The sequence below is a fragment of the Comamonas testosteroni genome, assembly GCF_014076415.1.
In the GTDB taxonomy this organism is placed as follows: Bacteria; Pseudomonadota; Gammaproteobacteria; order Burkholderiales; family Burkholderiaceae_C; genus Comamonas; species Comamonas testosteroni_F.
On sequence record NZ_CP043568.1, the window covers coordinates 1,129,910 to 1,187,580 of the forward strand.

The window sequence follows — 57,671 nt, forward strand, 5'->3', positions numbered from 1 at the left end:
CTCAGGATATGCAGGGGCTGCTCGGTGGTCGCGCCGATGCCCAGCCCAGCCGCCGCACGGCCTTGCGTGCGGCCCTGGGGGCCGGTCTGGGCGTGGGTTATGCCTGCGCTGCCGGCCCGGTCATGGCACAGTCGGCCATCAAGACCCCGGTCGACGGCCTGACGGCAGGTGAGGTCAGCATCGATGTCAAAGGCTTCAAGCTGCCGGTCTACCGGGCCATGCCTGCGGGAAAGCAGAATCTGCCCGTGGTGCTGGTGATCTCCGAAATCTTTGGCGTGCACGAGTACATTGCCGACACCTGCCGCCGTCTGGCACGTGCCGGCTATCTGGCGATAGCACCCGACCTGTTCGTGCGCCAGGGCGATCCCATGGCCTATGCCGAAATGGCCAAGCTCATGAGCGAGGTGATCGCCAAGGTGCCCGATGCCCAGGTCATGGGGGATCTGGACGCCGCCGTGCGATGGGCGGGTACCCAGGGCGGCGATGTCAAAAAGCTGGCCATCACCGGCTTTTGCTGGGGCGGGCGCATCACCTGGCTCTATGCCGCGCATGCGCCGATCAAGGCCGGCGTTGCCTGGTACGGGCGTCTGCAGGGCAACAAGAGCGATTTGCAGCCCAGCTATCCGCTGGAACTGGTGGGGCAGCTCAAGGCGCCGGTGCTGGGCCTGTACGGCGGCAAGGACACGGGCATTCCGCTGGAGTCGGTCGAAGCCATGAAGGCTGCGCTCAAGACCGGGTCTGCGCCAGCCAGGGCCTCGGAGTTCGTGATCTTCCCCGAGGCGCCTCATGCCTTCCATGCCGACTACCGACCCAGCTACCGCGAGCAGGCCGCGCAGGATGGCTGGATGCGCATGCTGACCTGGTTCAACCAGCATGGCGTGGCCTGATGCCTCATGCGCTGAAGTTTTCGGCCCGGGGGGCTTGACAGCTTTGCTAAGGTGAAAGAAATCCCGGCATGCCATGCACGGCATGCGCATCCGGGGCTGACGTTATGGGGATAGTCGCAAGCGGGCCGCGTTGGGCGGCGCATTCTGCGAAAATCCTCAAGATTCGCCTGTAAAAGGTTGCGGTTAAGCCATATAAAGCTATGACATTGGTAGCAATTATTCTGGCCACCCTGGCTGCTGGTATCGGCAGTGTCTGGGTGGCCGCGTTGTTGATGAGTCTGGGAGGGGGGCGCACGCCAGGGCTGATGCCCCAGCGTTTGCTGAGCCTGGCTGCGGGAGCCTTGCTCGCCACGGCCTTCATGCATTTGCTGCCCGAGGCGTTCGAGAGTCACGGCAAGTCCCATGATCTGTTCGTGGTGCTGCTGATCGGGCTGGTGTTTTTCTTTCTGCTGTCCAAGGCCGAGCTCTGGCACCACGGCCATGAGCATTCGCATGGAGATGCTCACCAGCATGTTCCCGTGCACCACGGTCATGCTCACGATCATCAGCATGGTCACGTCCACCATGATCATGGCGATCACGCGCATGGCCACAGCCATGGCAAGGGCGGCTGGGCCATTCTGACGGGCGACAGCGTGCATTGCTTTGGCGATGGCGTGCTGATTGCATCGGCTTTCGTGGCCGACATCCGTCTGGGCCTGATTGCTGCCCTGTCGGTGCTGGCGCATGAGGTGCCTCACCACATGGGCGATATCGTGGTGCTGCGTCAGTCCAGCAGCAATCGCCGCGTGGCGCTGATCAAGGTGTCCATGGCTGGAGCGGTGACCACGCTGGGCGGGGTGGCCGGCTATTTCCTCATTGGACAGCTGCACGAGCTGCTGCCATATTTCCTGGTCATTGCGTCGAGCAGCTTTATCTATGTGGCCCTGGCCGACCTGATTCCCCAGCTGCAAAAGCGCCTGAGCGCCAAGGAAACCGCAGCCCAGGTCTTCTGGCTGCTGCTGGGCATTGTCATCGTGACGGTGATGAGCGGCGCGGCGCACAACCATGGACATGAGCATGACCACGATCATGGCGCCGAGGTCGGGCACCAGCATGAGCCCGCATCCCCGGCTGCCGGTGAAGCGGCGCACAAGCATGAGCATTGATTGCGACTGCAGTCGATAAAAAACCGGCTTTCAGCCGGTTTTTTCATTCAGGAAATATCTCACGACTTACGCAAAGCGGGTTCAGGCCAGACGACTGAATCAGGAGGCAGGCCGCTGCAGCACTCTTGTTTGCGTAAGTCCTATATCTTTGAGCTCGGTCTTGACCGCCGCCAGTTGGCGGCGTGAGACCGGCAGCAGCTCGGGCACGCCCTGCAGGCGCAGGCCCCAGCCTTCGCCTTCCTGCGGGTCGTCATATTTCTCGAGGCCGCGCAAGGCCGCACGCAGCACCAGGGCGTTGCGGTGTATGCGCAGCAGATGTTCGCCGTGGCGGGTTTCGAGATCGGCCAGCGCTCCGTCGAGGACGTAGTTGCGCTGCACGGTGCGCACGGTGATGTATTTCTGCTCGGCCTTGAGAAAACGCACCTCGGATAGCGGCAGCCGCAGTGTGCCGCCGCGCTCCTGGATCACCAGCACAGGGCCGCTGTCTGCGACGCTGCGCGTGCTCAGTGCACGCTCGGCCTTTTGCAGCGATTGCTGCAGCCGCTCCAGGCGTACGGGCTTGGTCAGGTAGTCCACGGCATCCAGCTCGAAAGCCTGTACCGCATGGCTGGCATGCGCTGTCACGAATACGATGGCGGGCGGGCTGGGCAGGTCCACCAGTGCCGCTGCCAGTTGCAGCCCGTTGTGGCCGGGCATGTGAATGTCCAGCAGCACCAGCTGTATGGGTGTGGGCTGGGCGGCTTGCAGCATCTGCAGGGCTTGTTCGCCATCTGCGGCTTCCTGGATATGGTGGGGGCCGTGTGCGCAGTCGCCGAGCAGAGTGCGCAGTCTGGCGCGTGCCAGAGCTTCGTCATCAACGATCAGAATGTGCATGACGGGATTGTCCCGGTTTTGACTCGGTCTGCAGCAAAGGCACGCTCAGGCGCACCACATACAGCCCGTCGCGCACCTTGGCGCTGAAGCTGCCTTGCAGATCGTGCAGCAGCGACAGCCTGGCCCTGACGTTGTCCAGGGCCATGCCATGGCCGGTGCTTTGATGCTCGGCGCTGGCAGGCGGCAAGGTGTTGATGATCTGGATCAGCGCCTCGTTGCCGCGTCTTTCGGTGCGGACCTGCAGCTTGCCGCCGCGCGCATTGGGCTCCACTCCATGGCGGATGGCGTTCTCCACCAGCGGCTGCAGCAGCAGCGGTGGCAGCAGCGCTTCATGCACGCTTTCATCAAGCTGCCACTGCATCTGCAGGCGCTCGCCAAAGCGTACCTGCTCTATGGACAGATAGCGCTGGGCCAGCTCTATCTCCTGCGCCAGCGTGGTGGTCAGATGGGGTTCGGCCAGCGCATAGCGAAACAGATCGCTGAGGTCTTCGAGCAAGGCTTCGGCCTTGGCGGGCTCGGCGCGCACCAGCGCAATCGCGCTGTTGAGGGTGTTGAACAGAAAGTGCGGTCTTATGCGTGACTGCAGCTCGGTGAGACGGGCCTGGGTTTGCGCTGGCGTGTTGCCGCGCGCGCGCAGCACCAGTGCCGTCACCAGCAGCGCGGCCAGCAGGCCTCCCGTGACGGCACTGGCCAGCCAGGGGACTTTGGCTATGCCGATGAAGAACAGCATGCCGCAGGCATAAAGCCCTGCGAGCGCGCCCAGCAGCACGCCGGCCAGATACTGGCCGCGCGTGTCCAGACGCTGCAACTGGTGCTTGAGGCTGCAGGCTGCGATCAGCCAGACCAGGGTGCCGGGCAGGCAGGCTCCGGTGAGCAGGGCCGCGCTGCTAAACCACTCCCAGAGCGAGTCCGCACCATAGATGGCGGCCGTGCCCACCACCACCTGTACAAACAGCACGGCACGCAGTACCACGCCGGCATTGCAGGCGTCGAACACCAGGACCGGGCGGGTCGAGGCGGGAGTTGCGGCGATGAGCGGTGAAATGGGCACAGGTGGTCTGGAGCAGGGCGGTGACTTGGATGCAAGAGCTGGGCGGGCAAGCATGCGCAAAGAGCATGTCCATCGACATGCCCGATCCGAATTTGCGCAAGTCCTGTGATTATTGGCACGGAGCCGCGGTGCAGCTGCAATTCCTGCGGCATCTGTCGGTTTGATGCATCAGCGTTTGTGCTGACTCAAACCGAGGCCGCAGCCCGGCTTGCGGCCTGAAAGCGTCTGAGCGACCAGACCAGGCCCGCGAGAATCAGCAGCATGGGCGTCAGCTCGCCGATCCGGGGCAGGCGCTGTTCATAGAGGAAGTGGTAGGCCAGGGCGAACAGGGTCTCGAACACCAGCAACTGGCCCACGAAGGTGATGGGCAGGCGCTGGCTGGCGGCATTCCACATCCAGTTGCCCAGCCAGGACGAGAGGATGGCCACGGCCAGATTCAACAGCCAGAACAGTTGCCAGCGCTGGGCCGCAATGTCGGGGCTGCCGGCGCCGCTGGCCTCAGGCGATATCAGCCAGAGCAGGGCCCAGAGCAAGGCGCTGATCAGCCCGACGACCAGACCCCAGAGCGTGGACCATTCCGTGCCGTTGAAGCGGCTTTGTGCCAGGTAGCGGGTGTTGTCCAGCGCGTAGCGGCTCCAGCAGAGCATGGCCAGCACGGCCATCAGCACGCCCAGCAGATAGCGCCCCTGGCTGCCTTCGGACCCTGTGCTCAGCGCATGGACATTGACGAGCACGATGCCGGCCAGAATCAGCGCCATGGGCGCCAGCATGCGGCGCAGCGGAAGCGCACCGCTGGTGTTGCGGCCCAGCAGCGGCACGGTGACGGGAACCAGGCCCACGATCAGCGAGGTCACGGCCATGCCTATCCATTGCACGGCGGTGGCGACCAGGGCAAAGTACACCACATTGCCCGTCAGGGCCAGCCAGACCAGATGCCGGATATCGGCCGCTTGCAGCCTGGGCAGCAGCCTGGTGGCCCGGGGCAGGAAAACGCATAAGGCCACCACGCCATAGAGCACGAAGCGGCCAAAGGTGATCTGCAGCGGAGAGAACTCCGGCAGCATGGCGGGCACGAGAAAAATCGCGCCCCAGAGCGCGCAGGCGGCCAGCGCAAAACCGAGGCCGGAAATCAGGGAAGAGCGGGAATTCATGCCGGGCGGCGCGTCAGCCGGGTGGGCCGCGACCTGTGGGGTGGGTGAGCAAAGACGCCGTGATTGTCCGCGCAAGCCAGAAACAGAGTGGCTGCAGCCAGATTTACCTGATTTGCATGGAATGGCCTTGCAGGCCTTTACCATAAAGCGTAGAAAGCTATTGATTAATGAGCAGATGGCGCGTGAATGCTGCTTTGTCGCAGTGGCTGGCAATGGCTCTGGGGCGCTCTGGCGCCGGCGCCGGGTCAGGCCGATAAAATCCCTGTTTCTGCTTTGCACAGCCGTCACGCCAAACTTCTGCATTGGGCGGCCTGTGGTTTTACGGGATTGTTGCCCTCACATGTCTACATCTGCTCCTTCGCACAACCAGCTCGATTCCAAGGCCGAAGCCTGGTCTGCCCTGTTCTCCGAACCCATGAGCGACCTGGTCAAGCGCTACACCTCCAGCGTGTTCTTTGACAAGCGCATGTGGCAGGCCGACATTCAGGGCTCTCTGGCGCATGCCGAAATGCTGTCGGCCCAGAAGATCATTGCGGCCGAAGATTTTGCCTCCATCCAGAAGGGCATGGCGCAGATCACGGCCGAGATCGAGGCCGGCACTTTCGAGTGGAAGCTGGACCTGGAAGACGTGCACCTGAACATCGAGGCACGCCTGACCCAGCTGGTCGGCGATGCCGGCAAGCGCCTGCACACCGGCCGCAGCCGCAACGACCAGGTGGCCACCGACGTGCGCCTGTGGCTGCGCAGCGAGATCGACCTGATCGAAGGCCTGCTCAAGGAGCTGCAGCGCTCGCTGGTCGAAGTGGCCGCCAAGAATGTGGATGTGATCCTGCCCGGCTTCACCCATCTGCAAGTGGCCCAGCCCGTGAGCTTCGGCCACCATATGCTGGCCTATGTGGAAATGTTCAAGCGCGATGCCGAGCGCATGCTGGACGTGCGCAAGCGCGTCAACGTGCTGCCCCTGGGCTCTGCGGCCCTGGCCGGCACCACCTACCCGCTGGACCGCGAGCGCGTGGCCAAGACCCTGGGCATGGAAGGCGTGAGCCAGAACTCGCTGGACGGCGTGTCCGACCGTGACTTCGCCATCGAGTTCACCGCGGCGGCCTCGCTGTGCATGGTGCACGTGAGCCGTCTGTCGGAGGAGCTGATCATCTGGATGAGCCAGAACTTCGGCTTCATCAAGATTGCCGACCGCTTCACCACCGGCTCGTCCATCATGCCCCAGAAGAAGAACCCCGACGTGCCCGAACTGGCACGTGGCAAGACCGGCCGTGTGGTCGGTCACCTGATGGGCCTGATCACGCTGATGAAGGGCCAGCCCCTGGCCTACAACAAGGACAATCAGGAAGACAAGGAGCCGCTGTTCGACACGGTGGACACCTTGAAGGACACGCTGCGCATCTTTGCCGAGATGATCGGCGGCCAGCTCAACCCCGCCAGCGGCGTCAAGGAAGGCGGCATCACCGTGAATGCCGAGAACATGCGCGCTGCCGCCCTGAAGGGCTATGCCACGGCCACCGACCTGGCCGACTATCTGGTCAAGAAGGGCCTGCCCTTCCGTGACGCCCACGAAACCGTGGCTCACGCCGTGAAGCTGGCCACCATGAAGGGTGTGGACCTGACCGAGCTGCCGCTGGCCGAGCTGCAGGCCTTCAACCCCAATATCGAGGCCGATGTGTTCGAGGCCCTGAGCCTGGAAGGCTCGCTCAATGCCCGCAACACGCTGGGCGGAACGGCTCCGGCGCAGGTGCGTGCGCAACTGGCCAAGCATCAGGCACGTCTGGCCTGACAGGCTCCGGCACTGTGGCGTAACGTTCACGCCTTGAAAGCGCCCTTTGCCGGGCGCTTTTGTTTTGGTTAGTCTGGAAAAGCATAAGGAGAAAACACATGACGCAAACACGTCGTCAATGGCTGAAGGCCGGAGTGGGAGCGGCTGCAGCATCTGCCCTGGGCTCGGTGGCCTGGGCCTCGTCGGGCCAGCCCATCCGCATTCTGGTGGGCTTTCCACCCGGCGGTGGCTCGGATGCGATTGCGCGCCTGCTGGCCGACAAGCTCAAGGACGAACTGGGCGGCGTGACGGTGCTGGTGGAGAATCGCCCCGGCGCTGGCGGCCAGATTGCAGCGCAACTGCTCAAGGCCTCGCCTGCCGATGGCCATACGCTGTTTCTCACGCATGACCACACCATCTCCATCCTGCCCAAGGTCGTGAAAAAGCCGGGCTTCGATCCGCAGCAGGACTTCATTCCCGTGGCCGGGGTTGCCACTTTTGTGAATGCGCTGGCCGTGTCCAGCAACACGCCGGTGAGGAATCTGGCCGAGTACGCGGCCTGGGCCAGGGGCAGTGCCAAGAACGGCACCATCGGCATTCCGGCGCCGGCTTCGACGCCCGAATTTCTGGTCAAGATCCTGGCCGACCACTACAAGCTCGATCTGGTGGCCGCACCGTATCGCGGCAGCGCCCCCTTGCTGGCCGATATGCTGGGCAATCAGATTCCTGCCGGCATTGCCTCGGTGCCGGACTTCATGGAGAACCAGAAGGCTGGCAAGCTGCGCGTGATCGGCGTGCTGGGCGCCAAGCGTCAGGCTTCCATGCCCGAAGTGCCGACCTTGCTGGAGCAGGGCATCAAGGGCTTCGAGGACATGCCTTACTACGGCATTTTTGCGCCCAAGGGCGTGCCCCAGGCCTTTGTCGAGCGCTTTTCTGCAGCCGTGGGCAATGTGCTCAAGCAGCGTGATGTCTACGCGCAGCTGACGGCATTGGGGCTTACAGTTGGATACATGAATCCCCGCCAGTTGGGGGAGCGTGAGGCTGCTTATTCCAGGGTCTGGGCCGGTATCATTCAGCGCAGCGGTTTCCAGCCGCAGTAGTTTCGCGCGTGCGGCACCTGCTCAAGGCCCTGCTTCACTTGTGAGGCAGGGCTTTTTGCATTCTGCCGTCCTGCACTGCTGCGTCGCTGATTCCAGACTTCAGATTCAAACAGCCAGGGCCGGCGACATGCCTGCCCGAAAAGAAAGTGACTGTATGACTGTGCCTTATGCAGAGGGAAGGAAGAGGGAGCAGATCGCGCCGCACTGGCGCAAGCTGCTGAATGCAGGTCTGTTATGGGGCCTGGCGGCCACGGCGGCCCACGCCGTGGGGGTACGCCAGTTCAGCCCGCAGGGAGATGTGAGCAAGGTGGGCCAGGTGGTGGTGCAGTTCGATGCAGCTGCCGTGCGCTTTGGCGATCCCAAGGCCGCTGCGCCGGTCAACCTGCAGTGCAGCGATGCCCGGGCCGCCAAGGGCACGGGGCGCTGGAACAGCGAAAAGGAATGGGTATTCGATTTTGCCCAGAACCTGCCCGCTGGCGTGCGTTGCACGGCCCAGCTCAACCCTCAGTTCAAGAGCGTCGCGGGTACAGCGCTGACGGGCGCAGCCAGCTATCAATTTCAGACAGGCGGTCCGCAGATGGCCAGCATTGCGCCCGACACCTATGAAGAGGTGGACGAGCAGCAGTACTTTGCCCTGCGCCTGACGGGCGCGGCATCCGTCGACAGCCTCAAGCAGCGCGTCTGGTGTACCTCCGAAGGCGTGGGCGAGCGCATCCCCGTGCAACTGATCGAGGGCAAGGACCGCGAGGCCGTGCTCAAGCAGCGCCACTGGGACAAGGATGCGGCCCAGCACCCGCAGAACTATGCGGTGCTGGCCTGCAACCGCCGACTGACCTCGGGCAGCAAGATGACCCTGGTCTATGGCAAGGGCGTGGCCATGGCCAATGGCCTGGTCAGCAAGGACGAGCAGCGCTATGAGTACCAGGTACGGCAGCCCTTCAGCGCCGACTTCAGCTGCGAGCGCGAGAACGCCAACGCCGCCTGCCTGCCGATCCGCCCCATGCGCCTGTCCTTCAGCGCGCCGGTGCCGCGCAAGCTGATCGAAGGCATACGCCTCAAGAGCGGCGCCTCGGCCGTGGCACCCATCATCGAGCAAAATGGCGACAAGCTGGCCGAGGACTCGCTGGTGGACAGCGTGACTTTCCCGGCCACCATGCACCCCAACACCAAGTATGTGGTGGAGCTTCCGCCGCAGTTCAAGGATGCCGCGGGCCGCACGCTGAGCAATGCCAATATGTTCCCGCTGGCCACGGCCACGGGCAATATGCCGCCGCTGGTGAAGTTTGCGGCGGCGCCATTCGGCATCGTCGAGCGTTTTGCCGAAGGCCCCAAGGGACCGGCGCTGCTGCCCGTGACGCTGCGCAATGTGGAGCCGCAGCTCCTGGGCAAATCGCTGGACGCCAGCGTGGTGCGCACCAAGAAAGGCGGCTCGGATGCCGACATCATCGCCTGGCTCAAGAAGGTGGAGCGCTATGACAGCTATAGCGTGGAACGCAAGCGCGCGGCACGCGATGTGAAGGTGCTGCCTCCGGTCATCAACGACGACAAGCACTGGGTGCAGACCCGCATGCTGTCGCTGCTGGACGGCCAGAGCCAGACCCAGACGCTGGAGCTGCCCAAGGCGGCCAAGGGCGACCCACGCCCCTTCGAGGTCGTCGGTATTCCGCTGAATCCGGGCTTCCAGGTGGTGGAGATCGCCTCGCCCATGCTGGGCCAGTCGCTGCTCGACGAAGGCTATGGCGCGGGCCGCACCATGTATGTGCGCACCTCGGTGCTGGTGACCAATCTGGCCGTGCACTTCAAGCTGGGTCGCGAAAACTCGGTAGCCTGGGTGACGACGCTGGACAAGGGCAAGGTGGTGCCTGGCGCCACGGTGCAGGTCTCGGACTGCAACGGTCAGGCGATTGCCTCGGCCGTGACCGATGCGCAAGGCATTGTGACCTTCAACGGCCTCAACCCCAGTCCGCCCTCCTGCAGCAACGAGGACGGCTACTACCGCAGCAGTTCCTATTTCGTGAGTGCGCGGGCCAAGACCGAGGCTGGCGAGGAGCTGGCGTTTGTCTGGAGCAACTGGAACAAGGGCATAGAGTCCTGGCGCTTCAATGTGCCGACCAGCTCCAGCAGCAAGCGCGACGAAGTGGCGCATACGGTGTTTGACCGCATGCTGTTCCGTGCCGGCGAAACCGTATCCATGAAGCACTTTCTGCGTGCCCTGACCGGTCCCGGCAAGAATTCCAAGGGCTTTGAACAGACCCAGGAGAAGCCCGATCGCCTGACCATCACCCACCTGGGCAGCGGCCAGCGCTTTACCCAGGCCCTGAGCTGGAATGCCAATGGCAGCGCGACCAGCGAGTTCCCCATCTCCAAGGCCGCCAAGCTGGGCGAATATGCGGTGGAGCTGAGTTACACCAGCGGCAACAGCCGTCGCTCCAGCTTCAGTACCGGCATCTTCCGTGTCGAAGAGTTCCGCCTTCCCGTGATGGAGGGGCGTGTGGGCCCGGCTGGCAAGGAGCAGCTCTACGCTGTGGGCAGCGTGCCTGCAGAAGTGCAGATCAACTATGTCTCGGGCGGCGCTGCCGCCAATCTGCCGGTCAAGGTGTCGGCTCTGCTGCGTTCCAAATCGCTGGACTTCTCAGGCTGGGATGGCTTCAGCTTCAACCCGCCGCGCAGCGCCCAGGACATGGGCAGCAGCGACGACGAGGAAAGCACGGCGGCCGACGACACCAAGGTCGTGGCCGACAAGCTGCCCGTGACGCTGGACAAGAACGGACTGGGCAAGGTCAGCATCGACAAGCTGCCCAAGTCCGGCGAGCCGCGCGAGCTGCTGATGGAGGCGACCTATGCCGACCCGAATGGCGAGGTGCAGACCCTGCGCAGCACACGCACCATCTGGCCGGCTGCCGTGGTGGCAGGCGTGCGCTCCGAGAACTGGATCTCCGTGGACCGCAAGCTGCGCTTTCAGGCGCTGACGCTGGATACGGCAGGCAAGGCACAGGCAGGCGTGCCCGTCAAGGTCGAAGCCGTGGCGCGCATCACCACCTCCAGCCGCAAGCGGCTGGTGGGCGGCTTCTACAGCTACGACAACCAGACCACGCTCAAGAATCTGGGCACCGTGTGCTCGGGCACCAGCGACAGCCATGGTCTGGTGCAATGCGAGGCCCAGCTGTCCCAGCCTGGCGAGGTGGAGCTGATCGTCAAGGCTGCCGACAAGGAAGGCCGCAGCAGCCAGGCCGCGACCTCGGTGTGGGTCACGGGTCAGGGCGAACTCTGGTTCGGTGGCGAAGACCATGACCGCATGGATGTGTTGTCCGAGCGCAAGAGCTATGAGCCCGGCGAGACGGCGCGCTTCCAGGTCCGCATGCCCTTCCGCCGCGCCACGGCGCTGGTGGCAGTGGAGCGCGAAGGCATCGTCAGCACCCAGGTGGTGGAGCTGGCGGGTGACAACCCCACGGTGGACGTCAAGATCGAAGACAACTGGGGCCCCAACGCCTATGTCAGCGTGCTGGCGCTGCGCGGTCGCCTGATGGAAGTGCCCTGGTACAGCTTCTTCACCTGGGGCTTCAAGTCGCCGCTGGAGTGGTGGCGTGCCTTCTGGAATGACGGCAAGGAATTCATCGCGCCGACGTCCATGGTGGACCTCTCCAAGCCTGCCTTCCGTTTCGGCATGTCCGAAATTCGCGTGGGCCTGAAGAACAATACTTTGGACGTCAAGGTGTCCTCGGACAAGTCCAGCTACAAGGTACGTGGCACGGCCAAGGTCACCATCAAGGCCACGCTGCCCGATGGCAAGCCTGCAGCAGGTGCCCATGTGGCGCTGGCGGCCGTGGACCAGGCTCTGCTGGAACTGATGCCCAACAGCAGCTGGAATCTGCTCGATGCCATGCTGACGCGCCGCGAATGGGGCGTGCAGACGGCAACGGCCCAGATGGAGGTGATTGGCCGGCGCCATTACGGCAAGAAGGCCGTGCCTGCGGGCGGTGGCGGTGGCCGCAGCCCCACGCGCGAGCTGCTCGACACCTTGCTGCTGTGGAAGCCCGATGTGGTGCTGGACGGCAACGGCATGGCCCTGATCGAGGTGCCGCTCAACGACGCCCTGACCACCTTCCAGGTGGTGGCCGTGGCCGATGCGGGCGTGAGCCTGTTCGGCACTGGCCAGGCGGCGATCCGCACCACGCAGGATCTGCAGATCATCAGCGGCTTGCCGCCGCTGGTGCGCGAGGACGATCAGTTCCGCGCCCAGGTCACGCTGCGCAACACCTCGGCCAAAGCCATGAAGGTGGAAGTCACGCCGCGCGCCACCATGCTGGAGCTCAAGGCCCAGACCGTGGAGATTCCCGCCGGCGAGGCGCGTGAAGTGGCCTGGGATGTGAAGGCTCCGGCCCAGCTCTCCGGCACGCGTGCCGAAGCGCTGATCTGGGAGATTTCCGCGCGCGATACCGCTGGCGGCGCCGATGCGGCGCAGGATGCGCTCAAGGTCAGCCAGCGCATCGTGCCCGCTGTGCCGCTGTCGGTACAGCAGGCCACGCTGGTGCAGGTCAGCGGCAGCTATAGCGTGCCCGTGAATCCGCCCGCTGATGCGCTGCCCGGCCGTGGCGGCCTGCAGATGTCGCTGGTGCCCAAGCTGACCGAAGGTCTGCCTGGCGTGCGCGACTGGTGGGCCCGCTACCCCTACTCCTGCCTGGAGCAGACCACCAGCAAGGCGGTCGGCATGAACAACGCCGAGCTGTGGGGCAGCACCATGGCCCAGCTGCCCAACTATCTGGACGGCGACGGCCTGGCCAACTACTTCCCGCCTCAGGACGGCTCGGTCAGCCGCGGCAGCGATACGCTGACAGCGCATCTGCTCAATATGTCGGCCATGGCACAGGGCGTTGACAAGCGCTTCGTGATCCCGGCGGCCGAGCGTGCGCGCATGGAGGACGGCCTGATCGCGTTTGTGGAAGGCCGCATCCAGCGCAACTTCTGGAGCCCGCGCAAGGATCTGGAAATGCGCAAGCTGGCGGCGATTGCTGCGCTGGCGCTGTCTGGCAAGGCCACGCCGCGCATGCTCGACAGCATCAATGCCACGCCCAACCAGTGGCCCACGCACACGGTCATTGACTGGGTGCTGCTGCTGCAACGCATGAGCGATGCGCCTCAGCGCGATGAGCGCCTGGCCCAGGCCATGCAGATCCTGCGCGCGCGCCTGACCTACAACGGTACGCGTGCCGGCTTCTCGACCGATCAGGACGATGGCTGGTGGTGGCTGATGCAGGGTCCGGACGTGAATCTGGCGCGTCTGATCCTGGCGACCATCAACGACCCGGCATGGGCCGAAGACATGCCTCGTCTGGTCAGCGGCTTTATCGCGCGCCAGCAGTCCGGTGCCTGGAACACGACCACGGCCAACCTCTGGGGAGCTCTGGCGCTGCGCCGCTTCTCGCAGAAGTTCGAGTCCGAGCCCGTGGCCGGCAGCACCGTGGCCAGCATGAACGGCAACGAAGCCAAGGTGAACTGGGCCGATGTCAGGCGTGCCACGTCCGAGGATGCGCAGGGAACGGCCCATTCCAACAGCGTCTTCGGTGAACCCGTGCGTGCTGGCGGCCTGATGAACAACACCATGTTCATGCCCTGGGCCAAGGCCGGCAAGGGTCAGCTCAGCGTGACGCAGCAAGGCACGGGCAAGCCCTGGCTGACCGTGCAGTCCGTGGCGGCCGTGGCCCTCAAGGCTCCGTTCAGCGCCGGCTACACCATCAAGAAGACCGTCACGCCTGTGGAGCAGGCGGACAAGGGGCTGTTTGGTGGCGGCCAGTACACGCGCGGCGATGTGCTGCGCGTGACGCTGGAGGTGCAGGCCAAGACCGATATGACCTGGGTGGCCATTACCGACCCCGTCCCCACGGGCGCGACCATTCTGGGCGGCGGCCTGGGCCGCGATTCGGAAATCGCTTCCAAGGGCGAAAAGCAGGAGGGAGCCGGCTGGCTTGCCTATGAAGAGCGCAGCTTCGAGTCCTACCGTGCCTACTACCAGTACCTGCCAGCAGGTACGACCAAGGTCGAATACACCGTGCGCCTGAACAATGCCGGTGAGTTCGCCCTGCCGCCCACGCGTGCCGAAGCGCTGTATGCGCCCGAGATGTTTGGCGAGATTCCCAACGCCAAGCTCAAGGTGGTGATGCCCAAGTAAGCCCTCGGCGGTTTCTCGGCCATACGGCAAGCCCCGGTCTGCGCAAGCAGTCGGGGCTTTTTTCATGCACTGATGCTATGGATATTGAAGCTGCTTTCGCATTTAAAAAGGATGATTCAAGATCATTTCTATCTGAGATCAATAAATAGCAGGCGCCAGAAGCTCCTGTTTTATTTGGTTGGATCTGGGTTGACACGCGGCTGTCATCCAGTCTTTCTAGACTGGCGCGATGTCTTTGATCGAGCTGGAGAACGTCGCCAAATCCTGGGGTGACGCCACGGCCCTGCATGCCGTGAATCTGCGCATTGAACCAGGCTCGTTTTGCGTCCTGCTCGGCCCTTCGGGCTGCGGCAAATCCACCACCTTGCGCATGATTGCCGGGCTGGACATGCCCACCTCGGGGTCGGTGCGCATCGATGGTCGCGACGTCACCCATATGCCGCCTGCAGAGCGCGGCATTGCCATGGTGTTCCAGAACTATGCGCTGTTCCCGCATCTGAGCGTGGCAGACAACATCCAGTTCGGTCTGCAGGTGCGCAAGGTTGGCAAGGCCGAGCGCGAGCAGCGTCTCAGGCAAACGGCAGAGCTGCTGGGGCTGACGGCGCTGCTGGAGCGTCGGCCCGGGCAACTCTCGGGCGGCCAGCAGCAACGCGTGGCGCTGGGCCGAGCGCTGGTGGCGCAGGCCAGGGTCTGCCTGATGGACGAGCCGTTGTCCAACCTCGATGCCCAGCTGCGCCAGGAAATGCGCGCCGAGCTGCGCGAGCTGCAGCAGCGTCTGGGTCTCACGGTGGTCTATGTGACCCACGACCAGGCCGAGGCCATGAGCATGGCCGATCAGGTGGTGCTGCTCAACAAGGGCCTGGTGGAACAGGCTGCCGGGCCGCGTGAAATCTATGCCCGGCCCGCAACCACGTTTGCCGCGCGCTTTATCGGCACGCCCGCCATGAACATCGTTGCCCTGCAAGGCAACCGGATTGCCGGCAGCGATGTGGCCGTAGCTCCGGATCTGGTGGCTGGCAGCGCCTATCCACAATCGCTGGGCGTGCGGCCCGAGGTGATTTCCGTGGCACTTGATGCCGACGGCGGCAACGAGGGCCTGGGCAACGGCATTCCGGCCACTGTGCAGGGCTTTGAATATCTGGGTGCCGATCTGGTGCTGCGCTGCCTGGTGGGCAGCGAACTGCTGACGGCGCGTGTGCCCGGCCATGCCCATGCCGATCTGCGGCCCGGACAAGGCGTGGTCCTGTGCTGGCCACAGCAGGCTGCGCACTGGTTCGATGCGCAGGGTGGGCGCATTCATGTTTGCGGGCAGGCGGTGGACTCCGCCCGCTCTTTGCTGGCTGCAGCCTGAGCTGTCAGCGTTTCCCATTGTCTGCAATTCTCGAGGAGAGATCCCATGCGTCGTCAAACCTTTGTTCATGGCGTGATCGCCGCTGCCGCCAGCCTTGGCATGGCGGGCACTGCTCTTGCTCAGTCCCCGCTGGAAGTGCCTTTCTATTACCCCGTGGCCGTGGGCGGCCCCATCGCCAAGGTGATAGACGGTTATGCGGCAGACTTCAACAAGGCGCATCCGCAGTACAAGCTCACGCCCATCTATGCGGGCACCTATCAGGAAACCATCGTCAAGGCGCTGACGGCGCACAAGGCCGGCAAGGCGCCTGCGACCTCGGTGCTGCTATCCACCGATATGTTCACGTTGATGGACGAAGGCGCGATTGCGCCCATTGACGACTTCGTGAAGACCGATGCCGACAAGGCCTGGCTCAAGGGCTTTTATCCGGCCTTCATGGCCAACAGCCAGACCGGTGGCAAGACCTGGGGCGTGCCCTTTCAGCGCTCCACCGTGGTGATGTACTACAACAAGGAAGCTTTCAGGGAGGCCGGCCTGAACCCCGATAAGGCGCCCCAGAACTGGAAGGAACTCAAGGAGGCCGCTCACAAGCTGACCAGGAAGGACGCCAGCGGCAAGGTCGTGCAATACGGCATCCAAATTCCGTCCACCGGCTTTGGCTACTGGATGCTGCAGACTCTGACCACACCCAATGATGTGCTGCTGGCCAACAAGTCCGGCACCCGCGTCATGCTCAACCACCCCAAGGTGGTGGAAGCGCTGAACTTCTGGGTCAGCCTGGTCAAGGACGGCGTGCACCCTGCAGGTGTGGTGGAGTGGGGCACGACGCCCAGGGACTTCATGGAAAAGAAGGCCGCCATCATCGTGACGACCACAGGCAATCTCACCAATATCCGCGCCAATGCCAAGTTCGACTTCGGCGTGGGCCAGATCGCCGGCAATGTCCGCAAGGGCTCGCCCACGGGCGGAGGCAATTTCTACATTTTCAAGAATGCGCCCAGGGAGCAGCAGCAGGCTGCGTTCGAGTTTGCCAAATGGGTGACCCAGCCCGAACGTGCAGCGCAGTGGAGCATGGACAGCGGCTATGTGGCTGTCTCGCCTGCAGCTTACGAGACGCCCGTGCTCAAGAAGTATGGCCAGGAATTTCCCCAGGCCCTGGTGGCGCGCGATCAACTGCCCGTGTCGGTGGCCGAATACTCCACCCATGAGAACCAGCGCGTGACCAAGGTGCTCAACGATGCGATTCAGGCGGCCCTGAACGGCACCAAGACCGCTGCCCAGGCCATGGACGACGCGCAGAAGGAATCCGACCGCATCCTGCGTCGCTACAAGTAATGAGCAGTCCGGCGCTTGAAACCGGCAAGGGCGCCATGTCGGCTCCCTTGTCATCCAGGGCCGCCAGCAGGCTGGCGCAGGCCGCAGCGCGAAAGCAGGCCGTGCATGCCTGGCTGCTGCTCATGCCGGCGCTGGTGCTGCTGCTGGGCTTTACACATTGGCCGGCCTTGTCCACGTTGATCGACAGCCTGCATGCCACGGGGCGTGGCGGCCAGTCCGGCGAATGGGTAGGGTTGGACAACTATGTGCTCATGGTCGACGACCCCGTGTTCTGGCAGGCCGTGCGCAACAACCTCTGGTTTGCCGCCGCCACCATTCCGCTGTCCATGGGGCTGGCCTTGCTGATGGCGCTGTGGGTCAACGAGAAGCTCGCGGGGCGGGCCTTGCTGCGCATGGCGTATTTCACGCCCACGGTGCTGCCCATGATTGCCGTGGCCAATATCTGGCTGTTTTTCTACACGCCGCAGTACGGATTGCTGGAGCAGGTGCGCGGTGCTCTGGGCCTGGGCGCGCACAACTGGCTGGGCGATCCATCCACGGCCCTGGCCTGCATCACGCTGGTGGCGGTGTGGAAGGAGGCAGGCTTCTTCATGATCTTCTATCTGGCCGCGCTGCAGACTCTCAATCCCAGCCTCAAGGAAGCGGCGGTCATCGAAGGCGCATCGCGCTGGTATTTCCTGCGCCGCGTGCAGTGGCCGCTGCTCATGCCGACCACACTGTTCATTCTGGTCAACGCCGTGATCAATGCCTTCCGGCTGGTGGACCATGTGTTCATTCTCACGCGCGGCGGGCCGGACAATGCCTCCACGCTGCTGCTCTATCACCTCTACGAGGTGGGCTTCAAGTTCTGGGATACCGGCTATGCCGCGGCCATCACCGTGGTGTTGGTCGTGGTGCTGGCTGCCGTGGCGCTGTTCCAGTTCTTCGTGCTGGACAAAAAGGTGCACTATCAATGACAGCTGCTGCATTTCCATCGGCGCGCAGGAGCGCCAGGGCAGGCCGGGGCGTGAGTTTTTATGGCGCTTCCTGGCTGGACACCCTGGCCGCCTGGACGCTGGCGCTGCTGTGGCTGCTGCCGCTGGCCTATGCGGTCTGGACGGCGTTTCATCCGTCCGATGCGTCCACGCGCCTCGATCTGTCCGCGCCCTGGACGCTGCAGAACTTCCGCCATGCCTGGGACGCCGCGCCGTTTGCGCGCTATTTTCTCAACACCATCTTGCTGGTGGCCATGATCTTGGCGGTGCAGCTGCTACTGTCCACGCTGGCTGCATTTGCCTTTGCGCGCTTGCGCTTTCGCGGCAGCAATGTGGCGTTTGCACTGGTGCTGGTGCAGCTGATGATCATGCCGGACATTCTGCTGGTGGCGAACTATCAGACCATGTCCGGGCTGGGCGCAGTCGATACCCTGGCGGGCATAGGCCTGCCGTATTTCGCCTCGGCCTTTGCCATCTTTTTGCTGCGCCAGACCTTTATGGGCATACCCCGTGAGCTGGACGAGGCCGCACGCGTGGAAGGTGCCAGCACGCTGCAGATTCTCTGGCGTGTCTACGTACCGCTGGCCAGGCCGGTCTACACCGCGTTTGCGCTGGTTTCTGTGAGCTTTCACTGGAATAATTTTCTCTGGCCTCTGATCATCACCAACAGCGTGCAGGCGCGTCCGCTCACCGTAGGGCTGCAGGTTTTCTCCAGCGTGGAGTCGGGCGTGGAATGGTCGATCATCTGCGCCGCCACCCTGATGACTTCAGGGCCGCTGCTTATTGCATTCCTGCTGTTCCAGCGCCAGTTCGTGCAGAGCTTCATGCGCGCGGGAATCAAGTGACTGGGATACAGTCAAACCATTTGGGGAGTTGACAATGCCTGGTCCCGCTGCTGCTGGTGTGCTGATTTATGCCAAGGATTTCCAGAGTCTGGCAAGTTTCTATGAGCAGGTTCTGGGCATGCAGCGGCTGCATGAGGATGAGCACATCATCGTGCTGGAGTCCGTCGCCCTGCAACTGCTGATTCACGCACTGCCTGCCGAGATTGCCGCGCGGGTCCGGATCGGCAAGCCGCCGCAGCGCCGTGCCGATGTGGCGCTCAAGTTCTTCGTCACCGTGCCCGCGATCGCCGAGGCCGCAAGCGTCGCGCAGGCGCTGGGCGGACAGGTGTTCGACGAGCGCTGGCAAGGCCCCGGCTTTGTGGTCTGCAATGCCATGGACAGCGAAGGCAATGTGTTCCAGCTGCGCGAGGCCCTGGCCTGATCGGCTGCCAGCGCTGCGCAGGCAGGTGCTGCAGTCATTTTCAATGTGGAAAGAAGCGACAAGATGAATATCCTGAGCTGGAATGTGCAATGGTGCTGCGGCATGGATGGACAGGTCAGTGTGGAACGCATCGTGCGCCACGCGCTGCAAATGGGCGAGCAGGCCGGCGGACTGGATGTGCTGTGCCTGGAGGAGATCGCCGTCAACTACCCCGATCTGCAAGGGCGGCCCGGCGATCAGCCTGCCGAGCTGAAGGCGCTGTTGCCGGGCTGGCAGATTGTCTTTGGTGCCTCGGTCGACGAGTTCACACCCCGGGGACATCAGCGCTTTGGCAATCTGGTCGCCACTCGCCTGCCGCTGCTGCAGGTGCAGCACCATCCGCTGCCCATGCCGGCCGATGCCGATGTGCGCTGCATGCAGCGCATGTGCTCGGTGGTCACGGTCGCTGACGCGGCACTGGGGCCGGTGCGCGTCATGACCACGCACCTCGAGTACTTTTCGAAGCGCCAGCGCATGGCCCAGGCTGGCGCTCTGCGCGCCCTGCAGATGCAGGCCTGCGCACTGGCCGATGCCCCGCCGCAGCCGGCCAGTGACGGCTCGCCCTACCAGACCAAGCCGCATACCCGTCATGCCGTGCTTTGCGGGGACTTCAACTTCGAGCCGCACGAGCCCGAATATGCCGTTCTGTCCGCACCTTGGGCTGCCGGTGAGCAAGGCTGTCTGCAGGCCGGGCAGTGGCGCAATAGCTGGGATGTGCTGCACCCCGGCCAGCCGCAGCCCCCCACCTTCAGACTGGTGGACCGGACCTGGGGCGCCGAGCCCGGGGCCTGCGATCTGCTGTGGGTGAGCGACAGCCTGTGCCAGCATGTGCAGGCCTGGCGTGTGGACAGCACCACAGAGGCGTCCGACCACCAGCCGGTGATGTTGACGCTGGGCTGTGCTTCTTGCTAGGGTCGGAGCTGAAGTCGAGAGACGAGTGGCTGCACAAGTCGCACTGTTGTGAAACCCTGAGAACGTAAACACGTTCTAAAAGAGAGGAGTCTTCATGCCTGTAGAAATTCCGTCCATGTCCATCATGCTGCACCGTAGCTGGTGGGTGCTGTTGTTGCGCGGCGCCGCCGCCATCATCTTCGGCGTGCTGACCTGGATGCAGCCCGCAGCATCCGCTGCCGCACTGGTGCTGGTGTTTGGCGCCTATGTGTTTGTCGACGGCCTGCTGGGCATCTACACCGCCATCAAGAGCCGCCAGCAGTCGCGTCACTGGTGGCTGGTTCTGCTGTGGGGGCTGACCGGTGTGGTGGTGGGGGTGCTCACGGTCATCAACCCGGCGATCACCGCATTGGTGCTGACCATCTATATCGGTGTCTGGGCTCTGATGACCGGTGTGCTGCAGATCGTCGCGGCGCTGCGTCTGCGCAAGGAAATTCAGGGCGAATGGCTGCTGGTGCTCGGTGGGCTGCTGTCGGTGCTCTTCGGCATCTTCGTGCTGATGCAGCCCGGTGCGGGCATGATGGCCATGCTGTGGGTGCTGGCGACCTATGCCGTGATCTTCGGCGTGCTGATGGTGATACTGGCGTTCAAGATCAAGAAGTTCACGGGCTGAAAACGTAAACACGCTCCGAGAGGCAGTGACTTCGGCAAAAAAGCGGCTCGCAGAAGCCGCTTTTTTGTTGCCGCTTGTCTGAGCAGTCTGTTTGCCGGGCCATCTTTGGGACAATGCCTGCTGACTTCCAACAGCGCACAACGACATGGAACAAGGCATTCAGCGGTATTTCCAGCCCCCGAGAGTGAAACAGTCCTGGCGGGCCGTCGGCATGACGGCCGCCCTGTGGCTGGGTCTTGCCGCCAGCAGCCATGCCGTGCCCAGCTACGACGAGGTGCGCAGCGAGCATCGCTCCTCGGAGACTCTGCTGCTGTCGCGCGAGGGCGAGGTGCTGCAGCGTCTGCGCACCGACAGCACGGTGCGCCGCGGGCCCTGGGTGGCATTGGCCGACGTCTCGCCGGCACTGCGCACGGCCCTGGTGCTCAGCGAGGACAAGCGCTTCTACGAGCACAGCGGCGTGGACTGGGCTGCCGTCACCGCAGCTGCGTGGGGCAATCTCTGGAACACACGCACGCGCGGCGCGAGCACCATCACCATGCAGCTCGCGGGTCTGCTCGACGGCGACTGGCGTCAGGGTCCGGGTGGGCGCAGCGTGGTGCAGAAGGTGGGGCAGGCCGTGGCGGCCCAGGTGCTGGACAGGCGCTGGCGCAAGGACCAGATTCTCGAGGCCTATCTGAACATGGTGCCGTTCCGCGGCGAGATCGTAGGCATAGCTGCGCTGTCGCAAAGCCTGTACGGCAAGGCAGCTCATGGGCTGGATGCTCGCGAGGCGGCCATTGCTGCGGCCCTGGTGCGTGCGCCCAATGCGTCGGTGGAGCGTGTGGCCCAGCGTGCCTGCGGCGTGCTGCAGGTGATGGTGCCGGACGATGTGGCGGCCAAGGATTGTTCGGCCATGCAGCTCTATACCTCCAGTGTGCTGCAGCGGCGTCAATGGCTGGCCAGCGAGGGCGTGGCCTCGCATTTCGCGCGGCGCTGGCTGGCGCTGCCCCAGAACAGGGGGCAGGAGCAGGTGCGCTCAACCTTGAGCGCACCCTTGCAGCGCTTTGCCGTGGCCAGCCTGCAGCAGCATCTGCGCGAGTTGCAGGGCCGCAATGTGGAAGATGGTGCGGCCGTGGTGCTGGACAACCGAACAGGCGAGATTCTGGCCTGGGTGGGCTCTTCGGGCACGCTGAGCCAGGCATCCGAGGTCGATGGCGTCACCGCGCTGCGTCAGCCCGGCTCCACGCTCAAGCCTTTTCTCTACGCCCAGGCGATTGCCGAAAAGCGCATCACGGCCGCTTCGCTGATCGAGGATTCATCGGCCCATATTCCCACGCAGAACGGCCTCTACATTCCGCAGAACTACGACCGGCGCTTCAAGGGCTGGGTGTCGGCGCGCACGGCGCTGGCGTCCTCGCTCAATGTGCCTGCAGTGCGCACGCTGGTCATGATCACGCCCGATGCGTTTTTCGAGCAGCTCAAGAGGCTGGGTCTGCCGCTGCGCGAAAGCGGGGGCTACTACGGCTTCAGCCTGGCGCTGGGCAGCAGCGAGGTCGCGCTGCTCAATCTGACCAACGCCTATCGGGCACTGGGCAATGGCGGTCAATATCGTCCCGTGAGCTGGGCCTTGCCTCAGACTGAAAGCCGCAAGGCCGGCGGCAAAACCGGCGACGACGCGGTGCAGGCACTGGATGTGCGGGCGGCCTTTATCGTGGGCGACATTCTCTCCGACAATATGGCGCGGGCCCCGACCTTCGGCACCGACAGCGTGCTGGCCACGCGCTTCTGGACGGCCGTGAAAACCGGCACCAGCAAGGATATGCGCGACAACTGGGCCGTGGGCTGGTCCGAGCGCTACACCGTGGGCGTCTGGGTGGGCAATGCGGGTGGCGAGGCCATGCATTCAGTCAGCGGCACCAGCGGCGCAGCGCCCATCTGGGCCGACATCATGGGCTTTCTGCATCGCAATCTGTCCAGTCGTGCACCCCGGCCGCCCGCTGGCGTACTGCAGCAGCAAGTGCAGTTCGGTGCGTTGGCAAGCGGCGCCATGCCCATCGAAAGCACGCGTGGCGAATGGTTTGTGGAGGGCACGCAGCAATCCCTTTTTGCCATGGATCACGTCGCTGGCAGCGCAGAGCCGAAAAGCCCAGCCAGACAAAAGGGCAGCAAGTCCGGCAGCGCTGCGACCGCTGTCCGCATCTCGCGTCCGGCCAATGGCACGATTCTGGCGCTGGACCCCGATATTCCGCCTGACAGCCAGCGCGTGCAGCTGGTGGCGCGCCAGGCCGGCATGGCGGCCGAGCAGGACTGGCGTGACGGCAGCTTGCGCTGGCGCCTGGTGACCCGGCAATACGGCCCGCCTGCGGCTGCCGACAAGAATGCGCAACCCGTGATGCGGGAAGTGCAGCGCGAGCTGGGGCGCGGCAGTCAGCTGGGCTGGCTGCCCTGGCCGGGGCGCCACAAGCTGGAGCTGCTCGATGCTTCCGGCAAGGTGCTGGACAGCATCGCGCTGGAAGTGCGCGGCGCCGGTGCCCTGGTGGCCGGGCCGGAGCAGATCCAGAGCCAGCGCCGACGTTGAATGCCGGCCGGTCAACCGGCCAGGCGCTCAGTTGCCAGAATCGAACTGCGCTACCAGAAAGTCCAGCAGCACCCGCAGCTTGGGCGTCATATGCTGGCGCGACGGATAAATGGCGTAGAGCGTGGTCTCCACCGTGCTCCAGTCTTCCAGGGCGGCCTGCAACCGGCCCGTGCGCAGGTCTTCCTCGACATAGGGCCGCGGGATCAGGCTGACGCCAAAGCCCGCGCGCAATGCATCGCGCACCGCCAGGCTTGAGGACACCGAGTAGCGCGCATTGACCGCCACGCGCTCCATGCGCCCGCCTTGCTCGAATTCCCAGACATCTGCATGGCCCGATAGGCTGAAGCGTATGTGCTCCAGGCCGTTGAGGTCGGCAGGCGTGTGCGGGCGGCCGCGCTTTTCGAAATAGCCGGGCGCGGCGCACAGCACATGCGACATGGTTGTCAGCGGTCGCGCAATCAGCGAGGAGTCCTCGAGCCGGTCGCTGCCGCGTATGGCCAGATCGAAGCCCTCGCGCACGATGTCGACGCGTCTGTCGTCCAGGTGCAGATCCAGCTGCAGCCCGGGGTGGCGCTGCAGGAAGGCGGGGAGGGCGCAAGAGATCTGCGTCAGCGTGAATGTCATGGGCGCGCTGACCTTGAGCAGGCCGCTGGGCGCAGCCTTGAACGGGCATAGTGCCGAGTCTGCATCGGCCAGTGCATCCAGAGCCCGCGTGACATGCTCCAGATACAGGCGGCCTTCTTCCGTCAGCGCCATGCGTCGCGTGGTGCGCTGGATGAGGCGCGTGCCCACATGGGCCTCCAGCTCGGCGATGTTCTTGCTGATCGCGGCCGGCGACAGGCCCAGGCTGCGGCCCGCCTCGGCAAAGCTGCCGCACTGCGCGATGCGATGAAAGACTTGCAAGGCGGTCAGTCGGTCCATGTGATTCTTCTCTGTTGGTGAATGGTTTATTTTGATAATCGCCAATTATCAATTCGGGGTGAATTATCTACAGTCATGCCATGACGACACTTCATCCCGCACTCACCCTCATCGAGCAGCGCATCTCGGCCAACCGCTTCGATACCTCCCATCATCTGGCGGATGCCGACATAGCACGGCTGGTGCAGCTGGCCACGCGCGCACCCACGGCCTACAACCTTCAGAACTGGCGCTTCATCGCCGTGCGCACGCCTGGGGCCAAGGCCAGACTGCGCGCCATGGCGCAGGACCAGGCCAAGGTGCAGGAGGCGGCCGTCTGCTTCATCGTCTGCGGCGTGCTGGCCGACCCCGAGGCGCTGGCCGAACGGCTGCAGCCCTCTGTGGACGCGGGTTTCTTGCCTGCCGCCATGGCGCAGGGCTGGCTGCAGGCCGCGCAGCAGCAGTACGCCAGCGCGCAGGCGCTGCGCGACGAGGCCCTGCGTTCGGCCAGCTTCGGCGCCATGACGCTGATGCACGCGGCGCAGGCGCTGGGCCTGGCATCCTGTGCGATGACCGGCTTCGACGCCGAAGGCGTGGCGGCCGGCTTCGGTCTGGCGAGCGAGGAGGTGCCGGTCATGCTCGTCACCGTGGGCCGTGCTGCGCCCGGAAACTGGCCGCAGAAGCCACGCCGGCCGCTGGATCAGGTGCTGGAGTTCGCATGAGCGCCGGCCAATCTGCGTCTGGTTCCAGGCAGGCCCAGGCGCACGATCTGCTGCTGACGGCGCTGGCACCCGCCATCTGGGGCAGCAGCTACATCGTCACCACGCAGCTGCTGCCGCAGGTGCCCGCGATGACCGTGGCCTTGCTGCGCGCGCTGCCCGCAGGCCTGTTGTTGCTGGCATTTGCACGGCGCCTGCCGCAGGGCGTGTGGTGGCTGCGGGTGTTCATTCTGGGAGCGCTCAATTTCTCGGTGTTCTGGAGCATGCTGTTCGTCTCGGCCTACCGCCTGCCGGGAGGGGCGGCCGCCACCGTCGGGGCCGTGCAGCCGCTGGTGGTGGTGTTTCTTGCGTCCTGGGTGCTGGGCAGCACGCTGCGGCCGGCCTCGGTGCTGGGAGCCCTGGCCGGTCTGGCGGGCGTGGCCTTGCTGGTGCTCACGCCTGGTGTGAGGCTGGATGCTACGGGCATTGCGGCGGGCCTGGCCGGAGCGGTTTCCATGGCCTGCGGCACGGTGCTCACGCGCAAGTGGCGTCCTCCCGTTCCGCTGTTGACCTTCACTGCCTGGCAGCTCACGGCCGGCGGACTGTTGCTGCTGCCGGTGGCGCTGTGGGCCGGACCGGATTTTCCGGCGCCCACACCGGGCCATCTGATCGGACTGGCCTGGCTGGGTCTGGTGGGCGCGGCATTGACCTATGTGCTGTGGTTTCGCGGCATTGCCCGGCTGGAGCCGAACATGGTGGCCCCGCTGGGTTTTCTGAGTCCGCTGACGGCGATTTTGCTGGGCTGGGCATTCCTGGACCAGACGCTGACGGCTGTGCAGATGGCTGGCGTGGCCCTGGTCCTGGGCGGCATCTGGCTGGGGCAGCGGGGCGCGGCGCGATGATCCACGCAAGGCCCGGCCCAGGGCCGGAGCCTGCGCGGGATCAGTCCCGTACCAGCAGATCGCCAGTGATCTCCGAGACGTTCTTGACGCTGGTCAGCGTCATGGCCACGCGCATTTCCTTTTCGAGCAGGTTCAGCAGGTTGGTCACGCCGGCTTCACCTTCTGCGGCCAGCGCGTAGACGAAGGCGCGGCCTATCATGGTGCAGTCTGCGCCCAGCGCCAGCAGGCGCACGATGTCCAGGCCGTTGCGCACGCCCGAGTCGGCCAGGATCTTGATCTGGCCCTTGACGGCATCGGCGATGGCAGGCAGGGCGCGTGCCGACGAGAGCACGCCGTCGAGTTGGCGCCCGCCATGGTTGGAGACGATGATGCCGTCGGCGCCGAAGCGCACGGCATCCCTGGCGTCCTCGGGGTCGAGGATGCCTTTGATCAGCATGGGTCCCTTCCAGAAGTCGCGGATCCACTCCAGGTCCGACCAGGAGATGGAGGGGTCGAAGTTCGCGCCCAGATAGCCCATATAGTCTTCGAGCGAGACGTTCTGACCCTTGTAGGTGGAGATATTGCCCAGCGTGTGCGGGCGGCCCATCAGGCCCACGTCCAGGGCCCAGTGCGGATGGGTCACGGCCTGCAGGTAGCGGCGCATGGCGGCGTTGGGGCCGCTCATGCCAGAGTGCGCATCGCGGTAGCGGGCGCCGGGCACGGGCATGTCCACAGTGAAGACCAGGGTGGAGACGCCCACAGCCTGGGCACGCTCCAGCGCATTCTTCATGAAGCCCCGGTCCTTGAGGACATAGAGCTGGAACCACATCGGGCGGCCCAGCCTGGGCGCGACTTCCTCTATGGGGCAGACCGAGACGCTGGACATGGTGAAGGGAATGCCCTTCCTGTCGGCAGCCATGGCGGCCTGCACTTCGCCGCGGCGGGCGAACATGCCGGTCAGCCCGACGGGAGCCAGCGCCACGGGAATCGAGAACTTCTCGCCGAACAGCTCGATGCTGGTATCGAGCTGGCTCATGTCCTTGAGCACGCGCTGGCGCAGGGCCACGTCGGCAAGGTCGTCGACATTGCGCGCCAGCGTCTTCTCGGCATAGGCGCCGCCGTCAAGGTAGTGGAACAGAAAGGGCGGCAGGCGCTTTTGCGCAGCTGCGCGGTAGTCGGTGGTGGAGGAGATGATCATGAAAAAATGGCGGAGGAAGAGGAGAAACGATCCAGCCGCTTGCGTCGGGCCGCTTCGGCATCCGATTCGGACAGCTTTTCGTGAACATAGGCCAGGTGCTGGCCGATGGCGCTTCTGGCCTGCTCTGGTTCGCCGTCGACAATGGCCTGCATGAGGTTGCGGTGCTGCGCAGTCAGATGCTCCAGCGTCGAGAGATCATCATGCACGAACATCAGGCGCCGGTTCTGGGCCACGGTACCCAGTACCAATTCGAAGAGGCTGCCCATGAGCTGCACCAGCACGGCATTGTGCGAGGCTTCGGCAATTGCCAGATGGAACTGAGCGTCGGAGCGGGCCGCGCTGGCGGCATCGTGCGCCTGCTGGTGGCGCAGCATGTCGTCAAAGCAGTGGCGGATGCGGTCCCTGTCCTTGTCGGTGGCACGCTGGGCCGCATACCAGGCGGTGCTGAGCTCCAGCGCCTGGCGTGCTTCCAGCACGTCGTAGCGGTATTGGGGGTCGTCGCGGAGCAAGGACTCCAGCGGTGCGACGGCCTGCTCGTGCCACAGGGGCACGCGCGAGCCGACAAAAGTGCCGGCCCCCACGCGGCTTTCGAGCACGCCGCGGCTGGCAAGCTTCTGTATGGCCTCGCGCAGCGCCGTGCGCGAGACCCCCAGTTGCTCGGCCAGCGCCCGTTCAGTCGGTAGCTTTGCGCCGCTCTGGAGCTGGGTGCTCTGGATCAGCTCCAGCAATTGCTGGGCAACGCGGTCGGACAGGCGGATGGCGGGCATGGGGTCTGGCAGGAGTTTCAGGTGGTGGGAATCATCCACGGAAACACATAAGCCTGCAGCGTGCAGATGATGCCGATGAGCACCAGGAAGGCCAGGCTGTGCTTGACGGTAAAGCGGAACAGGTCCGATTCCTTGCCGGCCAGGCCTACGGCTGCGCAGGCAATGGCGATGGACTGGGGCGAGATCATCTTGCCGGTCACGCCGCCGGTGGTGTTGGCCGTCACGGCCAGAACCTCGGGCAGCCCCAGCTGCGCTGCCGTCGTGGCCTGCAGGGCGCCGAACAGCGCATTGGCCGAAGTGTCGGATCCCGTGAGGAACACACCGACCCAGCCCAGGAAGGGCGAGAAGAACGCAAAGGCCTTGCCTGTATGGGCCAGCGCCATGGCCAGCGTGGTGGACAGGCCGGAGTAGTTGGCGATGAAGGCGAAGGCGAGCACCATGCCGATGGAGTAGATGGGCAGTGCCAGTTCCTTGAAGGTCTCGCCCAGGGTCCGGACTGCCACGGCTGGCTTGAGGCGCAGCAAAAGAATGGCGAGCACGGAAGCGATCAGGATCGCGGTTCCCGTGGCCGACAGCCAGTTGAATGAGTAGACCGCGCCATAAGGCGTGGGCGTGGCAACGACGGGAGCCATTTTCTGCACCAGATTGTGCAGCATGGGCACGGGAATGCTGAAGACCGTGCCGGACAGCGCGCCACCCGAGGCGAACAGCGCCTTGAAGGGCTTGAGGCTCCAGATGGTCACCATGGCGGTGAGGATGATGAAGGGCGACCAGGCCTTGATCACCATGCCGGTCGTCAGCTTGACGGGGGCCGTCGTCTGGATCTTGGCTGCGCCCGGCTCGGTGTCGAAGCGGAAGATGCGCTTGGGCTGCCAGAACTTGAGAAAAGTGGTCAGTGTCACCAGGGCGAAGATGGCCGAAGTGATGTCCGGCAGTTCGGGGCCTATGTAGTTGGCCGTCAGAAACTGACCGAGTGCAAAGCTGCCGCCGCCGACCAGCACCGCAGGCCAGGTTTCCTTCACGCCGCGCCAGCCGTCCATGATGGCCATGAGCCAGAACAGCACGATGATGGTCATGAACGGCAGCTGGCGGCCGGCCATCTGGCTGATGGCCATGACATCGACGCCCGAGACCTGACCGGCCACGATGACGGGAATGCCCATGGCGCCAAAGGCCACGGGGGCGGTATTGCCGATCAGGCACAGGCCCGCTGCATACAGAGGCCTGAAGCCCAGGCCCACCAGCAGCGCTGCCGTGATGGCCACGGGGGCGCCGAACCCGGCGGCTCCCTCAAGGAAGGCACCGAAGCAAAAGCCCACCAGGATGAGCTGCAGGCGCTGGTCTTCGGTGACCGAGAGAATCGACGAGCGGATGATGTCGAACTGTCCGGTCTTGACCGAGACCTTGTAGAGAAAGACCGCCGCGACAATGATCCAGGCAATCGGCCACAGGCCGTAGAAGAAGCCGTAGACGCCTGCCGCCAGCGCATTGGCCACGGGCATGCGGTAGAAGAGCAGCGCCACGGCCAGGGACAGCGCCACCGTGATGGTGCCCGCCACATAGCCCTTGAGGCGCAGCTTGGTCAGCGCGAGAAAGAAAAAGATGATGGGTATCAGCGCCACCAGCGCCGACACCCACACATTGCCCGCGGGGTCGTAGTTCTGCGACCAGATTTCTTGCATTGCCTTGATCTCCTGGATTTATGCGGGGAGGGCAACCCTCCTGAGCGACCAGAAGCTTCCCCGTCAAATTTTCAAAAATGACCGTGCGCAAAACCGGCTGTGCCGCGCCATAGGCGGGCCTGAGCTATTCCAGTCTTGCCTGCTGAATTGGTATTACCAATATCAGTCGATTTCAAGTGGAATGGATTGTATGAAGCGAAATAAGTCTTGAAATTCATGGTTTTCCCTTGATTTTTGAAATTAATTGGTAGTACCAATTAAGGAGGATATGGAATTCTGAGAACATAAAAAAAACCGCAGGCCTGGGGCGCTGCGGCTTCTATGGACAGCTCATTGCCGGCCTGACGGGGGAGCGCGGTGCTCGAAACCGCCAGGGCGTAACCCTGGGGCAACGAGCAAGAGCCTGGGCGGCCCCGCCTGGGCGGCCCCGCCTGGGCGCCCTGCCGCCTCGCGGCGGGGCGCCTAGCCGAAGTTGCCGTCCCCCTGGGGGGAAGCCGCAAGGCGGCTCAGAGAGCGCGTCAATTCACCATCAGCTTGAACGGCCAGACATAGGCCTGCATGGTGACGAACAGGCCCATCAGGCAGGCCAGGGCGATGGAGTGGAAGAATACGTAACGCAGGATGTCGCCTTCGCGGTTGAACCAGCGTGTGGCGGTTGAAGCCACGACAATGGATTGCGCATCGATCATCTTGCCCATCACGCCGCCCGAGCTGTTGGCGGCGCCCATGAGGTTGGGGGACAGGCCCAGTTGGTCGGCGGCGACCTTCTGCATGCCGCCGAACAGCACGTTGGACGCCGTGTCCGAGCCTGTGAGTGCCACGCCCAGCCAGCCCATCAGCGTGCCGAAGAAGGGGTAGAGCACGCCGGTGTTGGCAAAGGCCAGGCCCAGGGTGGTGTCTGTGCCCGAGTAGCGTGTCAGTGTGCCCAGGGCCAGCATCAGCACGATGGTCAGCAGCGAGTAGCGCACCAGCCAGGTGGTCTTGAAGAAGGTGCGCACTATGGTCACCGGGTTGTACTTCATGACGAAGGCACTGACGATGGCCGAGAACAGAATGGCTGTTCCGGTGGCCGACAGCAGGTTCAGCGTGTAGACAGCACCTTCCTTGGTCGGCTGGGGCACCACGGGAGGCATTTTCTCGATCAGATTGTGCAGGCCCGTCATGGGGAAGGCGGGGGCAAACAGGCTGTTGAGCCAGGCCTTGACCGGCGGCAGGCCCCAGATGAAGACAAACACCGAGAGAATGATCCAGGGTGTCCAGGCGGCGATCAGCGCGTTCCTGCTGTGCTTGGCCACGGGCTGGGGCGGCTTGACTTCGGAGGCGCTGATATCCTTGCCGCGCAGCGAGGCCGAAGTCCAGATCTTCTTGGGCTGCCAGGCGCGCAGGAACAGGATCAGGCTGGCCATGGAAACAATGGCAGCAATGATGTCCACGAGTTCGGGGCCGATGAAGTTGGAGACCAGGTACTGGGGAATGGCAAACGACAGGCCGGTGACCAGAATCGCGGGCCAGATCTCCATCATGCCCTTGCGACCGGCAAAGGCCCAGATCAGCCAGAACGGCACCAGCACCGAGAAGAAAGGCAGCTGGCGGCCGATCATGGCGGTCACTTCCATCAGATCATAGCCATGGACCTTGGCCAGCGTGATGACGGGCGTGCCGAGGGCGCCAAAGGCCACGGGTGCGGTATTGGCGATCAACGACAGACCGGATGCCGCCAGCGGAGAAAAGCCCAGGCCTATCAGGATGGCTGCCGTCACGGCCACGGGCGTGCCGAAGCCGGCAGCGCCCTCGAAAAAGGCACCGAAAGAAAAGGCAATCAGCAGCAGCTGGATGCGGCGGTCTTCGGTGATCCCGGAAAGTGAATCCTGCAGCACCTTGAAGCTGCCGTTCTGCTCGGTCAGCTGGTGCAGGAAGATGATGTTCAGCACAATCCAGCCAATGGGCAGCAGCCCGGTAAAGCCGCCGAACAAAGCTGCGCGCCCTGCCATTTCGCCGGGCATGTTGTAGACAAAGACTGCAATCAGCAGTGCTGCAATCAGGCCAGCTCCTGCGGCCAGGTGGGCTTTCATGTGCAGAAAACCAAGGCCCACCAGCATCACCACGACCGGAATGGCCGCCAGCAATGTGGATAGCCACATGTTCGATAGGGGGTCGTAGACCTGTTGCCAAACCATCTCTGTTGTCTCCTGCTTGTTGTGGTGACAAGGATGGTGGCTGCGCAAACAGACTTGCATACCTAGCATTAGCCCTTGATTTTCCCTCGCTGCAGAAAATTTCAAAACCGGCATAAATCACTTCAAACCATAGTGAACTGCCGATGACGGCGATGAGGGCTACCATCGGGTTCAACTCCAATTACAAGGCTAGAAGTCGTGAGCGATCTTTCCAAAATCACCTGTATCGAAGACCTGCGTGTGGTGGCCAAGCGTCGTGTGCCGCGCATGTTCTATGACTACGCCGATTCGGGTTCGTATACCCAGGGCACGTATCGGGCCAACGAAGACGAGTTCCAGTCAATCAAGCTGCGTCAGCGTGTGGCCGTGAACATGGAAGGGCGCAGCACGCGCACGACCATGATCGGCGAGGAGGTCGCCATGCCGGTGGCGATTGCGCCCACGGGCCTGACCGGCATGCAGCATGCCGATGGCGAGATTCTTGGAGCCAAGGCCGCCAAGGCCTTTGGCGTGCCGTTCACGCTGTCCACCATGAGCATCTGCTCGCTGGAGGACATCGCCGAGCACACGGATCGCCATCCGTTCTGGTTCCAGCTCTATGTGATGCGCGACAAGGCCTTCATGGAGCGCTTGATCAATCGCGCCAAGGCGGCCAACTGCTCGGCGCTGGTGGTGACGCTGGACCTGCAGATCCTGGGTCAGCGGCACAAAGACATCAAGAACGGCCTGTCCACCCCGCCCAAGCCCACGCTGGCAAACCTCATCAATCTGGCGACCAAGCCGCACTGGTGCCTGGGAATGCTGGGTACCAAGCGCCGCAGCTTCGGCAATATCGTCGGCCATGTGGATGGTGTGGGCGATGTGTCCTCGCTGTCGTCCTGGACGGCAGATCAGTTCGATCCGTCACTGAACTGGAGCGATGTGGAATGGATCAAGAAGCTATGGGGCGGCAAGATCATTCTCAAGGGCGTGATGGATGCCGAAGATGCGCGCCTGGCAGCGCAAAGCGGTGCTGACGCGCTGGTGGTCAGCAACCATGGTGGCCGTCAGCTTGACGGCGCGCCTTCTTCGATTGCAGCCTTGCCGTCGATTGCAGAGGCTGCGGGCAAGGACATCGAAGTCTGGATGGATGGCGGCATTCGCAGCGGTCAGGACGTGCTCAAGGCCCGCGCACTGGGTGCGCAAGGCACGATGATAGGCCGCAGCTTCCTCTACGGTCTGGGGGCCTATGGCCAGGCCGGCGTGAGCAAGGCGCTGCAGATCATCCACAAGGAGCTGGACACCACCATGGCCTTCTGCGGGCACACCAATATCAACCAGGTCGGCAAAGAGATTCTGTTGCCCGGCACCTATCCCAAACCGTTTGCAGTGATCTGATCCGTGTTGTCGGCGGCTTGCTGCGCTGCAAGCCGCCGCGACCTCTGGCCGGAGGTCAGGAGTTGCCGGCCCTGGGCTTCCACTCCTGCACCTGCTGCTGGATCTTGGCCCGTTGCGCCGGCTTCAATTTCTTGGCAATGATTTCCTGCTGCTTGGCCGAATCCTTCTCGCCATCCCTGGCTGCCAGCAGCGCCCAGAAATAGGCCTGGGGCCAGCTTTGGCTGACACCGCGGCCCAGGGCATACATGGAGCCCACGTTGAACTGGCTATTGGCATCTCCTTGCGCTGCCGCAATCATGTACCACTTGAAGGCCTCCTTGCTGTCTTGCGCCACGCCACGGCCATGGTCGTACATATAGCCGAGATTGCTCTGGCTAGAGACATGGTTTTGTGCCACGGCAAGGCGATACAGCCTGACGGCTTCTTCCGGGTTCTCAGCCACGCCACGACCGTCGTCATACATCACGGCGAGGTTGAACAGGCCATCGACATCGCCTTGTTCTGCCGCCAGGCGATACCACTTGACGGCCTCTTCATCGCTTTGTGGCACGCCGCGTCCGCGGCCGTACAACAGGCCCATATTGGCCTGGCTTTCGGCGTGGCCCTGCTTTGCGGCCAGCATGAACCACTTGGCAGCTTCGTCATCATTCTTGGGGCCACCGCGGCCCGTGAGATAGACCGCCGCGAGCTTGAACTGCGCCTGGGCATCGCCCGCCTGGGCTTTTTGCAGCAGGTCGGCCGATTGCGCGATGGCCAGAGGGCAGGAGAGCAGCAGGGCGGCTGCGCAAAGAAGATGGCTGAATTGCTTTTTCATGGATCGCCTGTCGATAGGGAGTTATTGTTTCGAACGCGCAAATTCAGCGATTTGTCGTCTTGGGTTTCCAGGCACTGATTCTCTTGTTCAGGGTAGTGCGCTCTGCAGGCTTGAGCTTCTGTGCGACTGCATTGCGCAGCGACACCGTGCCCTCCAGGCCCTGGGCGGCCGCCAGGCAATACCAGAAATAGGCCTGAGACAGGCTGCGCTTGACGCCCCGGCCTTCCTCAAACATCGTGCCGAGATTGACCTGGGCCGTCGCATTGCCCTGCTCCGCGGCCAGGCCCAGCAGTCTGGCGGCCTCCTTCTCGTCGAGAGGCACGCCGCGACCGGTGGCATACATCACGGCGAGGTTGGCCTGGCCCGAGTCGTGGCCCTTGGCGGCCGTTATGCCAAACCATTTGGCGGCTTCCTGATCGCTTTGTTCCACCCCGCGGCCGCTGACGTACATCAGTCCCAGGTTGTACTGGGCATCGAGAAGGTTCTGCGCGGCTGCAAGCCGATACCACTTGACGGCCTCCCGATCGCTTTGCTCCACCCCGCGGCCGTCTTCGTACATCACGCCCAGATTGAACTGGCCGTTGGCCTCTCCCTGAGCTGCCGAAAGCCGGTACCACTTGACGGCCTCCTGGTCGCTTTGCTTCACGCCACGGCCGCGGTCATACATCAGGCCGAGATTGCTCTGGCTCAATGCATTGCCTTGTGCTGCCGCAAGACCAAACCAATGAGCGGCTCTCTCGTCGCTTTGCGCCACACCACGGCCTTCCACGTATATCTGGCCGAGATCCAGCTGTGCCTGTGCATCCCCCGCCTGTGCTTTATGCAGCAGGTCCGCTGGCTGAGCCATTGCCAAGGTGCTGGCAAGCAACAATGTGGCAGCGGAGTAAAGGTGAAGCTTTTTTTTTGCATTTTTCCTGATGTTCTTGGGATAGATGAGCTGTGCCCTGCCTGCAATGGCAGGGCAGCCCATGACTTCAGGCTGCCCTGATGTCTTTCCCTGCATGCTCGGGCAGACCCACGGTTCAGCAGTCGGCAGAGCGAGAGCGTGCCGCGAAGCAGCAAGGCGAGAGCGCCGACCATCGGGCACTGCTGATTCAGGCCGGCTATGGGCCTGGAGCCTCTGGAGCATCTGTCGGCGCCCTTCATGGCGCAGGCATTCCGATGTCCGGACTGTGGGCCGGAGCGAGGAGGCATTCTAGGGTCTGTTGAGATTTGATTTTTACCTTCCGGGGTGGCGTCACAATCGCGCTGTGATGCGATACGTTTTGACAGATGAACAATGGGCTCGTATGAGCCCATTGTGTTTAGGGAAGATTGGGGATCGAGGACGCAGTGGCTCCAACAATCGACTGTTCTTGGAAGCAGTGCTTTGGGTTGCGCGTACAGGTAGCCCTTGGCGAGATCTGCCGCCTGAATTTGGCAAGTGGAACACCGTCTTCAAACGGTTTCGCGACTGGGTCAAAGCTGATGTCTTTCAAAAGCTGTTTGACGCGGTCAGCGATCAACCGGACATGGAATACGTGATGGTGGATGCAACGATTGTGCGAGTGCACAGGCATGGACAGGGTGCAAAAGGGGGTCTGCGAGCCAGGCCATAGGTCGCAGTCGAGGTGGTTTGACCACCAAGATATTGGCGCTGACGGATGCCCTTGGAAACTTGATCCGATTTGTGTTGCTGCCAGGCCAACGGCATGATCTTCAAGGTGTAGAACAGCTGCTCGAAGGCATAGACCTGCGGACATTGCTGGCCGACAAAGCGTTTGACGCAGACTGGCTGAAGCAACACTTGCTGGCACAGGGTTGCCAAGTGGTGATTGCACAAAAGGCCAATCGTCGAGCGCCCTTGCAGATTGATATAGAGGTCTACAAGTGGCGGCACTTGATCGAGAACTTCTTTTGCAAGCTCAAGGAGTTCAAGCGCATTGCAATGCGCAGCGACAAGACAGACAGCAGCTTCGCTGCTGTCATCACGCTGGCATCGGCTGTGATCAATTCACGTTAAATCTCAACACGTCCTAGTCACCTGACAAGCAGCAGCCGCCAGTCGCTCATCGCGTCTGGCGGCTGCTGCTTGTTGATCAGGGCCGCTTGTCAGCCCCGAGCCCGACCGGGCATCGTGATCGGGAAGTGCTTATGCGTGCTGCAGGCGCTTGCGCATGGCAAAGCCATAGCCCAGTCCCAGCAAGGCTGCCATGGCCGAGCCTGCCAGAATGCCCAGCTTGGCTGCGCCCAGCAGCTTCGCATCCGCAAAGGCCAGGCCGCCGACAAAGATGGACATGGTAAAGCCTATGCCGGCCAGCAGGCCCACCAGCAACACGCCGCGCCAGTTCAGACCCTCAGGCAGGCTGCACAGCCCGCTCTTGACGGCCAGCCAGGTGCAGATGAAGATCCCCAGGGGCTTGCCCAGAACCAGGGCCACCAGCACGGCCATGGCGGTGGTCTGCGGTGCGGCAGCGCTCAGGTCTATGTCCGAGAACTGCACGCCGGCATTGGCCAGTGCAAAAATGGGCATGATGCAAAAAGCCACCCATGGATGAAGAATCATGGGCAGACGCAGAGCAGGCGGCAGCAGGTCGCGCTGTGCGAGCTGGGCAGCGCGCAACTGCTGCAGCAGATGTTGCGGATCGGGCCTGTCGCTGAGCATCTGCTCGCCGGCCTTGCGCATGGCCGTCTGTGCCGTTATCAGCAGCGGCATGGGAGCGGGGCGTACAAACACAGGCGTCATCAGACCCAGCACCACACCTGCCAGAGTGGGGTGAGCGCCGGTCTTGAGCAGGCCGAACCAGAGGATGGCTCCGGGCAGCACATACAGGGGCGCGGCGGCAATGCCCATGCGGTTGAACAGCAGCACCAGCAGCACGCCGGCTGCGGCGACCACAAAGCCCATGGCCTGCAGGCCGCCGGAGTAGAAGAAGGCGATGATGAGCACGGCCACGATGTCGTCGATGATGGCCAGGGCCAGCAGGAAGATACGCAGTGCACCCGGAATATTGCGGCCCAGCAAGGCCAGCACGCCCACGGCAAACGCGATGTCGGTCGCCGTCGGTATTGCCCAGCCGTTGAGCAGCGTCCTGTCGTTGCCCGCCAGGGCCACGTAGATGAGCGCGGGCACGGCCACGCCGCCGATGGCAGCGATCAGCGGCAGACTGGCCTGGCGCAGGCTGGCCAACGCGCCGTTGTGCAGCTCGCGCCGGATCTCCATGCCCACAACCAGGAAGAACACCGTCATCAGCACATCGTTGACGATGAAATGCAGATCGGTGCTGAAGCTCCAGGGGCCAAGCGTCAGCGCGACGGGGGCATGCCATAGTGCAAAGTAGCTTGGAGCTGCAGCGGAGTTGGCCCAGATCAGGGCTGCGGCAGCGGCCAGCATGAGCACCATGCCGGCAAAGGATTCGATATGCAGCAGGTGCGAGATTTGTGCCTGCACGCGCTCGGTCGCGGATTGCAGTGCGGGAACACGGGGTGAATTTGGGGATGCAAAAGGCGCAGGGGCCTGCACAAGTGTTTGTGGGTCCATGTGTCGGTAGGTGGCTGAAGTCGTGCGCTGAATGCGTTCTGCACCTGAGGCAATGCCTGCTGGTGCCGTCTGCACTGCTAGACGACTGGAGCGCTGGCGGCCCGACCTGCGCATGAACATTCACCTGCCATCGCCACCTCGTGCGGCGGGCACCCGGCCGAAATTGTAGCTAAAGATGCAGCAATGGTCTGGATTTGAGGTTATTTTGCCTGGGTGGAGACTTCGCCATCAGAACGGAAGCCGTTCGCACTTCACGTCGCCTCGGCTTGAGCGGGTGGACTGCACGAATCGCGTCAGCACCGTCCGGCAGCCAGCGCTATGCTGGCGCGCTAACAGAAAAGAAAGCGTCTCATGTCGGGCATAGGAATGGAATATTTGTGGGTGGGCGTGGTGCTGTTTGCGGCGGCGGCGCAGACGGTGCGCAACACGGCCCAGCGCTCGCTGACGGCTCAGGTCGGCACGCTGCCAGCCACCCTGGTGCGCTTTCTCTACGGCTTGCCGTTTGCCGCCATCTATCTGCTGGCGCTGTATGGCTTGGGCGATCCGTCCCAGGTGCTGCCGAAGTTCAGCGTCGCGTATCTGGGCTGGATTGCGCTTGGAGCCTTCTTTCAGGTCGCTGCCACGGCGGCCTTGCTGATGGCCATGAAGGAGCGCAACTTTGCCGTGGCGGTCACGCTGTCCAAGACCGAGGTGCTGCAGGTGGCCTTGTTTGCCGCCATGTTTCTGCACGAGCTGCCGACCCGGCTGGCGCTGCTGGCCATGGTGCTTGCCACGGTGGGCGTGCTGATGCTGTCGCTGCCGCCGCGCGGGCAGCTGTTCACGCTCTCGGCCTGGACCAGCAAATCCTCGGTCTACGGGCTGATCTGCGGCGCCTGTTTTGCGCTGGCCACCGTGGGCTTTCGCGGCGGCGCGGTCGAGATCGCAGCGCTGGGCGTGAGCTCGCCCTGGCTTTCCGGGGCCTGGGGCGTGCTGATTGCGCAGACCATGCAGTCCGTCGTCATGAGCGCCTGGATTGCCAGAACCCATGAGCAGGGCCTGCGCCCGATCTTCAAGGCCTGGCGCATCTCACTGCTGGCTGGCAGCATGGGCGCTGCGGCCTCGCTGGCCTGGTTCACCGCCTATGCCATGCAGGGGGCGGCTGCCGTGCGCACCCTGGGCATGGTGGAGGTGGTGTTCAGCTATATCGTCTCGCGCAAGGTGTTCAGCGAGAAGCTGTCGCTGACCGAAAAGCTGGGCATGGCGCTGATGATGCTGGGACTGGTGCTGATCTGTCTGCAGCTCTGATTTCAAGAGCTGCCTGCGCTTTCCATTGCTCATTTCTAAAGTGAAAAATCCTTTGAATGAAGCATGGAAGAGCACAAGAAGCTCCTGAATCAATCAGCGTATAGCCATGGCATCCCCAGTGCGGCTGTGCTGCGCCTCAGGCGGCTTGCTGTTGCGCTTGCGCCAGGCGATGGCGCTGCTCGGGCTTGACCGCGTAGAGCCGGTAGCCAATCGTCAGCAGCGCAAACCACAGGGGCGCGATATATAGGGCCACGCGGGTGCTGGCATCCAGCGACAGGCAGACCAGCACCACGGCCAGAAAGGCCAGCACAAACCAGTTGGTGAACGGTGCGCCGGGCATGCGGTAGGCCACGGCTGCCGCATGACCCAGCCTGACGGCGCGGCGATAGCGCAGATGGGAAAAGACAATGATGCCCCAGGTCCAGACGGCGCCGATGGTGGCAATGCTGGTCACGTAGATGAAAGCCTCCTCGGGCACCAGATAGTTCAGCACCACGCCAAGCAGCATGAATGCTGCCGACAAAACAATACCGGCCGCAGGCACATGGCGCGCATTGACCCTGCCCAGCCTGGCGGGAGCCTGTTTGAATTGCGCCAGCGTATAGAGCATGCGGCCCGTGCTGAAGATGCCGCTGTTGCATGAGGAGGCGGCGGCAGTGATGACCACGAAGTTGATGATGCCGGCGGCGGCAGGAATGCCCAGCTTGTCGAAGACATGGACGAAAGGGCTCATGTCGGGGCTGAGTTCGTTCCAGGGCACCAGCGACATGATGATGATCAGGGCGCCGATATAGAAGATCAGAATGCGGTAGACGATGCTGTTGGTGGCGCGGGGCAGCACTTTCTCGGGCGACTCGGCCTCGCCGGCCGTCACGCCGATCAATTCCACACCGGTATAGGCAAAGCAGGCTATCTGCAAGGTGAAGACCACGCCCACCATGCCCACGGGTGCAAAGCCTCCATGCGACCATAGGTTGGTGAAGCTTGCCGTCTGGCCCAGCGGTCCCCAGCCCGTGGTGATGATGGCCACACCCAGCACCAGCGTGGCCACGATGGTCACGACCTTGATCAGCGCGAACCAGAATTCCAGCTCGCCGAAGACCTTGACCGCAATCAGATTCACGCCCAGCAGCACGGCCAGGGTGGCGAGCGCCGGAACCCATTGCGGAATGGCCGGAAACCAGTAGTGGGTGTAGATGCCTATGGCCGTGAGCTCCGCCATGCCCGTCACCACCCAGGTGAACCAGTAGGTCCAGCTGGTGACGAATCAGGCCCAGGGGCTGACATAGGTTTCGGCATAGGTGGCAAAAGAGCCGGCCACAGGGCGGTGCACCAGCAACTCGCCCAGTGCCCGCATGATGAAGAAGATGGTCAGCCCCGCGATGGCGTAGCTGACCAGCAGCAGCGGCCCGGCCTTGTGGATCGCCTTGGCCGAGCCCAGGAACAGGCCCACGCCAATGGCACCGCCCAGGGCGATCAGCTGGATATGCCGGTCCTTGAGGCCGCGCTCCAGCTCCCCTGTCTGCTGCAGCGACTCCCCGGCTGCGCTTGGATGATTTCGACTCATGTTGTATGTCTCCGTTTGCCATTCACACGGCAACAGCTGCCCCTCACGGGGCGCTGCGGCTGCCGTGTCTGGCTTGTTGATGAGGTTTTCAGGTCGTGGTCAGGCGCTGGCGGTGGTCAGCTTGGCCGGCCGGGACTGCCTGCTGGCGCTGCCCATGGACTGCAGCACGAGGTCGCCGACCATGTCGGCGGTAACGGCCGACAAGGTCCAGCCCAGATGGCCGTGGCCGGTGTTGTAGAACACGCAGGGCTTGTTGCCAGGGCCCACGCGCGGCAGCATGTCCGGCATCATGGGACGCAGGCCCGCCCAGGGCACCACGCTGCGCGTGCTGACGCCCGGGAAGCACTGCTGCACCCATTCGATGAGAGGGCGGATGCGGTCGGCGCGGATGTCCTTGTTGTAGCCGTTGAACTCCGCCGTACCGGCAACTCGGAAGCGATCGTCACCCAGGCGGCTGGTGACCAGCTTGGTCTCGTCGTCCAGCAGACTCACCACGGGGGCTGCGGCGCGGCTGGCTTCGTCCGCCAGATTGACCGTGATGGAATAGCCCTTGACCGGATAGATGTTGACGCTGTCGCCGAGCTGAGCGGCCAGGGCGCGGCTGGCCGTGCCTGCGCAGACCACCATGGCGTCGAAAGTCGAGGTCTCGGTTGCCGGACCCTGGCGCACGGTCACGCTGGCCTGTTTGCCATTGCTGCTCACCGACACGATTTCCTGACCGTAGCGGCATTGCACGCCGAGTCGCTCACAGGCAGCGGCAAGGCCGCTGGTGAACTTGTGGATGTCGCCTGTGGAGTCGCTCTCGGTGAAGTAGCCGCCATAGAAGGTTCCGGACAGGGTCGGCTCGATGGAGCGCATCTCCTGCGGTGTCACGGCGCGGCGCTCCAGCCCGCCTTTGGCCAGCAACTGGGAAACCTTGCCCGCATGTTCAAAGCCTGCTCGGTCACGGTAGATATGCAGGATGCCTTTTTGCTTCAGATCGAAGTCAATGCCTTCGCGAGCCGCCCATTCGAACAGGTGCTCGCGTGCCGCAATCGCCAGCCTGGCGGTCTCCACGGTGTTTTTCTCATAGTGGGGGATGGCAGCGAGAAACTGGCAGAACCAGGAAATCTTGTGCCAGCTGGGCTTGGGGTTGAGCAGCAGCGGAGCATCGCTCTTGAGCATCCACTTGAGGCCTTTGACAATGGTGGACCAATGGGTCCAGACCTCGGCGTTCGAGGCCGAGAGCTGGCCGCCATTGGCGAACGAGGTTTCCATGGCGGCGTAGCGCTGTTTCTCGAACAGGGTGACGGAAAATCCGCGGCGAGCGAGAGCGTAGGCGGTGGTCACGCCCGTGATGCCACCGCCGATGACGGCGATTGTCTTCATGATTCAGATTCCAGAAACGTCAAGGGTGGAGCCCGTGCGCAACATGCGCAGCGGACGCCCCCTCTGTTCTGGACCTGAGAGATTCACGAGGCATGGCCTTGCGGCGCTGCTCGCTTGCTCCTTCGGTATGCCCGGCGGACGATGACGTCCGGACATTCTTCAGAGTGTGTGAAAGCGATGCCGATCCTTTGGCCTGAGAGTTTCCGGGGCGGTTGCTCCTTCGGCGCTGCATGCGCCAAGTTTGCGCTGCAGTCTCTCTCGGCATCACCGGGCTGAGTGCCTGTGGGCAAATGTAGGAAGAACGGCGGCGCCTGGATATACGGGTTTACTAGACTTCTGCGCCAGGGCCCAGTCATGGCTGATCATGTGGAGTCCACGCTATTTGATAGCGCTTTGCGTTTATCGTTCAAGGAAATATTGAGTATTTGTCTATGAAAATGAATTTATTCAAGCGCAGTGCGCTTCTAAATTCATAGCGATAGACGCTGTCAAGTGCCGCCGAGCAGCCCCAGAGTCAGCCCCTGCATTGGCATGGCGGGCCATGGCCGGCAGTGGATTTGGGCAAAATATCGTCTTTGCCTGTCAATGGGCCCGGCGATATCACCGCTTTGCCATTGAAGCGCCCGACTGGGGTGGCTGCCGATTCAGGATGCGACTGGCCTATCCGCCATGGCGTTCTGCTGTCATGGCTTCGTTCCTTTGTCCTTGTTGCCCGCGACCGTCATGGTCGCCTTTTTGCGTTGCCTGTCGCAGCGCCTGCGGGATGGTTGGGTGTTTTGTCCGGATGGGCGCAAACCATTACAACAAGACATTTATGTCCCAACCCAACTCAAGCCAGCAGCTCGCGCCGACTGGCGATGGTGACGATAAGCAGCCCCGCTTGCACCGGGTGCTCAAGCAGCGCCACCTGAGCATGATCGCCATTGGCGGCGCCATCGGAACGGGCCTGTTTGTGGCCTCCGGCTCGGCCATCGCCCAGATCGGCCCCGGCGGAGCCGTGCTCACCTATCTTCTCATCGGCATCATGGTGTACTACATCATGACCAGCCTGGGTGAGCTGGCTGCCTTCATGCCGGTGGCCGGCTCTTTCTCTACCTATGCCTCGCGCTATGTGGATCGCGGCTTCGGCTTTGCGCTGGGCTGGAACTTCTGGTTCAGCTGGGCCGTGGTGGTGGCGGTGGACCTGGTGGCCTCGCAACTGGTCATGGCCTACTGGTTTCCCAATGTGCCGGGCATCCTCTGGAGCGGCCTGTTCCTGCTGCTGATGGTGGGGCTGAACGCGTTTTCCGCGCGCGGCTTTGCCGAGGCCGAGTACTGGTTCGCACTGATCAAGGTGCTGGCCGTGGTGGCCTTTCTGATCACCGGCGTGCTGATTCTGTTCGGCATCATCAGCAACGGCCATGTGCCCGGCTTCGAGAACTGGACCACGGGCGATGCGCCATTCGTCGGCAATTTCGCGACCTTTGTGGGCGTGGCCATGATCGTGGCCTATTCCTTCCAGGGCACGGAGCTGGTGGGCGTGGCGGCGGGCGAATCCGAGAACCCGCGCGAGAACGTGCCGCGTGCGATTCGCCAGGTGTTCTGGCGCATCCTGCTGTTCTATGTGCTGGCGATTGTCGTCATCGGCTTTCTGATTCCCTATACCGATCCGCAACTGCTGCGCACTGATGTCGCCGATATCGCCGTGAGCCCGTTCACGCTGGTGTTCCAGCACGCAGGCCTGCTGTCGGCGGCTACGGTGATGAATGCGGTGATCCTGACCTCGGTGCTGTCGGCCGGCAACTCGGGCATGTATGCGGCCACGCGCATGCTCTACAACATGGCAACCGAGGGCAATGCGCCGCGCATCTTCTCCCGGCTGACCCAGAACGGCGTGCCGCTGGTGGCCTTGATCGGCAGCACGCTGGTCGCCAGCCTGTGCCTGTTTTCCTCGCTCTACAGCCCGCAGGCCGTCTATATCTGGCTGCTGAATCTGGCCGGCATGACGGAGTTCATCGTCTGGCTCGGCATTGCCGTCAGTCACTACCGCTTCCGTCGCGGCTATGTCATGCATGGCCACGATGTGGGCCTGCTGCCCTACAAGGCCGGCGCCTTCCCCTTCGGTCCCATCTTTGCCTTTGTGCTGTGCCTGGTGGTGACGCTGGGCCAGAACTATCAGGCCTTCCTGGAAGATCGCATCGATTGGGGCGGCGTGGTCTCGACCTATCTGGGCATTCCGCTGTTCCTGCTGTTCTGGCTGGGTTACTGGCTGGTCAAGCGCAAGACCTGGGTCAGCTATGCCGATATGCGCTTTGACGAGCTCGAAGACATCAAGCTGGGCAAGGTTTCGTCCTGAGGCGGTTTGAGCCTTTCCCCTCTCTGTTCGGGAGGGGGTAGCAGCAGGGCCGGGGGCTGGCGCTGCTTGCTGTTTCCTGGTGCCTGTATGCCTGTTTGACGCATGGCTGCCGTCTCTTGCCAGCGCAGGCAAAATCGGCACTGTGAGCGATCTTCCCACCAGCCCCGAGCCCAGACCCAGGCGCATAGCGCATCTGGACATGGACGCGTTCTACGCCTCCGTGGAGCTGCTGCGCTACCCGCAGCTCAAGGGGCTGCCGGTGGTGATCGGCGGCGGGCGGCGCAGCTTTGACGAAGAGCTGCTGGCGCGGCATGCGGGGCGGCCGCTGTCCGAGATCCCGGTGGCGGACTTTCCGCTGCTGCGCGACTACACGGGGCGCGGCGTGATCACCACGGCCACCTATCCGGCACGGCAGTTCGGCGTGGGCTCGGCCATGGGCATGATGAAGGCCGCCAGACTGTGCCCGCAGGCGATTCTTCTGCCCGTGGACTTTGGCGAGTACCGGCGCTTTTCCCGGGCCTTCAAAGAGATCATCGTGTCGATTGCTCCGCTGATGGAGAACCGCGGCGTGGACGAGGTCTACATCGACTTCACCGACGTGCCCGGCGGCCAGCGCGAAGGCGGACGCGTGCTGGCCCGGCTGATCCAGAAAGCTATTTTCGATGCCACGGGCCTGACCTGCTCGGTCGGTGTGGCTCCCAACAAGCTGCTGGCCAAGATGGCCAGCGAGTTCAACAAGCCCAACGGCATCTCCATCGTCCAGCCCGAAGATCTGCAAAGCCAGATCTGGCCGCTGGCCTGCCGCAAGGTCAACGGCATAGGACCCAAGGCCGATGCCAAGCTCAAGAGCCTGGGCATAGAAACCATTGGCGATCTGGCCGCGCAAAGCCTGCCGCAGCTGCTGCACTGGTTTGGCAAAAGCTATGGCCACTGGCTGCACGAGTCGGCCTGGGGGCGGGACGAGCGTGCCGTGGTGACCGAGAGCGAGCCGGTTTCCATGAGTCGCGAAACCACCTTCGAGCGCGATCTGCATGCCGTACGCGACAAAGCCGAGCTGGGCGCGATCTTCACGGACCTGTGCGAGCGTCTGGCAGAGGATCTGAAGCGCAAGGGCTATGTGGGGCGCACCGTGGGCATCAAGCTGCGCTATGACGATTTCAGGATCGCCACGCGGGACCAGACCCTGAACCTGCCGATACAGGAGGCGGCAGCCATCCGCCTGGCCGCGGGCCAATGCCTCAAGCGCGTACCGCTTGGCAAGCGCATCAGGCTGCTGGGGGTCAAGGTCTCGGGCCTGATTGCCGAGCAGCTCTGGCAGGCAAGTGCCGGCGATCCTGCGGCTCGCGAACTGCTGCTCAGGCCTCATGGTTTGACCTCGGTCAAGTATTCGGATCCATATACCGCATCTCTGTTCTGAGCTTGGGGCCACGGGAATCATCGCTGTGCGATGATTCAATTGTGAATTTGTGTATCTGGTTAACCAGCTGCCTACGGTATGCCTGATGCTCACTCTCGAACAAAAACTACATAGGCCTATTGGAGGAGTGCAAAGCATGCGCCTGAACCTGCCGGTATCTCAACAAAACTACGACTTTCCAGGTGACGAGCTGCTGGTCTCCAGCACCAACACCAAGGGCGAGATCACTCATTGCAACCCGGCCTTCGTGCGCGTCAGCGGCTTTGCCTACGAAGAGCTGATCGGCCAGCCGCACAATCTGATTCGCCACCCCGACATGCCGGCCGCTGCCTTCAAGGATATGTGGCGCACCATTGCCCATGGCTATCCCTGGACGGCACTGGTCAAGAACCGACGCAAGAACGGTGACCACTACTGGGTGCGCGCCAATGTCACGCCCATCATGGAGGGCGGCAAGCCAAGCGGCTATCTTTCGGTGCGTACCAAGCCTTCGGCCAGGGAAGTGGCTGAAGCCGAAGCGCTGTACGCGCGCATGCGCAACGAGGAAAAGCAGGGGCAGGCCAGCTTCCGCCTGCGCGCGGGCGCGGTGCGTCGTCTGGGGCTGATGGGCTGGTGGGATGGTCGCAAGGATGTGGGCCTGGTGGCGCGCATGGCCTGGTTGCTGGCCATCATGGCCTTGACCGCCATGCTGCCCGATATGCTGGGTTGGCAGGGGGCAGCTGCCTGGGGCTGGCGTGCTGCAAGCCTGGTGGTGGGCGGCGGATTCGTGCTGTGGCGCTTTCAACGGCGCTGCGTGGCGGGACTGGAGGAAGCCAGCAGCTTTGCGGCCGATGTGGCTGCCTGCAATCTGAGCACCGAATGCAGCCAGAGCTACAGCGGTGCCGTGGGGGCGCTGATGCTGAGGCTGCAGCAGATTCAGATCAATCTGCGCGCCGTGGTGGGCGATGTGCGTACCGAGGTGCAGGGCTTTGCCCAGACCGCCCATGAAATCGCCCAGAGCAGTTTCGATCTGGCGGGGCGTACCGAATCGCAGGCCTCCAGCCTTCAGCAGACGGCGGCCTCGATGGAGGAAATTTCGGGCACCGTGTCGCAGACGGCCGATACGGCACAGTTCATGGCCGGTGCCAGCGACGAGAGCAGCAAGGTGGCCAGCCGCAGCGGCGCGGCCATCAGCGAAGTGGGACTGGCCATGGAGCATATCCGCGGCTCCTCCACCCGCATGAGCGAGATCATTGGCGTGATCGAGAGCATTGCCTTCCAGACCAATCTGCTGGCCCTGAACGCGGCCGTTGAGGCGGCGCGTGCCGGCGAGCAGGGGCGCGGCTTTGCCGTGGTGGCGGGCGAGGTGCGGGCACTGGCCCAGCGCAGTGCCGAGGCGGCCAAGGAAATCAGCGTGCTCATCAACCGCACGGTCGATGGCATCAATGACGGAAATGCGCGCATGCGTGCTGCGGGTCAGACCATAGACGGCATGGCGCAGGCCGTGGACAAGGTCGGCTCCCTGGTGCACCAGATCAGCATTGCCACGCGCGAACAATCGATAGGCATCTCGCAAGTCAACGAGGCCGTGGCCAAGCTCGACTCGGTGACCCAGCAGAATGCGGCTCTGGTGGAGCAGTCGACCAGTGCCGCGCAATCGCTGCGCCAGAGTGCCAGGACGCTGGAGCGTTCGGTGGACGTGTTCCATCTTTAGGCTTTTGCCACATTGCTCTGAAAAGGCAGCCGCTGAGCTGCCTTTTTCACATCGGCTTTCGGTAGGATTGCGGCATGAGTGTTGTGCTGACCCTGATCGCCATTGCGGCGCTGGCCCTGTGTTTGCTGATCTGGCTGATATCGCGTTTGCGCGAAGACGCGAGAGCGGCATCGTCTGGAACTTCCGAGCAGGAGGCTGATCAGCCTGCGGGCCAGGCCAGAGCCCAGTCGGAGGCGGCGGCGCAGATACCCTCCGGTCAGGAGCTTTCGGCGCAGGCGGATACGGCGTCCGAGGCCAGCAGGGATGTGAACTTTCGCCCCCAGGGCGAGCGCGGCATGGGCGGTCCCATCTATGGCGATGTGCTGTGCGCGGACGGCGTCTATCTGCCCCATGTCTGGGAGATGGACATGCACACCTCCTATGACGGGCGCTGGCTGCGCACGGGCTTTTATGACAGCGAGGCCGCCCATCTGGTCGACCGCAAATCACGTCGCAGCTGGGTGATCAGCAAGCCGGAAGGCGAGCTGCTGGATGCCATCCACTGGCGCATGCCGCGCTGGAGTGGCGAGAGCATCAACGAAAGCGGCATTGCCGACGATGCGCATGTGATCATGTCCGATGCCAGCTTCGAGGCCTGGTTGGGCGAGCATATGGCCGCGCAGCCGCAGCCCCTGCTGCAGGTGGTGGATCTCTGGGTGCCGGCCGACTGCCTGCCTGCCGAAGTCGCCCGGCCCATGCCAACGCTGCCACAACCGGCTCAGCCCACCTCGGTGCCGCCGGTGGCGCTGCAGCGCCACTGGCCGGCTTCGCTGCGCAAGCTGCGCTACCCCATGGCTCCGCTGCAGAATCCGCACTGGCAACTGATGCTGGGTGAGGCCGCCCAGCCTTGGGTGCTGGACGAAAGCCACAGCATGGTCTGGCGTGCCGATGCCCAGGCCTTTGCGCTCTATGCCTACCCCACACAGGGCGATGCCAGCCAGGCCAGCCTGCGGCTGGCTGTCTGGACCATGGAGCGAGGCTGGCAGCAATGGCCGGAGTTGATGCCCGAGGACCGCAAACCCTGGGCGCTGGGCCTGCCGGATCCTGAGCCGCCGAGCGAGCCGCAAGCGCCAGCGGTTTTGCCGCTGAGCTGGCTCAATGAGCTGCTGCTGCAGAAGGTGCAGCTCGATACGCCCGAGACCGAGCGCCTGCACGATGGCACCAGCATCAGCTGCGCCATGAGCGAGGTGGATGTCTGCGCTGCCCATCAGCGCGATGGCCTGCCCATCATCAAACCCTCGCTGCCCGTGAGTTTCGACTGGCTGCGTGATCCGGCGCAGCCCGCGCTGTGGCGCGCGCAGAGTGAGCCGCTCAAGGGGCAGCGCCTGATCTGGACCCTGTCCAAGCCCGCCAGGGAGGAGCTTGGCGAAACGGCGGCCTACAACCTGCAATGGGGCGAGCGCCATCTGCCCGGAACCTGGGCACTGGAACACGTGATCGTGCAGGGACGCTGGGCGATTCTCATGCCGCATGGTCGTGCCCCGATTCGCGGTGGCAGCGGCAGCCTGCAGGTCTGGGACGGGGAGCGCCTGCAAAGCGTGGACCTGCCCTGGCCCGTGGTGCGGCTGGCCGCTGTTCCTTCCGTCAAGGGCGGCATGGCCGCCCGCATGCGCGTGCTGGCGCTGACGGCCAGTCTGGCGGACAAGGACTGGGACCCCGCCACCGCATCCTGGCGCTGGCCTTTGCAGTCTGTATCGGCCAGCCATCTGGCAAGACCCGACTGGCGTCCGCTTTACTCCGAGCGCGAACTGGCGCCCGACGCGCAAGGGCGCTGGCAATTGCTGCCGCGCTGGCGCGAGGTGAGACAGATTCAACACCCTTGCTCCGACGGCGACTATGTCTGGCGTGACGAGGTGCGCGGCGACACCGTCTGGTGGTGGGGCGGCGTGAACGAGCGCGTCAACCACTATTGGCAGCATGATGAACCTCGCAAGGACGGCGTGATCATGACGCGCAGCGGTCTGGCGTTCTGCGGTGTCGGGCCCTGCGCCTGTCCCCATCCTTCAGGCGAAGGCTGGGCCTTGCTGGAGCCTGTGGAGACACGTTATGGCGAGCCGGGGCAGTGGCAGCTGCACTGGCTCAACCCCGTGGAAAAGGAAGTGCGCACGCTGACTCTCAAGGCGCGCATGCCGGTGCTGCAGGGCTGGGATGCCCAGGGCCTGCATTGGCAGGATTTGCCCTTGCCCGATGCTGAGCTGCAGCAGGGCGAGGCGAACGCGGCCTACAAAGCACGGGCAGAGCCGGCCGCGCCGCGCCAGCTGGTGGTGGCGCAGACCTGGCAGCGTGCTGCCGTCGAGCCCCTGCGCCAGGGCATGAACGGGCTGTGGCTGCGCATTCAGGATCTGCGTTATGCCGAGGCTTTGCTGGGGCAGGATGACTGCCCATGGAAGAGTTGATCCCCCTGAGCGGGACGGCAGCCTTGCCGCGGGGCGGCCCTTGCTTGGGTCGTGCCGATGCTACTGGCGTGCCGTACGCACATTGGCGGGCAGGGCGCCCGGGCGGCTGGTGCGGAAGGGGGGTGATGTCCAGGCCGCCAGCCTGCAGCAGACGGCAGCCTCGATGGAAGAGATATCAGGCACCGTGGCGCAGACCACCGACACGGCCCAGCTTATGGCCCATGAAAGCGACCAGAGCGGCCAGGGCGCTGGCAGGAGCGGCGCCGCCATCCCGAGCGGGCGCAGCCATGGAGCCCATCCGCGGCTCCTCGCGCCGCATGGACGAGATCATCGGCGTGATCGAAAGCACTGCCTTCCAGGCCAACCTGCTGGCCCTGAATGCCGCCGTCGAAGCAGCACGCGCAGGTGGCTAGGCTTTAGTAATCTTCCTGTTCATCACAGACCTAGCCAACCAGCAAAACCTGCCTGTGCATGTAGAAAGCGATTCAGGCAAGATAGGTTCCGCCGTCCACCGCGTTCAGCGAAAGCTGCGTCAACGCTAGCATCGAGTCTGTGTGCTACGCCCAGTCCTTCAGCACCTCGCCCGTGTGAGATCCAACAACCGGAGACGATTTGACAGGAGGATTGGGAGTGCTTTGGAATCGTGGCACAGCGTCGGGCATTCGGATGGAACCGAAATCTGGATCCGGCGCGGCAGCAATGGAGTTTCGAGCGATGAAGTGTGGGTTGGCAAACACATCCTCGATCGTGGCAACTTGTGCGAATGCAACGCCTGCACGCTCAAATTCAGACGAGATCGTTGCTAGCGATTTGGTGGCGCACCATCCGCCGAGGATCTCGTCGAGGTCGTCTCGATGGTCGATTCTTGCCACATTCGTGTTGTACCGCGGATCGTCGGGTAGTTTCGGATGCCCAAGCACTGCACAAAGCTTTGCGAACTGATTGGGGCTATTGGAGATGACGGTGACCCATTTGTGATCTGACGTCGCAAAAATACCTCCTGGAGCGCTGTGTGCGGGTGCGTTTCCCGTGCGCGATCGGACGTTTCCCGTCTGGTCGTACTCCGCCACCATCACGTCCATGATGCGCAGCAATGCATCGGACAGTGACAGGTCGACGGTTTGTCCTGGCGCACCAGCCTTCTTCGCAAGAAGCGCGGAAACGGCACCAAGCGCTCCAAACAAGGCTCCAATTGCATCGGCAACGGCAACGCCGGGGTGCAACGGCGACCCCTCGGCCGTTCCGCATAGGCTCGCAAATCCGGTCATAGCTTCAAAGACGCGGCCAAACCCAGGGCTCTGACTCAAGGGCCCAGCCTGTCCAAATCCCGTCACGCGAAGAATGATCAAAGACGGATTCGCTTCTAAAAGCCGATCTTCAGAGAGACCCCACCGATCCAGGGTGCCTGGCTTGAAGTTCTCGATCAGAATATCCACGCCCGGCAGGATGCGGTTTAGGGCGTGTTTTCCCTCCGGCATCTGCAGGTCGAGCAGCATTGAGCGCTTGCCGCGATTGACCACTTTTTCCCAAAGCGATATTCCCTCCTTCAGCGGTGCAAGATCCCGGATTGGATCGGAACGTTCCGGTGACTCGACCTTCACGACATCAGCGCCAAGGTCTGCCAGAAAAGCCCCGATCCAGGGTGCAGCAACCATCGTTGAAAGGTCGAGGACGCGAACCCCCTTCAACGGACCGGCTCCGGCAGTTCGAGCGCCACGGTGGTCTTGGGAAGTGGCGTTCTCTGTCGCTAAGCGATATTGCTGCTTGTCCATGACTCAGACTCTTTCAATCAAAAGTGCGATCCCCTGGCCGACTCCGATGCACATGGTGCAAAGAGCGTATCGCGCTGAGTGGACCATCAGTTGATTGACCGCAGTGGTGACAAGGCGCGCTCCACTTGCACCCAGAGGGTGACCCAGTGCGATGGCCCCTCCGTAGCGATTGACCCGGGGATCATCATCGTCAAGTCCAAGCCCGCGCATGACGGCGAGGCCTTGCGCCGCAAAGGCCTCGTTGAGTTCGATCACCTCGATCTGGTCCAAGCTCATTCCTGCAAGCGCGAGAACCTTTTGCGTCGCGGGCAAAGGTCCCATGCCCATCAATCGCGGCGCCACCCCCGCTGTAGACATCGCCACGATGCGAGCGCGTGGTTGCAGGTGGTGTGCGGCGATGGCCGAATCGCTGGCAATGATCAAAGCGCAGGCGCCATCGTTCACACCGCTCGCATTCCCGGCAGTCACGGTTCCTTCAGGGCGCACGATGCCTCTGAGCCTGGACAACGCTTCAAGGGACGTAGAACGGGGATGCTCATCGCGCGTGACAACCACGGCGTCCCCCTTTTTCTGTGGGATGACCACCGGTACGATCTCTGCGTTGAAGAATCCCTGCTCCTGCGCAGCCAAGGCACGTTGCTGGCTCCTCAACGCCATCAAATCCTGTGCTTCACGTTCGATACGAAATTCCAGGGCGACGTTTTCTGCCGTTTCCGGCATTGTGTCGATGCCGAATTGAGCCTTCATCAGCCTGTTCACGAAACGCCAGCCGATCGTGGTGTCGTAGACCGCGTTGTCGCGACTGAAGGCGGAACCCGCCTTGGGCATGACGAATGGTGCTCGACTCATGCTCTCGACGCCACCCGCAATCATCAGGTTGGCTTCACCGGCTTTGATAGCTCGTGCAGCGGTCCCGATAGCATCCAGTCCCGACCCACACAGCCGATTGACCGTTGAACCTGCAACATCGACAGGTAAGCCACCTAGGAGTGCAGCCATTCGGGCAACGTTCCGATTGTCCTCCCCGGCCTGGTTGGCACAGCCGTAAATGACGTCGTCGACGGCTGCCCAGTCGACACCGCTGTTGCGTTCGATCAATGCCTTGATGGGAATGGCGCCGAGGTCGTCGGTTCGGACGGTCGACAGCGCACCGCCGTAGCGGCCAATGGGGGTGCGAACGGCGTCGCAGATGTAAGCAGAATTCGTCATGCGACTTGCGATATAGAGGTTGCCGGGGTGGATCTGACTTCAGGAGATGACAAAGGCAGCTTCAGCTGCGCGCGCCTTCGAAGCCACGAGGAGGCGCGGTACCTCGGATCACCTGTGCTGCCATGCACGCAATCCAGCACTTCAAGGATCCGTGCTGGCCCGATTCTGTCGGCCCATTCGAAGGGACCAAAGGGATGCCCCAGGGCAAGTCGGATAGCTGCATCCACGTCGGTCGGCGCTGCGACCCCTTGCTGAGCGATCTCGCACGCCAGATTGACGATGCAGGCGATCACGCGTGGAGCAACGTAGCCAGGGGTGTCTGCGATTGCAAACGTGGGAACTCCGCGCGATGCGAATGCCGCTTGCACCTGTTGCAGCACCCCGGGCTCCGTTGCCGGGCATGACATTACTGTCACACCACGGATGGAGCTGAAGAAAGGATCGACAGCGATGACTTTTTGAGGGTTCGCCTCACCGGCACTTGCCAGCGTCGAGAGATCCGAGCACGCTGGCGAACTCACGATCACTTCAGCGGTTTCGGCATCCGTTTCCGGCCAGTGGGCTTCAAAGAGTGCTCTGACAGCAGCTGTCGGCTCCGCGGGTCCTTTTCCCGCACTCCATCGAAGTGCTTTGCCCTCACCGCCAGTAAAGATGTCCGGTGGTGCAATTCGGGCACCGCCGCTCGTGTAGTCATAGAAGCCACGTCCTGACTTGCGGCCGAGCAGTCCTCCGTTTAGCCTGATCCTTGCAACTGCCGCAGGCCTATAGCGATCGTCACCATAGTACTGTTGAAAAATGGCTTCGGAGGCAGGCAGGGAAACGTCGAGTCCCGTCAGGTCCATCAGTTCGAATGGGCCCATGCGAAAACCGCCGCAATTGCGCAGGAGCGCGTCGAGAACGTCGTGGTTCGCACACTTGTCAGCCAGCAAACGAAGTCCTTCGGTGACGAATGCACGACCGATATGGTTGACCACGAAACCGGGCGAATCTTCGACGGAAATGGCCCGGTGGCCGAATTCGTTGGTAAGGCTCAATAGCCGGTCGATGGTTTGCGGCGACGTTCGCACCGCCCGGATGACCTCGGCAAGTTTCATGCGCGGCACCGGATTGAAAAAGTGCCAGCCAGCGACTCGCTCGGGATGTTCGCACGCGGCAGCGATCTCCGTCACGCTGAGTGAAGACGTGTTGGTGACCAGGATGCATTTTTCGTTGACGACGGATTCCAAGCTGGCAAAGAGTGAACGCTTTGCCTGCACATCCTCGATGATGGCTTCTACGATCACATCGCAGTCTGCAAGCTCGCCGAGCGTTGCGGGCAGTGTCAACCGGGCCACAGCGCGCTGGACGTCGCTTGGCGTCAGGGCGGCCTGTCTCACTCGTTTTGAGAGACTGTCCTGAATGAGTTCGACGGCTCTAAGCGCTGCTCCATCGGCCGCATCGAAAAGTCGTACCCGAAAGCCCGCAGCGGCTGCGGTTTCAGCGATGCCGCGACCCATCGCACCCGCGCCGATCACGCCGATTGTTTCCGTTCGCTCCGTCAATTGATGTGTCATCACGTCTCCTGCATCACTGGGGTTTCTGGCATCGCTATCTTTACGATGTGATTTCTAGCCAGGGACTCGATTTCGGCCTCCCCGTACCCGACCATGGCCAGCATGCTCCGTGTGTCCGCACCGACTTCTGGCGGTGCGACGGTCCGGGAGCGCCCGGCCTCAAGCATGTCGTACGGCAGTCCGAAACTCTGGTAACCGGCTTCCTGCTCGTTCGAATCGACGTCGATCAACATGCGACTCTTCGAGAAATCGGGGCCAGCCAAGACCTCGCTGTAGCTGCGCACGGCACCGGCAACGATGTTGTTATCAGCAAGCAGATTGATCGCTTCGTCGGTCGTCAGCCTCTGGAATGCGGTACTCAAAGCCTGCTTCATTGCCGACCTGTTCGCCACCCGCAACTCGTTCCGGCAAAAACGTGGGTCGTCAGCCAGTTCTGGCATGCCCAGCACTCTGCAGAGCCGCTGCCAGTGCGACTCGATGTAAGCCGACACCACGATCTGACCGTCCGCCGTTTGCATCAAGTCGGCTGCCGGTGCATTGAGTGGTTGCCCCTCGCCTGTGCGAAACGGCTGGACGCCGCGTACGAGATAGTCACTCCACGTGGGGAGCTGCAAGTGGAGTGCGACCTCTAGCAAGGAGATATCGATCGTCTCACCGCCGCCAAAACGCTCCTTGCGAAGCAGCGCAGCCAGTACAGCCTGAGCTGCGAGCTGGGCTGTCGCGGTATCCACGATCGGTGCGCCGACTTTTTGAGGTGAACCGTTCGGGTCTCCGGTCAAAGACATGAGACCGCTCTCCGCCTGGGCGGCTATGTCATACCCGGCACGTGCATTGGAGGGACTTTCGGCAGGGAATCCGGTGATCGAGCAATAGATCAGCGAAGGATTCTCTTTGCGCAAGGCTTTCGCGCCAAGTCCTAGACGATCTGCTGCGCCTGGCCGAAGATTCTGGATTACCACGTCCGAGGAGGCGATAAGCCTCACAGCAGCCTGCAGCCCATCGCGCGTGCGCAAATCGATCGCAACGGACTTCTTGCTTCGATTGAATGACCGCAGCATGGCATTGCCGTAATGTCCGGCGTGCCGCGCCATGTCACCTTCCATTGCTTCGATCTTCACGACCTCGGCACCGAGATCTCCCAGGGTCATTGCTGCGCCTGGACCGGCTATGTAGTTCCCGATCTCTACAACGCGAATGCCATGAAGAGGAAGTGTAGAGCCGCTGCCATGAGCGGCACTGATATTTGCGAGGGTCATGGAGCTTCTCAGTCGAGCTTGATGTTCGCGCGTTTGATGATGTCGGCGAACGTCTTGTGCTCAAAATCGACTCGCTGGCTCACTACTGCCGGCGCATCGGGTGCCGGCTCGAAGCCCAAGGCTTGCAGCCGTTCAATGACTTCAGGCTTGCGCAGGGATTCGTTGAGGGCTTTGTTGAACGCTGAGATGGCGGCAGGTGCTGTGCCGCTCGGCGCCCATATCGCGAAATTTGAAGGAAAGTCAAAGTCCTTGATGCCTGCTTCAGCGAGCGTCGGAACGTTCGGCAACCTGGGGGAGCGCTTTGACGTCATGACCGCGAGCGCCCGAAGCTTGCCATTTTCGATGAACGGCAGGTATGGACCGATGTTGTCGAAAGACACTTGCACGATACCGCCGATGAGGTCGGTGATCAGTGGGGAACTTCCTCGGTACGTCGCACCCACCATCTTTGTGCCCACCGCCGCGGAAAACAATTCGGCGTTGATCTGGCTCAGCGTCCCTGCGCCGGCGGTTCCGTAGTTCAAACCTCGAGGCGTCTGCTTCGCATAGGCAATGAATTCCTGCACGTTCTTCACAGGCATCGAAGCATTGACCATGATCGCAGTCGGAAGTCTTGCGACCATGCCCACAGGAGCCAGGTCCTTCTTTGGGTTGAAGCCCGCAGCACGTTCAATCGCGAGGTTGATCGCTAATGGCGTCGTTCCGTTGAAGAGCATTGTGTTGCCGTCAGGTTGCGCCGATGCGACGAATGCACTGCCGATGTTTCCGCCTGCTCCTGAGCGGTTGTCCACAATGATGCTGCGCTGCATAACTTCGGCCATCGACATCGCAACGATGCGCGCAACTACGTCGGTCGCGCCACCTGGAGCGTAGGGAACAACGAGCTTGATCGGGGATGGTGCGCTGAACGCCAGACCAGGCGCAGCGGCTGCCAAGCTGGTCGCGGCAGCAGTCATGAGAAGGCTTCGACGGTGCATTGATGTCTCCGTTGGTTTACTTGTGCTTGAACTTTAGAGTTGATGCAAAATTCCGAAAAGTGCATTATTCGAAAACATCATTTACCAAATGGAATGAATGAAGAATCGCTGACAAAGCTCCTCCTGCGCAAGTTGCGCCTTCGGCACTTTGAACTGCTAAGTGTGCTCAGTGACTCGGAAAGCCTTCGCGTCGCGGCCGAGCGTCTTCATCTGAGCCAGCCGGCGATCAGCAAGATGCTCAAGGAAATTGAGAGTGCGTTTGGGGGCACGTTGTTCGCACGCTCGAAGGCCGGGTTGAAACCGACGCCCGCGGGAGAGGTGGCGGTGCGACAAGCGCAGATCCTTCGAAGCGAATTACAGGTCACCGCTGGTGCGGTACTGGCGGCGTTTGAAGGCAAGCGCAGAGTGCTCAGATTGGGCAGTTTGACCGTGACATCGATTGTTCCAAAGGCCATCGGCCACTACCGAGAACTGATCCCAGGGGCAAAAGTCCAGATCCGTGAGGCCAGCGTCGATGTTCTTCTCAGGGATCTGCTTGAGAACAATATCGACTGTGTTGTCGGAGCCTTGCCTTTGGACGTTGCCAGTTCTTCACTGGTCGAGGGTCTTGAGGTCACACCTGTCTCGCGGGATTGGATCTGCATGGTCTGCTCCCCCGAGCATGCCCTGGCAAGGCGGCGTAAAGTCTCATGGCAGGAAGTCTTTGAGTTCGACTGGGTCCTTCCTCCTTCCCACACGATGCTGCGCCAGATGTTCGTCGCTGCATGCCTTCAGCGTGGGTTGGAGCCGCCATCCGCAACGATCGAGTCGATGTCTCCGCTCACACTGACACAACTGCTGAAAACCGATCGCTCGCTGATCGGCGTGATGCGCAGAGAGCAACTTCGTGGCGAAACAAGCCCGTCGAGCCTCCGAGTCCTGCCAGTCGAGTCGCCCATCGAGTTGCCAACACTGTCTTTCATCACCAAGCGCTCAGGCTCTCCTCTGCCTGTCGCTGTTCAGACTTTTTTTAGATCCATAGAAATGGCTGTTGCTTGCGAGGCGACTCCTCATTCAAAAGAATGGATCAAGAAAGCTTGATGAGAAAGGCGAGGGCTGCTCTGTAGCTGTCGGCCATTCGATGACGAAGAGGCTCCTTGCTGCGCAGGGGCCGGCGCCCATAGATGACTGTTGTGTGTCACCGATGGGCTTTGTTGGGCTTTGTTGCACAAAGACGGTCGCCCATGCTGGTAGCCTGGGCACATGACTGAACCCAAGGGCGTCAAGTCCCGCTACAAGACTACCCACTGGGCCGAGTACAACGTAGCCCTGAAGTCCCGAGGGGCCCTGACGATCTGGCTGGACAAAACATGCCGTGGTACGCGAGCGCCAGTGGCAAACGAGGCCGGCAGCAAGGATTCAGCGATGCGGCCCTCCAGTTCTGTCTAAGCATCAAATGCCTGTTCGGACTGGCCCTGCACCAAAGCCTGGGCCTGATGCAAAGCCTGCTGCGCCTGGCCAAACTGGATTGGCGGATGCCCGGGTTCAGCACCATCAGCCGCCGCTGAACCGCACCGTGGTT

Annotated in this window: 41 protein-coding genes, 4 pseudogenes and 1 riboswitch (2 of these 46 running past the window's edge); of the genes and pseudogenes, 26 read left to right on the forward strand and 19 right to left on the reverse strand. The window is 62.9% G+C overall.

Annotated features, from left to right (window positions below):
* Together F0P97_RS05130 and F0P97_RS05135 are read left to right on the forward strand one after the other, a co-directional pair.
* Positions 1 to 887, forward strand: the 3' portion of a protein-coding gene (locus F0P97_RS05130) for a dienelactone hydrolase family protein (RefSeq protein ID WP_182285883.1). 19 nt of this gene lie to the left of the window's left edge; 887 of the gene's 906 nt are visible here — the last part of the coding sequence; the start codon falls outside the window, past its left edge; its stop codon occupies positions 885 to 887.
* A 200-nt stretch (positions 888 to 1,087) separates the two neighbouring features.
* Positions 1,088 to 2,035, forward strand: coding sequence for a ZIP family metal transporter (locus tag F0P97_RS05135; RefSeq protein ID WP_182285884.1), 948 nt, complete (start codon positions 1,088 to 1,090; stop codon positions 2,033 to 2,035).
* A gap of 99 nt (positions 2,036 to 2,134) precedes the next feature.
* Here F0P97_RS05135 and F0P97_RS05140 read toward each other — a convergent pair whose 3' ends face one another.
* The 3 genes from F0P97_RS05140 to F0P97_RS05150 form a co-directional block, all read right to left on the reverse strand.
* Complete coding sequence (locus F0P97_RS05140) at positions 2,135 to 2,908, reverse strand: LytR/AlgR family response regulator transcription factor (RefSeq protein ID WP_182285885.1); 774 nt, start codon at positions 2,906 to 2,908, stop codon at positions 2,135 to 2,137.
* Positions 2,889 to 3,959 carry a sensor histidine kinase gene (locus F0P97_RS05145; protein ID WP_182285886.1) on the reverse strand — a complete coding sequence of 357 codons (1,071 nt, stop codon included), beginning with the start codon at positions 3,957 to 3,959 and terminating at the stop codon, positions 2,889 to 2,891. Before F0P97_RS05145 ends, F0P97_RS05140 begins: the two co-directional genes overlap by 20 nt.
* A 185-nt stretch (positions 3,960 to 4,144) precedes the next feature.
* Positions 4,145 to 5,110: a DMT family transporter gene (locus F0P97_RS05150; RefSeq protein WP_182285887.1), complete on the reverse strand. Its 966-nt coding sequence runs from the start codon at positions 5,108 to 5,110 to the stop codon at positions 4,145 to 4,147.
* Positions 5,111 to 5,450: 340 nt separating this feature from the next.
* Here F0P97_RS05150 and argH point away from each other — a divergent pair, with 340 nt between their 5' ends.
* From argH to pbpC, 11 genes are all read left to right on the forward strand, one after another.
* The gene (gene argH, locus F0P97_RS05155) at positions 5,451 to 6,899 is read left to right on the forward strand and encodes an argininosuccinate lyase (protein ID WP_182285888.1); all 1,449 of its coding nucleotides are present in this window, start codon (positions 5,451 to 5,453) and stop codon (positions 6,897 to 6,899) included.
* A gap of 98 nt (positions 6,900 to 6,997) precedes the next feature.
* Positions 6,998 to 7,978 (forward strand): Bug family tripartite tricarboxylate transporter substrate binding protein, encoded by a 981-nt coding sequence (locus F0P97_RS05160; protein WP_003076732.1) that lies wholly within the window; start codon positions 6,998 to 7,000, stop codon positions 7,976 to 7,978.
* Between the two features lie 154 nt (positions 7,979 to 8,132).
* Complete coding sequence (locus tag F0P97_RS05165) at positions 8,133 to 14,144, forward strand: alpha-2-macroglobulin family protein (RefSeq protein ID WP_182285889.1); 6,012 nt, start codon at positions 8,133 to 8,135, stop codon at positions 14,142 to 14,144.
* A gap of 229 nt (positions 14,145 to 14,373) precedes the next feature.
* Positions 14,374 to 15,495, forward strand: a complete 1,122-nt coding sequence (locus F0P97_RS05170; RefSeq protein ID WP_182285890.1) for an ABC transporter ATP-binding protein — start codon at positions 14,374 to 14,376, stop codon at positions 15,493 to 15,495.
* A gap of 45 nt (positions 15,496 to 15,540) precedes the next feature.
* Positions 15,541 to 16,830 (forward strand): ABC transporter substrate-binding protein, encoded by a 1,290-nt coding sequence (locus F0P97_RS05175; RefSeq protein WP_182285891.1) that lies wholly within the window; start codon positions 15,541 to 15,543, stop codon positions 16,828 to 16,830.
* The gene (locus F0P97_RS05180) at positions 16,830 to 17,786 is read left to right on the forward strand and encodes a carbohydrate ABC transporter permease (RefSeq protein ID WP_232538130.1); all 957 of its coding nucleotides are present in this window, start codon (positions 16,830 to 16,832) and stop codon (positions 17,784 to 17,786) included. The genes F0P97_RS05175 and F0P97_RS05180 overlap by 1 nt, the downstream gene beginning before the upstream one ends.
* Complete coding sequence (locus F0P97_RS05185; protein ID WP_182285892.1) at positions 17,783 to 18,649, forward strand: carbohydrate ABC transporter permease; 867 nt, start codon at positions 17,783 to 17,785, stop codon at positions 18,647 to 18,649. Before F0P97_RS05180 ends, F0P97_RS05185 begins: the two co-directional genes overlap by 4 nt.
* Positions 18,650 to 18,683: 34 nt before the next feature.
* On the forward strand, positions 18,684 to 19,070 hold the full coding sequence (locus F0P97_RS05190) for a VOC family protein (protein WP_182285893.1): 387 nt from the start codon (positions 18,684 to 18,686) through the stop codon (positions 19,068 to 19,070).
* Between the two features lie 63 nt (positions 19,071 to 19,133).
* Entirely contained in the window at positions 19,134 to 20,021 is an 888-nt protein-coding gene (locus tag F0P97_RS05195) for an endonuclease/exonuclease/phosphatase family protein (RefSeq protein ID WP_182285894.1), read from the forward strand.
* 94 nt (positions 20,022 to 20,115) lie between these two features.
* Positions 20,116 to 20,673, forward strand: a complete 558-nt coding sequence (locus F0P97_RS05200) for an HdeD family acid-resistance protein (RefSeq protein ID WP_182285895.1) — start codon at positions 20,116 to 20,118, stop codon at positions 20,671 to 20,673.
* Between the two features lie 145 nt (positions 20,674 to 20,818).
* Positions 20,819 to 23,230: a penicillin-binding protein 1C gene (pbpC, locus tag F0P97_RS05205; RefSeq protein WP_182285896.1), complete on the forward strand. Its 2,412-nt coding sequence runs from the start codon at positions 20,819 to 20,821 to the stop codon at positions 23,228 to 23,230.
* Between the two features lie 27 nt (positions 23,231 to 23,257).
* Here pbpC and F0P97_RS05210 read toward each other — a convergent pair whose 3' ends face one another.
* The gene (locus F0P97_RS05210) at positions 23,258 to 24,151 is read right to left on the reverse strand and encodes a LysR family transcriptional regulator (RefSeq protein ID WP_182285897.1); all 894 of its coding nucleotides are present in this window, start codon (positions 24,149 to 24,151) and stop codon (positions 23,258 to 23,260) included.
* An 80-nt stretch (positions 24,152 to 24,231) separates the two neighbouring features.
* Here F0P97_RS05210 and F0P97_RS05215 point away from each other — a divergent pair, with 80 nt between their 5' ends.
* Together F0P97_RS05215 and F0P97_RS05220 are read left to right on the forward strand one after the other, a co-directional pair.
* A complete protein-coding gene (locus F0P97_RS05215) occupies positions 24,232 to 24,852 on the forward strand; it encodes a nitroreductase family protein (protein ID WP_182285898.1) in 621 nt (206 codons plus the stop codon).
* Entirely contained in the window at positions 24,849 to 25,730 is an 882-nt protein-coding gene (locus F0P97_RS05220) for an EamA family transporter (RefSeq protein ID WP_182285899.1), read from the forward strand. The genes F0P97_RS05215 and F0P97_RS05220 overlap by 4 nt, the downstream gene beginning before the upstream one ends.
* A gap of 40 nt (positions 25,731 to 25,770) precedes the next feature.
* Here F0P97_RS05220 and lldD read toward each other — a convergent pair whose 3' ends face one another.
* From lldD to F0P97_RS05245, 5 genes are all read right to left on the reverse strand, one after another.
* The gene (lldD, locus tag F0P97_RS05225; RefSeq protein ID WP_182285900.1) at positions 25,771 to 26,907 is read right to left on the reverse strand and encodes an FMN-dependent L-lactate dehydrogenase LldD; all 1,137 of its coding nucleotides are present in this window, start codon (positions 26,905 to 26,907) and stop codon (positions 25,771 to 25,773) included.
* A complete protein-coding gene (gene lldR / locus F0P97_RS05230) occupies positions 26,904 to 27,674 on the reverse strand; it encodes a transcriptional regulator LldR (protein WP_182287109.1) in 771 nt (256 codons plus the stop codon). The genes lldD and lldR overlap by 4 nt, the downstream gene beginning before the upstream one ends.
* A gap of 17 nt (positions 27,675 to 27,691) precedes the next feature.
* Positions 27,692 to 29,356: an L-lactate permease gene (gene lldP / locus F0P97_RS05235; protein WP_182285901.1), complete on the reverse strand. Its 1,665-nt coding sequence runs from the start codon at positions 29,354 to 29,356 to the stop codon at positions 27,692 to 27,694.
* Between the two features lie 71 nt (positions 29,357 to 29,427).
* Positions 29,428 to 29,574, reverse strand: a complete 147-nt coding sequence (locus F0P97_RS05240) for a hypothetical protein (protein WP_182285902.1) — start codon at positions 29,572 to 29,574, stop codon at positions 29,428 to 29,430.
* Positions 29,575 to 29,874: 300 nt separating this feature from the next.
* On the reverse strand, positions 29,875 to 31,533 hold the full coding sequence (locus F0P97_RS05245; RefSeq protein ID WP_182285903.1) for an L-lactate permease: 1,659 nt from the start codon (positions 31,531 to 31,533) through the stop codon (positions 29,875 to 29,877).
* Between the two features lie 198 nt (positions 31,534 to 31,731).
* On the opposite strand from F0P97_RS05245, the gene F0P97_RS05250 reads away from it, so the two are divergent.
* Complete coding sequence (locus tag F0P97_RS05250; protein WP_182285904.1) at positions 31,732 to 32,910, forward strand: alpha-hydroxy acid oxidase; 1,179 nt, start codon at positions 31,732 to 31,734, stop codon at positions 32,908 to 32,910.
* A gap of 55 nt (positions 32,911 to 32,965) precedes the next feature.
* Here the strand turns inward: F0P97_RS05250 and F0P97_RS05255 are convergent, their stop codons facing one another.
* The gene (locus F0P97_RS05255; RefSeq protein ID WP_182285905.1) at positions 32,966 to 33,724 is read right to left on the reverse strand and encodes a tetratricopeptide repeat protein; all 759 of its coding nucleotides are present in this window, start codon (positions 33,722 to 33,724) and stop codon (positions 32,966 to 32,968) included.
* A 43-nt stretch (positions 33,725 to 33,767) separates the two neighbouring features.
* Entirely contained in the window at positions 33,768 to 34,571 is an 804-nt protein-coding gene (locus tag F0P97_RS05260; RefSeq protein ID WP_182285906.1) for a tetratricopeptide repeat protein, read from the reverse strand.
* A gap of 442 nt (positions 34,572 to 35,013) precedes the next feature.
* Between F0P97_RS05260 and F0P97_RS05265 the strand changes: the two are divergent.
* A pseudogene (locus tag F0P97_RS05265) lies at positions 35,014 to 35,726 on the forward strand (IS5 family transposase).
* Positions 35,727 to 35,855: 129 nt separating this feature from the next.
* Here the strand turns inward: F0P97_RS05265 and nhaA are convergent.
* Positions 35,856 to 37,244 (reverse strand): Na+/H+ antiporter NhaA, encoded by a 1,389-nt coding sequence (nhaA, locus tag F0P97_RS05270; protein WP_182287110.1) that lies wholly within the window; start codon positions 37,242 to 37,244, stop codon positions 35,856 to 35,858.
* A 351-nt stretch (positions 37,245 to 37,595) separates the two neighbouring features.
* Between nhaA and F0P97_RS05275 the strand changes: the two genes are divergently transcribed.
* Positions 37,596 to 38,528 (forward strand): DMT family transporter, encoded by a 933-nt coding sequence (locus tag F0P97_RS05275; protein WP_182285907.1) that lies wholly within the window; start codon positions 37,596 to 37,598, stop codon positions 38,526 to 38,528.
* Between the two features lie 136 nt (positions 38,529 to 38,664).
* Here the strand turns inward: F0P97_RS05275 and F0P97_RS05280 are convergent.
* Positions 38,665 to 40,095: pseudogene (locus F0P97_RS05280) on the reverse strand (amino acid permease).
* A gap of 99 nt (positions 40,096 to 40,194) precedes the next feature.
* A complete protein-coding gene (locus F0P97_RS05285; protein WP_182285909.1) occupies positions 40,195 to 41,463 on the reverse strand; it encodes a D-amino acid dehydrogenase in 1,269 nt (422 codons plus the stop codon).
* A 171-nt stretch (positions 41,464 to 41,634) separates the two neighbouring features.
* Positions 41,635 to 41,734, reverse strand: a riboswitch (glycine riboswitch).
* Between the two features lie 543 nt (positions 41,735 to 42,277).
* On the opposite strand from F0P97_RS05285, the gene F0P97_RS05290 reads away from it, so the two are divergent.
* The 5 genes and pseudogenes from F0P97_RS05290 to F0P97_RS27885 form a co-directional block, all read left to right on the forward strand.
* Positions 42,278 to 43,798, forward strand: a complete 1,521-nt coding sequence (locus tag F0P97_RS05290; protein WP_232538131.1) for an amino acid permease — start codon at positions 42,278 to 42,280, stop codon at positions 43,796 to 43,798.
* 199 nt (positions 43,799 to 43,997) lie between these two features.
* Positions 43,998 to 45,215, forward strand: a complete 1,218-nt coding sequence (gene dinB / locus F0P97_RS05295) for a DNA polymerase IV (RefSeq protein WP_232538241.1) — start codon at positions 43,998 to 44,000, stop codon at positions 45,213 to 45,215.
* A gap of 136 nt (positions 45,216 to 45,351) precedes the next feature.
* Positions 45,352 to 46,908: a methyl-accepting chemotaxis protein gene (locus tag F0P97_RS05300; RefSeq protein WP_182285911.1), complete on the forward strand. Its 1,557-nt coding sequence runs from the start codon at positions 45,352 to 45,354 to the stop codon at positions 46,906 to 46,908.
* A gap of 74 nt (positions 46,909 to 46,982) precedes the next feature.
* Positions 46,983 to 49,343, forward strand: a complete 2,361-nt coding sequence (locus F0P97_RS05305) for a hypothetical protein (protein ID WP_182285913.1) — start codon at positions 46,983 to 46,985, stop codon at positions 49,341 to 49,343.
* Between the two features lie 130 nt (positions 49,344 to 49,473).
* A pseudogene (locus F0P97_RS27885) lies at positions 49,474 to 49,750 on the forward strand (methyl-accepting chemotaxis protein); the annotation flags it as partial.
* Positions 49,751 to 49,900: 150 nt separating this feature from the next.
* Here F0P97_RS27885 and F0P97_RS05315 read toward each other — a convergent pair.
* The 5 genes from F0P97_RS05315 to F0P97_RS05335 are packed head-to-tail and all read right to left on the reverse strand — an operon-like array spanning position 49,901 to position 56,089.
* A complete protein-coding gene (locus F0P97_RS05315; RefSeq protein WP_182285914.1) occupies positions 49,901 to 51,115 on the reverse strand; it encodes a CaiB/BaiF CoA transferase family protein in 1,215 nt (404 codons plus the stop codon).
* Between the two features lie 3 nt (positions 51,116 to 51,118).
* Positions 51,119 to 52,324, reverse strand: a complete 1,206-nt coding sequence (gene pcaF, locus F0P97_RS05320) for a 3-oxoadipyl-CoA thiolase (protein WP_182285915.1) — start codon at positions 52,322 to 52,324, stop codon at positions 51,119 to 51,121.
* Positions 52,321 to 53,877, reverse strand: a complete 1,557-nt coding sequence (locus F0P97_RS05325; protein WP_182285918.1) for a 3-hydroxyacyl-CoA dehydrogenase — start codon at positions 53,875 to 53,877, stop codon at positions 52,321 to 52,323. Before F0P97_RS05325 ends, pcaF begins: the two co-directional genes overlap by 4 nt.
* Positions 53,877 to 55,133: a CaiB/BaiF CoA transferase family protein gene (locus tag F0P97_RS05330; RefSeq protein WP_182285920.1), complete on the reverse strand. Its 1,257-nt coding sequence runs from the start codon at positions 55,131 to 55,133 to the stop codon at positions 53,877 to 53,879. Before F0P97_RS05330 ends, F0P97_RS05325 begins: the two co-directional genes overlap by 1 nt.
* An 8-nt stretch (positions 55,134 to 55,141) precedes the next feature.
* Positions 55,142 to 56,089 (reverse strand): Bug family tripartite tricarboxylate transporter substrate binding protein, encoded by a 948-nt coding sequence (locus F0P97_RS05335; protein ID WP_182285921.1) that lies wholly within the window; start codon positions 56,087 to 56,089, stop codon positions 55,142 to 55,144.
* A gap of 63 nt (positions 56,090 to 56,152) precedes the next feature.
* Between F0P97_RS05335 and F0P97_RS05340 the strand changes: the two genes are divergently transcribed.
* The 3 genes and pseudogenes from F0P97_RS05340 to F0P97_RS05350 form a co-directional block, all read left to right on the forward strand.
* Positions 56,153 to 57,190 (forward strand): LysR family transcriptional regulator, encoded by a 1,038-nt coding sequence (locus tag F0P97_RS05340; RefSeq protein WP_182285923.1) that lies wholly within the window; start codon positions 56,153 to 56,155, stop codon positions 57,188 to 57,190.
* A 162-nt stretch (positions 57,191 to 57,352) separates the two neighbouring features.
* Positions 57,353 to 57,654: pseudogene (locus tag F0P97_RS05345) on the forward strand (transposase); the annotation flags it as partial.
* 11 nt (positions 57,655 to 57,665) lie between these two features.
* Positions 57,666 to 57,671: the start of a hypothetical protein gene (locus tag F0P97_RS05350; RefSeq protein WP_182285925.1), read on the forward strand. 177 nt of this gene lie beyond the right edge of the window; the window shows 6 of its 183 coding nt (coding positions 1-6); it begins with the start codon at positions 57,666 to 57,668; the stop codon falls past the right edge of the window.

Bases quoted from the DNA above. Each gene is read 5' to 3' on its own strand.
- lldR (WP_182287109.1), bottom strand. From the start codon at position 27,674: ATGCCCGCCATCCGCCTGTCCGACCGCGTTGCCCAGCAATTGCTGGAG.
- F0P97_RS05190 (WP_182285893.1), top strand. From the start codon at position 18,684: ATGCCTGGTCCCGCTGCTGCTGGTGTGCTGATTTATGCCAAGGATTTC.
- F0P97_RS05285 (WP_182285909.1), bottom strand. From the start codon at position 41,463: ATGAAGACAATCGCCGTCATCGGCGGTGGCATCACGGGCGTGACCACC.
- F0P97_RS05170 (WP_182285890.1), top strand. From the start codon at position 14,374: ATGTCTTTGATCGAGCTGGAGAACGTCGCCAAATCCTGGGGTGACGCC.
- F0P97_RS05180 (WP_232538130.1), top strand. From the start codon at position 16,830: ATGAGCAGTCCGGCGCTTGAAACCGGCAAGGGCGCCATGTCGGCTCCC.
- pcaF (WP_182285915.1), bottom strand. From the start codon at position 52,324: ATGACGAATTCTGCTTACATCTGCGACGCCGTTCGCACCCCCATTGGC.
- F0P97_RS05325 (WP_182285918.1), bottom strand. From the start codon at position 53,877: ATGACACATCAATTGACGGAGCGAACGGAAACAATCGGCGTGATCGGC.
- F0P97_RS05200 (WP_182285895.1), top strand. From the start codon at position 20,116: ATGCCTGTAGAAATTCCGTCCATGTCCATCATGCTGCACCGTAGCTGG.
- lldD (WP_182285900.1), bottom strand. From the start codon at position 26,907: ATGATCATCTCCTCCACCACCGACTACCGCGCAGCTGCGCAAAAGCGC.
- F0P97_RS05315 (WP_182285914.1), bottom strand. From the start codon at position 51,115: ATGGACAAGCAGCAATATCGCTTAGCGACAGAGAACGCCACTTCCCAA.
- F0P97_RS05220 (WP_182285899.1), top strand. From the start codon at position 24,849: ATGAGCGCCGGCCAATCTGCGTCTGGTTCCAGGCAGGCCCAGGCGCAC.
- F0P97_RS05305 (WP_182285913.1), top strand. From the start codon at position 46,983: ATGAGTGTTGTGCTGACCCTGATCGCCATTGCGGCGCTGGCCCTGTGT.
- F0P97_RS05175 (WP_182285891.1), top strand. From the start codon at position 15,541: ATGCGTCGTCAAACCTTTGTTCATGGCGTGATCGCCGCTGCCGCCAGC.
- F0P97_RS05290 (WP_232538131.1), top strand. From the start codon at position 42,278: ATGTCCCAACCCAACTCAAGCCAGCAGCTCGCGCCGACTGGCGATGGT.
- F0P97_RS05335 (WP_182285921.1), bottom strand. From the start codon at position 56,089: ATGACTGCTGCCGCGACCAGCTTGGCAGCCGCTGCGCCTGGTCTGGCG.
- F0P97_RS05150 (WP_182285887.1), bottom strand. From the start codon at position 5,110: ATGAATTCCCGCTCTTCCCTGATTTCCGGCCTCGGTTTTGCGCTGGCC.
- F0P97_RS05245 (WP_182285903.1), bottom strand. From the start codon at position 31,533: ATGGTTTGGCAACAGGTCTACGACCCCCTATCGAACATGTGGCTATCC.
- F0P97_RS05135 (WP_182285884.1), top strand. From the start codon at position 1,088: ATGACATTGGTAGCAATTATTCTGGCCACCCTGGCTGCTGGTATCGGC.
- F0P97_RS05165 (WP_182285889.1), top strand. From the start codon at position 8,133: ATGACTGTGCCTTATGCAGAGGGAAGGAAGAGGGAGCAGATCGCGCCG.
- lldP (WP_182285901.1), bottom strand. From the start codon at position 29,356: ATGCAAGAAATCTGGTCGCAGAACTACGACCCCGCGGGCAATGTGTGG.
- F0P97_RS05300 (WP_182285911.1), top strand. From the start codon at position 45,352: ATGCGCCTGAACCTGCCGGTATCTCAACAAAACTACGACTTTCCAGGT.
- F0P97_RS05330 (WP_182285920.1), bottom strand. From the start codon at position 55,133: ATGACCCTCGCAAATATCAGTGCCGCTCATGGCAGCGGCTCTACACTT.
- argH (WP_182285888.1), top strand. From the start codon at position 5,451: ATGTCTACATCTGCTCCTTCGCACAACCAGCTCGATTCCAAGGCCGAA.
- F0P97_RS05260 (WP_182285906.1), bottom strand. From the start codon at position 34,571: ATGGCTCAGCCAGCGGACCTGCTGCATAAAGCACAGGCGGGGGATGCA.
- F0P97_RS05160 (WP_003076732.1), top strand. From the start codon at position 6,998: ATGACGCAAACACGTCGTCAATGGCTGAAGGCCGGAGTGGGAGCGGCT.
- F0P97_RS05215 (WP_182285898.1), top strand. From the start codon at position 24,232: ATGACGACACTTCATCCCGCACTCACCCTCATCGAGCAGCGCATCTCG.
- F0P97_RS05340 (WP_182285923.1), top strand. From the start codon at position 56,153: ATGCAAAATTCCGAAAAGTGCATTATTCGAAAACATCATTTACCAAAT.
- F0P97_RS05210 (WP_182285897.1), bottom strand. From the start codon at position 24,151: ATGGACCGACTGACCGCCTTGCAAGTCTTTCATCGCATCGCGCAGTGC.
- pbpC (WP_182285896.1), top strand. From the start codon at position 20,819: ATGGAACAAGGCATTCAGCGGTATTTCCAGCCCCCGAGAGTGAAACAG.
- F0P97_RS05195 (WP_182285894.1), top strand. From the start codon at position 19,134: ATGAATATCCTGAGCTGGAATGTGCAATGGTGCTGCGGCATGGATGGA.
- F0P97_RS05255 (WP_182285905.1), bottom strand. From the start codon at position 33,724: ATGAAAAAGCAATTCAGCCATCTTCTTTGCGCAGCCGCCCTGCTGCTC.
- F0P97_RS05240 (WP_182285902.1), bottom strand. From the start codon at position 29,574: ATGAATTTCAAGACTTATTTCGCTTCATACAATCCATTCCACTTGAAA.
- dinB (WP_232538241.1), top strand. From the start codon at position 43,998: ATGGACGCGTTCTACGCCTCCGTGGAGCTGCTGCGCTACCCGCAGCTC.
- F0P97_RS05185 (WP_182285892.1), top strand. From the start codon at position 17,783: ATGACAGCTGCTGCATTTCCATCGGCGCGCAGGAGCGCCAGGGCAGGC.
- F0P97_RS05275 (WP_182285907.1), top strand. From the start codon at position 37,596: ATGTCGGGCATAGGAATGGAATATTTGTGGGTGGGCGTGGTGCTGTTT.
- nhaA (WP_182287110.1), bottom strand. From the start codon at position 37,244: ATGGACCCACAAACACTTGTGCAGGCCCCTGCGCCTTTTGCATCCCCA.
- F0P97_RS05140 (WP_182285885.1), bottom strand. From the start codon at position 2,908: ATGCACATTCTGATCGTTGATGACGAAGCTCTGGCACGCGCCAGACTG.